The sequence below is a fragment of the Bradyrhizobium ingae genome (genome assembly GCF_055791185.1).
Genome location: NZ_JBVUBB010000021.1, coordinates 54,493 through 107,138, shown reverse-complemented (window position 1 = coordinate 107,138; position 52,646 = coordinate 54,493). Strand labels below are relative to the sequence as shown.

Below are 52,646 nucleotides of genomic sequence, written 5' to 3'. Positions count from 1 at the left end.
GGCTCGGATTGAAGCTAACGCTTCTCGGACCCAGATGGGCGTTGGAAAAACTATAAGCCGCGTACTCGCGGCGCTGGCAGTCAAGAGACCATATCATGTGGAATGCATGGGTGGAGATCGCCGGCAGACGTCCTATCGGAGTTGCGCCAGTCCCTCTTCGATCGCTCGCAGATCATCATGAACATATTTTAGAGCAGCGCGTGGATTGATGCTGGCTTTGGACTGAAGCTTTTCCAGCAATTGGCGCCGAAGTTCTCTCATATCCTCTAGCTCTCGCCGGTTCTTCCCACGCACATAAGAGGAAACGAGTGTTTCGATGGTGGATGGCATTGGAGCGCCCCAAGAAGCAATTGGCGCCCTGTCCCAGTTGCCGAAGTTTCCCGATACAGTTGGTTCCGGCGATCTCATAGGTGAATCGCGTTGTCCAAAATCCACATTTCGCCCATGGCTTTGCGAAACGTTACAACGACTGGATGCAGCCGTGCTGCGTTTCAGCCAGCCGCTGATAATTCCTCCTCATACATGCATTTGAATCTTTGCCGCATCACCGCGTAACACTCGCAGGCGGCTTTCTCCAGCCGCGTTCGGTCGATCTCCAGCAATCCGCGCCGGTCGGATTTGATGCAGCTCGCAGCTCGAAGTTTGCCCATCGTTAGCGTCACCGTCGTTCGGCGCACTCCGATGAGGTGGGCAAGAGCTTCCTGTGTTAATTGAATTTGCACGTTGGCGACGCGATCCTGCAGCTCTAGCAGCCATCGCGCCATACGGCATTCCACCGGATGCACCGCATTGCAGGCGGCGACGTTCTGGAGTTGCAAGAGCTGTGTGCGAAAGTGAAGGCGCAGAATGCGCCTGATAGCGGCGCTTTGTTCAAAAGCAAGGCGCAGTTGTGCGGCGGGAACCTGGAGCGCGGCTCCCGCGGCATAAGCAGTCGCGGTAACAGGCGAACGTGAAGGACTTAGAACGGCCATAGCGCCGACCGCTCCTTCGGAGCCCATGAGCGTGGACCCCACGATGTGGCCGTCCGACATCTCAACGAGGAATGCGATGACCCCGCGGAGGGGGAAATACACCTGCCTGAACTCTTCGCCAGTTCGTACCAGTACGGTATCGAGTTCGAATGACGTTTTCTGAATGTGCGGGGCAAGCAATTCGAAATCGGCGGCTGGCAAAGCCGCCAAAAGCCCATTCCCAATGCCAGTCTGGGGGGCCATCCCGGATTATTCCCTCAAGGCACAGAAATAACCCAGATTGAACACGCGTTCGGGAGACGTGTTCCTGTTACCTCGCGGCTTAGTCCAAACGGATCTCGTAGCGGCGTTTCAGCCGGTCGCTCGTGGTTTTTGCGGCGTGCTGCACACGGGCGAGATCGCAGCCCTCCTGTGCCACAACATGCAGCGTCCAGTTCATGCCGGGAGGCTGACCTGGCTCAAATTCGACTTCGACGGAGACGATCGTTTCGGTCCCGGGAAAACTGCGGATCTCCTGCAGCGCCATACGCTCAAGATCGTCCTTGGAAACCGGAGCCCGTGACATCTGTGCCTCCTGAGCAGAGCGGCATCAACTCCGCTCTTCTCAATCGGTTCGGAAGCCGCAGCGCGCAAGCTGATCGAGATTGCCAGCGGCATCGAGCCAAGGAACTTTCCAACTGGCGTCTCGTTTGCTCGCATGGCCCACGTGACAACTCGCTCTTGGAAGCCAGAGCAGATCGAGATTTTACGGGAGTTGGTCGTAAAGGGCGTGTCGCTCCCACGCGCCACAGTCTTGCTCAAACGAACGAAAGAATCAGTCCGGACGAAGGCGCGCGACATAGGCGCACCATTCCCGTCCGTGCGCGATCTACGGAGTAAACGACTGGCCCAGGAGGCGAAGGCACGGGCGGCCATTGGAGGTTAATTGCCCTCGTGCTGATCTTTTGTTGATCTAGCTCAACTCGGCTAGCTATCCGGTGCGCCTGCTGCCGATGATCAATAATCCAAGGGGGCCACCCCATAGGGCGTGATCGGCAGTGGATTCTCCACTCGTTGACGTGGGCACTGACCGCGATGGCCCTGCTGACCCTCGCTTCTCTGCCTTGGTAGGGCCATGGGTCAGCCAGCGTGAACCTGCGGGCCGCAATAAAGACGGTACAGACGCTTGCCGCACAGTAGCTCGCCGCGGTTCGGAATCGCCGGGAATCGATCATTCGCGAAGGTGCCCGCGTCGGCGCTTTGATCCCGGCATGCGCGCTGTCTGCCGCGAGAACCGTACATCGTCCGGTCCGGATCAGCCCTGGCGACATAGGTCGGATGGGCGTACGCGGCGTCCGGGTCTATTGTACGCACCACCGGTGCCGCTACAGCGTGTTGATGATCGTTGTTCCGTTGATCATCCGTCAGCCATTGGCGTTTGCCGCCCGACCTGGCAGCGCGAGAAAGTATAGGGGATCTCGATGACCACCACTGCCCGATGCAGTTGCGGTGCCGTGACGCTATCGCTTCCTGGACCATCCACACTGGTCGTTGCCTGCCACTGCATCGATTGTCAGCGGCGAACCGGCGCGCCGTTCGGTGTCGGTGCGTTCTATCCCGCCGACGCCGTCACCGTGTCGGGTACGCCGAAAGAGTTCACGCGCGATGCGGCGAGCGGCGGGAACGTCCGGAGCTATTTTTGCACGGACTGCGGCTCAACGGTTTATTGGAAGGCCAGCAATCTGCCCGCTTTCATTGGCGTTGCCGTCGGCGCGATCGCGGACGCAAGTTATCCGGCTCCAGTCAGATCGGTGTTCGAGCAGTCGAAACATGCCTGGGTTGAAATCGGCGGCGCCGACGTTTCGCACTTCCAGCAAAGCAGCGCGCATAAGAGCTCGCGCTCGTCTGATTGATGATGCGGCCCGCGCCCGAGAAGACTACCTGCTGCAGCGCACCGCTCGCCCCCTGCCAGTTTTCTGCCATGGCCCAATCTGAGCGAACATGCTAGGCTGCCGGCACATCATTCTTCCTAGGTCTGATGTAGCGGGCTCCAGCCTTCGGACTGTCGCTCGCTTGATACTTTAGCCATTTGCGGCCCCGCCTCCGGACCTTTTGTTTCAGAGTCCGAAGGGCAATGTTTTTTAGTGCATTTCCCTCCGTTCTTCCCACAGACTCGGAGGCGGGTTTCTTTCGTGCCCTCACCGATTGCCGGTCAAGCCGTATCCCATCGCGCCGCCTCCGCGCGCGGCCAGAATGCCGGTCAGGCTCCGCTCTCGCCGTCCTTCGCGTCCGCCCGATCGTTCCTGATCCAGGCCATCGTCAATTCCCACGCCACCGACAGCACGATCGGGCCGATGAAAAGGCCGACAATACCATGGGCGAGTGTGCCGCCGATCACGCCGACGAAGATCACGACCGTGGGCGTATTGAGCCCCCGCCCCATCACCAGCGGCTTCAACATGGTGTCGATGAAACCGACGATGACGAGAAACACGGTCAGCAGCAGCGCCGTGGTGACGTCCTTTGCGGTCCAGATCCAGATGATCACGGGCAGGAGGACGAGGAAGGCGCCGATCTGCACAATCGACAGCAGCAGCACGATGAACGCGAGCAGACCGGCGCTCGGTACGCTCGCAAGCTTGAAGCCGACACCGGCGAGCAGCGCCTGAACGATCGCAACGCCGATCACCCCTTGCGACACGGCGCGGATGGTCGCGCCCGCGAGCTCCAGGAAATGCTCGCTCTGCTCGGGCACGATGCGAAACAAAAAGCCGCGGCCGGCGGCGACGAGCCGCGGACCGTGAGGAAACAGGAAGCCGGCGACGAAAACCGAGACGAGAAACTGCAGCGTTCCGACGCTGGCATCGCCGGCGAGCGACAGCAGCGGTCCGGCCAGCGGCTGCAGATACGGCGCCGCCTCGCGCAGCACCGCGCGGATGTTGTTGTAGGCCTGCTCCCAGAGCTCATAGAGCTGCGGGCCGATGATCGGCCAGGACTTGATCTGCTCCGGCGCCGACTGGAGTGCGAGGTCGCCGGTGCCGAGCTGGCGCGCGAGATCCCTGGCCCCATCGACAGCACTCAGCCCCAACCAGGTCGCGGGCCCGATGACGATGCCGAGCGTCATCAAGGTGAGGATCACCGCAGCCGTCTTGGGACGGCCGCCAAGCAGCTTGGCGAGCCAGCTGAAGGCCGGATAGAACGCGACCGCCAGCACGGCACTCCAGGTCAGGATCGGCACGAAGGGCCGGATGATCACGAACGTCCAGATGATCAGGAGCGCGAGCAGGCCGAGCCGGATCAGAAGCTGGACGATGTCCTCTCCCGTCAGGAGCTGGCGGAGGGTTTTCACGGGCGCAGCTTTCCTTAAGTCTATCGACGCGACTTCCCAGTGCGATCGGCCCGCCGCGATTGGCGCAGAGGCAGGCCCTCGCCTTATTGCCAGCCACGGACCGGGCGTCAAGCGAGCCGGCTGCATGGCGTTGCTTCGTATCGGCGCAATTCGGCGACCGGATTTGCCTAACCGCCGTTAACCGGATTTGCGCCGATCGATTTACCCGAGCGCAAGCGCTCGAAACCTACACTACCCCTGTCACCTCGAACATGTTGCTGTGCCATGGCCAATACCGTCTGGACGATCGAAGAATTCTCCTGCCCAAGCTGCAGCATGAACTACACCGCGACGCGGGAAGAGCACGAGGCCAAGCACACCGGCAGCTTCAAGTGCAGCGTCTGCAACGCCGTGGTCCACACCTGGTCCGGCAAGCATCATTTCTTTGGCTGGAAGGCCATCAAGGCGACGCCGCCGGTGTTCGGCCGGCGTTGGGCCGGCGTGCGCTGATAGGAGCGAGCACCGCCATCGCCAATATTCGCGCGATGCGCCCCACTACGACTCACATTGATGGCCCGACGCGCCAGCCCATCCGGCGGCGCAACTAGCAGTACGCCGATACTATCGATGTGGCCGCGCGGCTACAGCCGCTGCGGATCCTGCTGGATACGGTGCAGCCGGTCACGAGAGGAACCTCTCCCACGCATTGGCGTGGCTCCGCTCGCTCGCGCCGGACCGGCGGTCAATTTGAAGGACGAAACTTCCATGAAACTCAAAGCACTTTCCGGCGTCATCGCGCTCGCCATCTGCATGGCCAATTCGGCGATGGCCGCGGATGTGTCGCTGCCCTACAAGGCGGCGCCCGCAGCCCCGAACTTCTCCTGGACCGGATGCTATCTCGGCGGCAATGGCGGCGGCGGTCGCGGTATGAACGAGCAACAGCCCATTTCCGGCTTCAGCTTCAATGCGAACCACGACAGTGGATGGCTGGCCGGCGTGCAGGGTGGCTGCGACTATCAGGCCGGCTCCCTGGTGGTCGGCATCGAAGGGCAGTTCGACTGGGCCGACATGAAGGACACGACGGCAACGATCCCGACCGGCGCTGCTTTCGGTTTCCTGCTGACGACCAAGCTCGATCGCGTGGCCACCGCCACCGCGCGCGTCGGCTACGCATTCGATCGTGTGCTGTTCTACGCCAAAGGCGGCGCCGCCTTCGCTCATTTCAACCACACCATGACCGAGACGGATTTCGCAGCGCTCTCCGCCGACTTCACTGGCTCGAGGAATGTGACGGGATTCGTGGTCGGCGGCGGCGTTGAATATGCGCTGCTGCAGAACGTCTCCCTGAAGGCGGAATATAACTATTTCGACTTCGGCAGGAACGGCTACACGCTGAGCTGCACCAACAATCCGGCTTGCGTTGGGGCCCCGATCTTCCCGGCCGAGCTCCGCCAGAACATGCAAACCTTCATGCTCGGCGTGAATTGGCGCTTCAACACCGGTCCTATCGTCGCCAAATACTGATCAACGGTACTGGTCGGCGCACCGATCAATGCGACGCGCCGGGCCCGCAGCTTCGGGCCCGGCATATCTTCTGGTCTTCCTGTAATGCATGACGGGAACCTTGCGCGGTCGAGCGGCTTGTCAGGCTGCAATGAGCACCATGGCAAACCTACTCGCGCGCAAGCAGGAGCTGCTGGAGCGGCTCAAGGGCGACCCCGGCCCGCATGAGCGCGATCAAATCGAACGCCTCATCGAGCAGGTCGATACCGCGCTCAATCTGCTTGAGGACAGCGGCCAGGACTACAGCGACCGCGACCGCAGCGAGAGCCCCTGAGGGGGTTCGGCTGCATCTGCAGACCTGTTCCCACGGAACGAAATGCCCGCGCGGCCCGTTGAGACGGCGGGCCGATCTCAGAAGCATAGCAAGGGGCCAGTGGATGTCGAATGATCCCGACCGACGCGAGCGCCACAGCGAATTCTCGATGGACGACTTCTTCCTGTTCGTCTTGTCGAGCAGCTTCTGCCTGCTGGTCGTCGCAATCAGCCTCCTGATCCGGATGCCGCCCGGCTTGTGACGGTTAAGCCAATTCGCGGGGCGCCGTTTGCACTCCGTTCACCCCTGAGCGGTTAGATCGGCTGCCGTTTGCCCCTCCGCCGTAGGCCGCCATGCCGGATCTGAACGCTGTCCTCGCCAAGCTCAACGACCGCCTGCTCAGGCTCGAGGGCGAGTTGTTCGTGCTGCGCTCGCTGGCACGCGCGACGCTGACGGCTGGCGACGATCACGCGTTGCGCATGCGCAAGCTGGTCGAAGCGGCCAAGGTCGCGCTCGACGATGAGGCGCTGCGGCCACTGGACAAGCCGACCAGGAAATACGTAGAGGCTGCAAGCGCGATGGTCGATGAGCTCCTGGTCGAGCCGACCAAGGCACGGCCGCTGTTCACGGTGATCGACGGCGGCAAGGCGGACTAAAACGGGACGCGCCGCCCACGTGCGCGTCAGGCCTCGGCCGGATTGGGCGATTTGAGCCGGCTTAGTCCCGCCTCGATGATCGCGATCTCCTCGTCGACCTGACCGATGGGCAGGCTGAAATCGTAGCCGGAGCGGCTCTTCAGATCGATCGCCAGCCGCTGGCGGTGCATCATCAATGTATCGAGGCCACGGCGATTCTTCAGCCTGACATAGGCATCGACGATCTGCTCAATCGCACTCGGCATCCGGTGATTCCAGGAAGGAATAGGCCGCGCCGGATGTGCACACACCGGCGGGCCAACTCTTGTGTCGCGGTACGCAATACAAATCCGCGACAGATTCGTCGATACGCCAAGCCGGTTGAGAACCCGTTACTGCCCTGCTCGTCCGGCATTCTTTTGCGCGACGTCGCGCTCAGGATGATCGGCGCAGTGCGCGACATCGCGATGACGCGGACATGAAAAGGCCGCTGGCAATATCACCAGCGGCCGGCCGGGTTCGAAAACGGATGCGGGATGAAATGTTGCCAGCCCCGGGGAGGCGATCCTAAGAGCAGGCTGGCAGTTCGTTCTGCCCAAAACCGAACACAGGAACCAGGAATCCCCAGATCATTCCACCTCGACGCAGAAGTAGGTCCGCGGCAGCTTGCGATAGGCGGAATACCGATAATAGGGCCGATAGGCGTAGCCGCGCCGGAGCGCCGGCGGCTCCTCGCCGTAATAGGCGCCGTGATAGAAATTATAGACCGGCCCAAGGTTGCAGCGAAATTCGTTCCACGCCGGTCCGATGCGTGGCGCCACGCCAATCTCCGGCGGAATGGCCGGCCACAGTTCGCCCGCGCCCGCAGGCGGCGCGAGAGCGGCGGCAGCGGCGACGGCGGCGATGATGCATGCGTTTCGCATTGGGCAACTCCGAGAAGGCCGACGGCCCTGCTCATGGAAGCACGCGCGCGGCGGCCGACGCAATGGTGGCGATGCCGGCATGCGGCGATCTCGGGCGCGAGCGCGAGGGTCACTTTTCCTGAGCACGCATCAGGAACGAACCGACCAGACCGAACAGGCCGCCGGCCAGCAGCACATATTGCAGTACGGCCAGCGCTCGGCTCGGCGCCTCGGTCGCGCTGGTGATCTCATGGATGAGCACGGCCGACGCAATTGCGCTCATCAGCATCAATCCCGGCCATTTCGACACGGCGATCCCCTTTCGCGTTGCACGCCGGTGGGACGCGACGAACGGACAACCCGTTCGACAGGCCCGCGTCCTGCGCATTGTTGATAACCGGCCCAAGGGACTCATGGGGGGTGACAGGGCCTTATGGCGTGTTATCCGGAGATGACGAAAGCTCCCGAGACGGAACCGAGATCCCATGCGCATCACCTTGATCGGCTCCCGCCATTTCGGCGTGATCACCCTGAACATGCTGCGGGAGCACAGCGTGGACATAGCGCGGGTCGTGGTCGCCGATGGCGAGGACCGCCTCGCCACGACCGCCCGCTCGGCGGGCATCGCGGTGGTGGTCCAGGCCAATCCAAAGCTGGTGGCCGCCTCCGAGATCGCGCCAAACACCGACCTGATCATCACCGCGCACAGCCACGCCCGCGTTTCCAGGGAGGCGCTCGCCGCCTCGAGGCTTGGCGGCATCGGCTACCACCCGTCGCTGCTGCCGCGTCACCGCGGCAAGGCCGCCGTGGAATGGACGATCAAGGAGGGCGACCCGATCGCCGGCGGCACGATCTACCACCTCGCCGATCGCATGGACGCCGGCGCGATCGCCGCCCAGGACTGGTGCTTCGTCAAGAAGGGCGAGACGGCGCGCGATCTGTGGGAGCGGGCGCTGGCCCCGCTCGGCCTGAAGCTGCTTGCGGAAGTCATCGACTACATCAAGGTCCACAAGACGCTGCCGGCAAAGGCGCAAGACGAGCAATTCGCGACCGCCGCGCCGAGCCTGTCATAGGCGTCCGCCGACGATTCATCCTTAACATTGCGAATCCGGCCGATTCCGCGCCCAAAACGGCTTGAGAATGGGCAAATAAACCATTGTTTCCACAGGAACAATTTTCACTTTGGCAGCGCAGCAAATTTCTGTCACATTTCCCGCCAATAAGCGTCAGCATCTCAGACATAGGCAGGAACTGAAATTCATGCGTTTTGACCGCATTGCGTTGATTTGTACCGCCGCGATTGCCACCGGTTCGCTCGCGGCGCCCGCGTTCGCCCAAAACCCCTATGATGGCAACTGGCAGGTCACCATCGTGACCAAGAGCGGCTCCTGCGAGCCGACCGCAAGCTCCATGCTGACGGTTGCCGACGGCCGGATCACGGCGCCCGGCGCTAACGTTTCCGGCACCATCGGCCGCGAGGGTCTTGTGAAAGTTTCGATCAATGGTGCATATGCCAACGGTCAACTCAGCGGCAACGCCGGATCGGGAAAGTGGAATGGAGCATCAGCAGGCATACCGTGCAGCGGGCGCTGGGAAGCATCGCGCCAATAACCCAACCGAAGCTCGGGTCATGAACCGGCGGCTGCTTGTTGCGGCCGCCTTTTTGTTTGTGGCCTCCTTCGCAAATTCGGAGAGCAAGGCGCAGTCCGGCCCGTTCGCTGCCCTCGCCGGCAGCTGGAATGGCAGCGGCACCGTTACCCTCGACGACGGATCGACCGAACGCATCCGTTGCCGCGCCAGATACGCGCCCGCAGGTCCCACCATGGAAATGTCGCTGACCTGCGCCAGCGACGCCTACAAGTTCAACCTCTCCGCCAGTGTCCGCGCGGAAGGCAATGCCATCACCGGAAGCTGGAGCGAGGCCAGCCGCAACATCAGCGGCGTGATTTCGGGCCGCGGCGGCGGCGCAAACTTCGAGGTCGTCGTGCAGACCGCCGGCTTCAACGCCAGCATCGGGCTGCACACGAGCGGCACCAAGCAGACGGTCACGATGCGGGCCGACAGCCAGTTCCGCGGCGCCAATATCGCGCTGTCGCGCTAGCTTGGATCTGTTTGCGACGAACGATCCGGCGATCCCGCCGGATCGTTTTTTTGTGCCTCGGCGCGCAACCTTCGCCTCCCCCTCGCTCCGGAAATGCATCTGGACGTAGCCCCCTTCCCGCGCGGATACGCAACGCTGCATTCCCGGATTTGGCCGTTGCAAACTCTCGCCTGGTCGCCGATACGGGCCTGCCCTTCTCACATCCCTTCTCCTGCCGCACCGATGAGCATCACCCCGTCCAAACCGATGGCTGCGCTGTGGATGGCCGGCTGGCTGTCGCTGACCCTGGTCATGGCGGTCGCCGGACGCGAGGCGGCGCGGCAGATGAACGTCTTCCAGCTCATGGAAGTGCGCTCGCTGATCGGTTTCGTCCTGCTCTATCCGATCATCCATCGCGCCGGCGGCTTTGCGACGCTCAAGACCGTTCGCCTGCCCCAGCACATCGTGCGCAACCTGATCCACTACGTCTCGCAGCTGGGCTGGTTCTTCGCGCTGACGTTGATCCCGATCGGCCAGGTGGTGGCGATCGAGTTCACCATGCCGATCTGGACCGCGATCCTGGCTGCAAGTTTCCTGTCCGAGCGCATGACGCCGTGGAAGATTGCCGCAATCGTGCTTGGCCTCGTCGGCGTGATCATTATCGTCCGGCCAGCCACCGGCGAGATCAATCCGGGACAGTTGATCGCGCTCGGCGCCGCCGTGGGTTTTGGAGTGTCGATGGTCCTGGTGAAGTCGCTGTCGCACACCGAGAGCGCGCTGGCGATCCTGTTCTGGATGATCGTCGTGCAGGGGGTCGCGGGCTTCTTTCCAGCACTCTATGTCTGGGCCTGGCCGCCAACTTGCCTCTGGGGCTGGGTGCTGGTGGTCGCGATCTGCGGCACATTCGCGCATTATTGCCTCGCCAGCGCGATGCGCTACGCCGACGCCACCATCGTCGTGCCGATGGATTTCCTGCGGGTTCCACTGACGGCGACCGCTGGCTGGCTCCTGTATTCAGAACGGCTGGACGCATGGACGGTTTTCGGCGCCGTGCTGATCCTGCTGGGCAATCTTCTGAATCTAAAGCAGGCAGCGCGCGTTCCGGCCCGCGCGCCATGAACCAATTCGGCGTCGCCTGCGACCAAGCAGAGTAGCAAAGCGTGATCTAGGTCACGCTGAAGGGGCGGCCTCTTCGGGCATACTCGGCTATCGGCAAGGGTTGGGCGCTGTGGATGCTGACGCGCGGCGTTTTCGCGGCGGGGTTTTCGTGTAAGTTCGGGCCCATCTCGTTGCCGCTTCGAATTCGATTCTAGTGGGGATTTCAGATGCGCTATCTCACCATCATCGTTTCGCTGATGTGCATGGCGTTGTCGGTCAGCGCCGCGAAGGCCGACCGTCGTGTCGCCTTCGTGGTCGGCAACGGCGCCTACAAGAACGTCGCGCAATTGCCGAATCCGCCGATCGATGCCAAGGCGATGGCGGCGACGCTACGCAACGTCGGCTTCGAAGTGATCGAAGGGGCCAACCTCAGCCGCGATCAGATGACGGAAAAGTTGCTCGACTTCGGCCGCAAGGCGCAGGGCTCCGACATCGCCGTGTTCTATTACGCCGGCCACGGCATTGCCGTCGGCGGCACCAACTACCTCCTGCCGGTCGATGCCGACATCAAGTCGGAGATGGACGTCAAGCTGGGAGCCGCCATCAACATCGACCTGACCCTCGACCAGACCATGGGCGATGCCAAGGTGAAGCTGGTGTTCCTCGACGCCTGCCGCGACAATCCCTTTGCCGCCAAGATCAAGTCGAACTCCGCCACCCGCAGCGTCAATGTGCAGAGCGGCCTTGCCGAGATGAAGTCCGGTGAAGGCACCTTGATCGCGTTCGCGACCGGTCCGGGGCAAACGGCGCTCGACGGCCAGGAAGGCAACAACAGCCCGTTCACGCGCGCGCTGATCGACAACATCACCAAGCCCGGCATCGAGATCCAGCAGGCGATGACGTCGGTGCGCGCCCAGGTCAACGACGAGACTCACAAAGGTCAGCTTCCCTGGGGCCACACTAACCTGATCGGCGCCGTCTATCTCAATCCGTCGCAGCAGGGCCAGCAGGTGGCCAATGCGGCGCCGACCGCAACGGGGGCGGCCCCGGCCGTCGCCGGCGGCAACACGGACGCAGCCAATGTCGAGCTCGAGTACTGGCGTTCGGTGAAGGAATCCAACAAGCCGGAAGAGCTCAACGCCTATCTCTCCGCCTATCCGAACGGCCAGTTCAAGGCCCTGGCGCTGGCACGCATCGCCGCGATCCAGAACGGTCCGTCGACCGCGACCCGGACCCTGAACGCCGGCATTGATCCCGCAACCTTCACCGAGGAAGCGAGCCAACTCACCGAAGACCAGATCGGCCTGGACAAGAACCAGCGCCGCGACGTGCAGCGCCGCCTCACCGGCCTCGGTTTCGACACCAAGCAGACCGGCGTGTTCAGCGACGAGACCCGCAGCGTAATCAAACGATGGCAGGCCGCCCGCGGCTATCCGGCCTCCGGCTACTTCAACAAGCTCCAGCACAAGGCGCTGCTCTCCGAGATCGTCGCCACGGCCGCGCCGACTGCCAGCAGCAGCCCGCAGCCTCCCCGTCGCGCCCCCAGCAACGCTGCCAGCGCGCCAGCGCCGGCCCAGCGCAGCGGCGGCGGCGACGCTGCCGGCGCAGCCTTCATCGGCGGTGTCATGGGCGGCATGTTGCGAAGGTAAGACGCAAAGCCGCAGCATCAGACCAGCGACAACAAAAAGCCCGGCTCGCGCCGGGCTTTTCCTTGTATCCCCTCATGGTGAGGAGGCGCATCTGTGCCGTCTCGAACCAAGCGGGCCGCGCGGTTGCTCCTTGGCCTTCATCCTTCGAGACGCGCGTTCCGCGTTTACTTCCCCGCCGCCTTGCGCAGCGCATCGTTGATCCGGTCTTGCCAACCCGGGCCGCTGGACTGAAAGAACTCCAGCACGTCCTGATCGATCCGCAAGGTGACCTGCTCCTTGATGCCGGGCGCCACGTTCTTCTTCGGCGGAGCCTCGGCGACCTTGGCGGTCACCTTCTTGAACGCGGCTTCGGCCTCCGTCCTGGCATCGCCCAGGGTCCGCGGCCGCCTCGGTTGATCCGCCATGTGCTAGATTCCCTCAAACAGAGCGGTTGAAAGATAGCGCTCGGAGAACGACGGCACCACCGCCAGGATGGTTTTTCCCGCAGCTTCCGGCCGCTTGCCGATCTGGAGCGCAGCCGCGATCGCCGCGCCCGACGAGATGCCGCCGGGGATACCCTCATGCCGCGCCAGTGCGCGCGAGGTTTCGATCGCGGTCGTCGAGTTGACCTTCACGATCTCGTCGATCACCGAGCGATCGAGAATATCGGGAATGAAGCCTGCGCCGATGCCCTGGATCTTGTGCGGGGTGTGCTGACCGCCTGACAGCACCGGGCTTTCCTCCGGCTCGACCGCCACGACCCGCAAGGACGGCTTGCGGGGCTTGAGGACCTGGCCGACACCCGTGATGGTGCCGCCGGTGCCGACACCTGCGACGAAGAAATCGATGTTGCCACCGGTGTCGTTCCAGATCTCCTCGGCGGTCGTGCGGCGGTGCACCTCGGGATTGGCGAGGTTCTTGAACTGCTGCGGCATCACCGAGTTCGGCGTCGTCTTGAGCAGTTCTTCGGCGGTTGCGATCGCGCCCTTCATGCCCTGGGCCGCCGGCGTCAGCACGATTTCGGCGCCGAGGAAGGCCAGCATCTTGCGCCGCTCGATCGACATCGATTCCGGCATCACCAGTTTCAGACGATAGCCGCGCGAGGCGGCGACAAAGGCGAGCGCGATGCCGGTATTGCCGGAGGTCGGCTCGATCAGCACCGTATCGGGCTTGATGATACCTGCCTTCTCCATGGCAATGATCATGGCAGCGCCGATGCGGTCCTTCACGCTCGCGGCCGGATTGAAATATTCAAGTTTTGCGAGAATGGTCGCATTCACGCCGTGCAGGCCCGGCATCCGGCGCAGCCGCACGATCGGCGTGTCGCCGAAAGCGTCCACGATCGAGTCATAAACCCGGCCGCGGCCGGCTGAGTGCACTGCACCCGTGGTGGACGAAGCGTCCATGATAAGCTCCCTATGGCAACAATACTCGCCTTGTCAGCGATCTTGTTCAGTTAGAGGCAGCGTGTGACGACACGCAAGCAACAATGAGATGCATTTGCCATTCGCTGCATCGCAAAATCGCTCGAAGATTAAATATCAGAAAACCAACGTATTTGTGTTGCGACCTCGTCAACGAACTCTGCTTATGTTAGACTTACGTCCAACAGCAGGGAGGTCTCACGATGTCAGCAGTAGCTGAAGTCTTGTCGACCGTCGCGCGTAACCGCGATCCACGTTGCAGCGAGTTGCCCACCTGTCCCGTCTGCGCCGACTCCATGGTCGCCGCCGAAGCCTCTGCTTATGTCTCGGACCACGTCATCAGCTATCTCTGGACTTGCGACACCTGCGGCTATGGCTTCGTGACCAAGCATTCGGTCAAGCGGTACACTTGCAATTGAACTCTTTTGTTTGCGCATGATTCATCTGGAAAACCGCTCTACCCTTTGCGCTAACGCGGCCCTCCGGGTCCGGATCATGCTCTAGCGTGGGGCGATATCGCCCCTCGCCCAATCTTCCCGCGTACGCCGATAGAACTCTTCGAACGTCCCGAGTGCGATCGCGTCCCTGATGCCCTGCATCAGGGACTGATAGTAGGCGATATTGATATCCGACAGCAGCATGGCGCCGAGCGTCTCGCCGGACTTGACGAGATGGTGAAGATAGGCGCGCGCGTAGTTGCGCGCCGACGGCCATGCGCTTTCCTCATCGAGCGGCCGCGGATCGTCGGCGTGGCGCGCGTTGCGCAGGTTCACCTGGCCGAAGCGCGTGAAGGCGACGCCGTGACGGCCATTGCGCGTCGGCATCACGCAATCGAACATGTCGATGCCGCGCTTGACGGCTTCGAGAAGATCATCCGGCGTGCCGACGCCCATCAGATAGCGCGGCCGTTCGGACGGCAGCGCCGGTGCCGTCTCGTCGATCATCGCCAGCATCACATCCTGCGGCTCGCCGACCGCGAGCCCGCCGATCGCGTAGCCGTGAAAGCCGATCTCGACCAGCCCCTCCGCGCTCGCATGCCGCAGTGACGGGATGTCGCCGCCCTGCACGATGCCGAACAGCATGTAGCCTTCGGGCGCGCTCTCGAAGGCGCGCTTGCTCCGCTCCGCCCAGCGCAACGACAACCGCATCGCGCGCTCGATGTCGTCGCGCTCGGCCGGCAGCCGCACGCACTCGTCCATCTGCATGGCGATATCGGAGCCGAGATGGCGCTGCACCTCGATCGAGCGCTCGGGCGACAATTCGACCTTGGCGCCGTCGATATGGGAGCGGAAGGTGACCGCCTTCTCGCTGACCTTGCGCAGATCCGACAGCGACATCACCTGGAAGCCGCCGGAATCCGTCAACATCGGGCCGTTCCAGCCGGTGAATTTCTGCAAGCCGCCGAGCGCCGCAATGCGCTCCGCGCCCGGCCGCAGCATCAGATGGTAGGTGTTACCGAGCACGATGTCGGCGCCGGCCTCCCGCACCTCGCGCCAATGCATGCCCTTCATGGCGCCCGCGGTGCCGACCGGCATGAAGGCGGGCGTCCGCACCACGCCATGGGGCGTGGTCAGGCGGCCGGTGCGCGCAGCGCCATCGGTTGCGAGCAGTTCGAAATGATTGGGAAGACCATGATCGGGAAGATTCATGGCGCTGCTTATTGCGTGCCCGCGGGTGCGGATCAACCACCCCTGCACGCCTGAACCTGCCCATGTCGCCGGCCCGACACAATTGAGCCGCCCGGGCGCCTGAGCCTGCCACTTGTTAAATAAAACGATACCGTATAGTTTTATCTCTGGGGGCAGGATGAGAGTGCCGCGGCCGACGATGCCGGCGGCGCGTGCGTATGTGGTGACTGACGGCGAATGCCTTCCCCTTCATTCCTGACCGGATCGATCCTGCTCAACGGCGGGTTCGGCAGAACGTGCCTGTCCCTGCTCCGCTCGGCCGCCCTGCTCTGCGGCCTGGTGATGGCCGGGTGCACGACCCTGCCGCGGACTCCCTACACGGCGGCCGATGCGAGCAGCTCGCGCGTGCTCGATATCGACGGCCTGCGCCGTTACACCGACGAGCCCGTCGGCAAATTCCGCTCGGGCAAGGACGACGGCGCAGCGACCACGACCTACCTGGCGCTATCCGGCGGCGGCGCTGACGGCGCCTACGGCGTCGGCGTGCTGAACGGCTGGAGCGCAGCCGGCACGCGCCCCGCCTTTTCGGTCGTCTCGGGCGTCAGCACCGGTGGGCTCATTGCACCATTCGCGTTCCTCGGACCGCAATATGACGACACGCTCAGGGAGCTCTACACCAGCGGCATCGCGGAGAGCCTGCTGAGCAATCCCAGCATCATGCGCGTGCTGTTCGGATCAGGCCTGTTTGGCAATACGCGGCTGCGCGAGCTGGTCGCCCGCTATGTTGGGCCGGAGATTTTGGCGCAGGTCGCGCGCGAGCATGCCAGGGGACGCAAGCTGCTCGTGGTAACCACCGACCTCGATACCCAGCGCACAGCCGTCTGGGACATGGGCAAGATCGCCGCGCTCGGCACGCCCGAGGCGCTCAAACTGTTTCGCGACGTGATGGCTGCCTCCGCCAGCATTCCGCTGGTGTTTCCGCCGATCCTGATCGAGGCCGAAGGCCAGGGCCGGCGCTTTCAGGAGATGCATGTCGACGGCGGCGTGACGGCGCCGGTCCTGACGCTGCCGGAAGACCTGCTCTTCCACGGGCGTCTGCCCGGCAACAGCCGGGTCAACATCTACATCCTCGTCAACAAGAAGATCGAGCGCACCTTCGAGCTCGTGCCCAACGGCACGATCGAAGTCGCCTCGCGGAGCCTGTCGTCGATCACGCAGTCGCAGACGCGTTCGGTCATCTTCTCGACCTACGATTTCGCGCGCCGCAATCACCTCGGCTTTCACCTGTCCTATATCGAGCGCGATTATCCGCCGCCGCCTTCGCAAGGGTTCGACACGGCCTATATGCGTGCGCTCTATCAGTATGGGTACGAGAAGGCGGCTGTCGGCCGCGCCTGGAGCTCGACCCTTCCCTGAGGGCGCGGGAGCCCGGCGGGTCAAGGTGCGAGACGGTTGATGATACGGCCGATTCGGCCAGATTCGCGATGACGCCCCTCTTGCTGCGCGTTATAGAGCGATGACGGCGATCACGACCGCGCAGGAATCATTGGACATGGGATTGACTGCGACCAAGACGAGAGCGGCGAAACGGGAGATCCCGAAATCGCGTGGCGGCCGGCCGACCAAAAGCGCCGCCATCGAGCGCGACCAGCGGCTGATCGAGGTCGCAACACGCCTGTTCCTCGATCGCGGTTACGACGCGACCTCGCTCGATGCCGTGGCGGAAGCGGCCAGGGTCAGCAAGCCCACCGTCTATGCGCGCTATGGCGACAAGCGCGGGCTGTTTGCCGAGGTGCTAAGGCGCGAGATCGCGCGCTGGCTGGCCCCGCTCGCGGAGGCAGCGGAGATGCAGCTCGCGCGCCCCTCGGACGTTTCGGTCGAGCAGCGCCTGATCGAGGTCGGCCATGAGATGCTGATGTTCACCTGCGGTCCCGACGCCGTCGCCTTTAGCCGCATGATGACGTCCCAAGCCATCAACTTTCCCGACATCGCCAAGCTCGGCAAGGAGGAAGGCTGGATGAAGGCCGTCTCCACGACGGCGCGGTTCTTCGATCATCTGGTCGCACAGGGCGCGATGGACCTGGAGGATACCGGCATTGCAGCCGAAGTCTTTCTGGACGTCGTCGTCGGCCATACCCACCGGATGGCGACGTTCGGCACACCGCTGGAGATGAAGACGGCCGAAAAGCGCATGCGCTCGGCGATCCGGCTGTTCCTGGCGGGCGCGCTCGGACCGCCGGGCCGCGTTCAGTCCCCAAAAGGGCCGGTCCGGCGCCGCTCGTCCCGCTGACAGATTCGTGACCGCTCAGCTGCGCCCGGCGATGAATTGCGCCTTGCCCATAATAAAACGATACGGTATGGTTTCATTTATAAGCAAGGTACGGGCTGATGCCTTCCTAGCCCCTGGCAGGGTCCGCACCGTTCTTAAGACTTTGATCGCTGCAACGTCCTACGCTGTTGCAACGCTCCGCGGCCGGCCAGTTGCCCCCGGTCGGCCGCGCCCTTTCCTGCACCTCCGCACGGGGTGAAGACGATGACGGCATAGATGCGCGCTTCGAAACGCTGGAAACCCCTGCTCGCGACCGTCCTGTTGGCGGTCCTGCTCCCTGCCCCGGTGGTCTATGCGACCGCGGCATCGGTCGACACGCCGGCCTCACTCCGAAGCGAGACCGATGACAGCGCCGTTCTGGACCAGCGGGCGGTTGACCGCGAGCTCGCGCTGTTCCGCGGCTCCGCGATTTCGCTGCGGCAGGCGATGGCAATCGCCGAGGCGCAGCATGCCGGCTCGACGACCGCCGACGTCAGTTTCGACGGCGCCGCTGCCTCGCCGGTCTACCGCGTGAAGACCCTGCATAACGACCGTGTCTGGCAGCACGCGATTGACGCCACAACCGGCAAGATCGTCGGCGGCGCCGCGGCCTCACCGCTCGACGAGTTCGGCGCCGATGACCGCAGCAACCTCGCCACCCTCAAGACAATCCAGCACCGGCTGGCCGACGCCGTGCGCGTGGCCGAGCATGCGGCCTCGGGCAAGGCGATCAGCGGCGGCATGGTCCGCGAGGGCGGCCGGCTCAACTTTGCGATCGTCGTCATGAGCGGCAACGACCTCAAGGAGGTCATCCTCGAACCGCCTGGCGCCGCAGGACGGCGGTGATAGCAGCCGACAGCTCCGTTGCAGCCCGGATCTGCCTGAAAAGCCGTTGACGGCGGCAAAACTCTCCCGCATAAGTCGCCGCCATGATGACCGCGACGAAACGCACGATGAAAACCACCACGGCCTTCGGGGCCCGGGGAGGCGTGCGCGCGTAATCGTCGACTTTACGCATCAGCTTAACCGAAGCCCCGCCCTCGTGGTCCGGGGCTTTTTTATTGTCTGCACGCATGATCCGGAAAAGTGGACTCCGGTCTTCCGACAAGATCATGCGCAAATCGAATGGAGGAGAATGTGAGTAACGATCCCGTCGTCGCGATTGTCGGCGTCACCGGTGCGGTGGGCGCCGAATTCATCGCCACCATGGACAAGCGTGGTTTCCGCGTCGGCAAGCTGAAGGCGCTGGCCAGCGCCCGCTCCGCCGGCAAGACGGTGTCGTTCCGCGGCCAGCCCGTCGTGATCGAGGAGCTCAATGAGCGCTCCTTCGACGGCGTCGACATCGCGCTGTTCTCCGCAGGCGGCAGCATCTCGAAGAAGTACGCGCCGATTGCGGTCAAGTCCGGCGCGATCGTGGTCGACAACTCCTCCGCCTTCCGCATGGACCCGAACGTGCCGCTGGTGATCCCCGAGATCAACGCAAACCGCATCAGGGATCACAAGGGCATCATCGCCAACCCGAACTGTGCCGCGATCACCGCGCTGGTGCCGCTGTGGCCGATCCACCAGAAGAACCGCATCAAGCGCGTGATCATTTCGACCTATCAGGCGGCCAGCGGCGCCGGTGCCGCCGCGATGGAAGAGCTCGTCGAATCCACCCGCGCCAATCTCAACGGGCAGGTCTACACGCCCAATGTGATGCCGCACCCCTACGCCTTCAATCTCTTCAACCACAACACCGCCATTGATCCGGAGACCGGCTACAACGACGAGGAGACCAAGGTCATCAAGGAGACCCGCAAGATCTTCGAGGATGAGAAGATCGCCGTCGGCGTCACCTGCGTGCGCGTGCCGGTGCTGCGCGCCCATTGCGAGGCCATCACTTTCGAATGCGAGAAGCCGATCACCGAGGACCAGGTCCGCGCGATCATGACCCAGGCCCCCGGCGTGAAGGTCGTCGACGACCGTGCCAAGAACTACTTCCCGATGCCGCTCGACGCCTCGGGCCAGGATGACGTCCTCGTCGGCCGCATCCGCAAGGATCTCAGCGATCCCTCGGGACATTCGATCTCGATGTTCGTGGCGGCGGATCAGCTTCTGAAGGGCGCGGCGCTCAACGCCGTGCAAATCGCGGAGCTGTTGCCGCAGCGCGTGATGGCGTAATTTGTCGATTACTCTCGTGCCCCGGACGCAGCGCATCACAAAGTGATGCGCTGCTGAGCCGAGGCCTAGCTGGGTCCCGGCTCAGCGGTGCATCGCTGCGCGCTGCACCGCATCCGGGACACGAGGACTTCACTGCTGTGTCCGAAACAGCAAGCACCCATCGCCATACGAATAGAACCGATACCCCTGCCCGATCGCATGCGCGTAGGCGGCCTTCATCGTCTCGAGCCCCGAAAACGCCGACACCAGCATGAACAGGGTCGAGCGGGGCAAATGGAAATTGGTCAGCAAGATATCGACCGCGCGGAAGCGATAGCCGGGGGTGATGAAGATCGCCGTGTCGGCCGCGAACGGCTGGATCGTGCCATCCTCGTCCGCCGCACTCTCCAGTAACCGCAACGATGTGGTGCCGACCGCGACGATGCGGCCGCCGTTCTTCCGCGCCGTGTTCAGCACGTCTGCCGTCTCCGCCGAGATCGTCCCCCATTCGGCGTGCATCTTGTGGCCTTGGGTGTCGTCCACCTTCACCGGCAGAAACGTTCCGGCGCCGACATGCAGCGTCACTCGGTTAAGGCCGACGCCGCGTGCGCGCAACGCCTGCTCCAGCGCCGGCGTGAAGTGCAGGCCGGCCGTCGGCGCCGCGACAGCACCTTCATTGACCGCGAACATGGTCTGGTAGTCGGCCAGATCCTGGTCGTCCGGCGTGCGCTTCGAGGCGATGTAGGGTGGCAGCGGCGGGCTGCCGAGATCGGCGATGGCCTGGTCCAGCGTCGGCCCGTGGAACGAGAACGACAGCGTCACCTCGCCTTCACCACCCTTGGCCTCGACCTCGGCATCGAGATGGCCGAGCAGGCAGACCTTGCCTTCATTGCCGAAGCGGATGCGGTCACCGGCCATGAGCTTTTTCGCCGGCTTCACAAGCGCCTGCCAGCGTGAACCGTCGAGCCGCTTGATCAGGGTCGCCTCGATCTTCGGCTCGGTCTCGCGGCCGATGCGCCGTCCCCTAAGCTGCGCCGCGATCACCTTGGTGTCGTTGACGACGAGCTGATCGCCCGGCTTCAGCCATTGCGGCAGATCGGAGATGATTTGATCGCGCAGCGCAGCGCGCTCCACGACCAGCATCTTCGCGGAGTCGCGCGGCTGCGCCGGACGCAGTGCGATGCGCTCGGCGGGCAGGTCGAAGTCGAAGAGATCAGTGCGCATAATCAGGACTTGTCATCGCCCGCCTTGTGCGCAGTTGCGCACTGGGGCGGGCGATCCAGTACGATCATAGTCGTAACCAAGGCGATTACCGGATGCCCCGCCGGAGCCTGTCATCGGGCTCGCCGGAGGCGAGACCCGGTGGCGGGGCATGACACCGGCAAAGGCCACTTACTCCTTGTCCGCCGCCATGCGCGCCTTGACGATCTTGTCGGGATTCATCACGGGCTCGCCGCGCTTGATCTTGTCGACGTTCTCCATGCCCGCGGTGACCTTGCCCCACACGGTGTACTGGTTATCGAGGAAGCGGGCGTCGTCGAAGCAGATGAAGAACTGGCTGTCGCCGGAATCGGGGTTGGCGGCGCGGGCCATCGAGGCGGTGCCGCGCACATGCGGCTCCTTGTTGAACTCGGCCTTCAGCTTCTTGCCGGAGCCGCCGGTGCCGGTGCCGTGCGGGCAGCCGGTCTGCGCCATGAAGCCGTCGATCACGCGATGGAACACGATACCGTCGTAGAAGCCTTCCCGGACCAGCTCCTTGATGCGCGCGACGTGGCCAGGCGCGAGATCAGGCCGCATCTCGATGGTAACGGGGCCCTGCGTGGTTTCGAGGATCAGGGTGTTTTCGGTGACGCTCATGTTCTTCTCTCTTGGGTTGGGGGTGAAGTCTTCCGGCCGTGGAACTGGACCGCGAATGGACGCCCCGCAGCGGCGCCGGCCATCGTTTCGGTAAATGGCATCGGCGTGCAGCGTTGCAATGCCTCCATCACGGCGATCCGGTACTGCAACCGGTCATTGTCGGAGGCCTCCGCGGACTCGTACGTAATCCGCGGATGGCCCAAAATCTCTCCGGCGCGGTTAAAGCTCACGACGACGGTGATGTCGATGGGGCGAGCCTTCGAGGGCGGCGGCGGTTTCCAGCAACGGCCCAACCGCACGAAGACATCGCGGATGGTGTTGACCTGCTCGTCCTGTGCCGCCGCGCTCGTGAGGCCGAGCAGAAGCACCGCGGCAGCTATGAGGAGCTTTTCGCCGCGGCACGTCATCGCCTCTCCTATTTGATGTCGGAAGCGACCTGCACCTTCACCATCTTGTCGGGATCGGTGACGGTGCCGCTGCCGGAGCCGGGCGGAGCCTTCTTCAGCTTGTCGACGACGTCCATGCCCTGCACGACCTCGCCGATCACGGTGTACTGGCCGTCGAGGCTGCCGCCGTCCGCGAACATGATGAAGAACTGCGAATTGGCGCTGTCGACGCTGTCGCCGCGGCGGGCCATGCCGACGATGCCGCGCGCGAAATGCACCTTGGAGAATTCCTGCTTCAGGTTCGGATATTTCGAGCCGCCGGTGCCGTTGCCGTTCTGGCCGTCGCCGGTCTGCGCCATGAAGCCATCCATCACGCGGTGGAACGGCACGTTGTTATAGAAGCCCTCGCGCGCGAGCTGCTTGAGCCGCTCGGCGTGCTGAGGCGCCAGATCCGTGCGCAACTTGATGACGATACGGCCCTTTGTCGTGTCGATGACGAGCGCGTTGGCCTTGTCGAGGCCCGCCGGCAGGGTCTGAGCGACCGCGGGGCCAACGCCGATCAGCGCGACAAAGATCGTGGCAAGGATTGCGAGACGACGGATCATGAAAACTCCGGATCAGGTGAGATGAAACGCGCGCCGTTAGCCGGCGAATTTTGCCTTGAGCAGGCCTGCAACGAGCGGCGGCACGAACGCCGAGACATCCCCGCCCATGCCGGCGATCTGGCGCACCAGTGTGGCGGTGATCGGGCGGACCATGGGTGAGGCCGGCACGAAAACGGTGTGCACCTCCGGCGCCATGGCCTCGTTCATGCCGGCGAGCCGCATCTCGTAGTCGAGGTCGGTGCCGTCGCGAAGGCCCCGGATCATGATGGTCGCGCCGTGCTTGCGCGCCGCGGTCACGGTCAGGTCGTCGAAGGTCGTGGCCTCGAAAGCGCAGCCAGCCTGGGCTGCGATCGGTCCGCAGACGTCATCGAGCATCTTCAGCCGCTCCTCGGTCGAGAACAGCGGCTTCTTGCCCGGGTGCACGCCAAGCCCGACGACCAGCCGGTCGCACAGGGGAACGGCATGCCGGACCACGTCCAGATGGCCGTTGGTGATGGGATCGAAGGAACCCGGATAAAAGGCGATACGCGGCATGGCCTCCTCCTACCGCGCCCCGCTCTGCCCGGCAAGCTGGGCAGGTTCCCGGCCGTTTTCGACAGACAATCTGTCGGATTCGGCGCGACTGTTTCGTCCTGAGGGCAGCGACGAAACAAAACGGATGGCGAACGAAACCATTTTCCGCATCCGCGAAGATGTCCGGAAACTGGCCATGGTTAGTAATCCACCCAACGAAATGACGGGCCGCACCAAGGCGCAGCGGCCACATCACAGGGGACCGTCTATGATCAAGGCTCTTTCGGCGATCACTATCGCTGCGTGTGTTGCTGCAGCCCTCACCGTCCTGCCCGGCTTTGCTCCGACCGTCGAAGCCAGCGTGCCGCAGCCGCTCGCCAAGGGTGACCGCCTGGACATCCGCGTCGTCGGCAAGGATTGCTCGCAGCAGGCCTGGCCGAACTTCGAAGCCTCCTGCCTGCGTCGCGCCGGCAGCAAGGCGAACGTCCGCGAGGCCCGCCTGGTGACCGCCGACCGGACGCCGTAGGCCGCGCTGCCTAATTCGGCATCATCGGGCGTCATATAAACCCCATGGAAATTTGCGACGTCTCGTCGCAGACTGGGATGACGACCGCGCCCCCGGATAGCCCGGCGGGCGCGTCGCCATCAGGGGGTTGCCATTGTCCAGTACGCCTGCTGTCGCCACCGGTCACGATCCCAATCCCCTGCCGCTTGCGATGACCATGGGCGCCCTCGGGGTCGTCTATGGCGATATCGGGACCAGCCCTCTTTATGCCTTGAAGGAAGCCGCCAAGGCGGCCGCCCACGGCGGGGCGGTGACCCAGGATGCCGTGCTCGGCGTTGCGTCCCTCATCCTGTGGGCGCTGCTCCTCATCATTTCGCTGAAATACGCGCTGCTGATCCTGCGCGCAGATAACCGCGGCGAAGGCGGCATCGTGGCGCTGCTGGCACTGCTGCACGCTCGTCACGCCCAGTCGGGCACCTGGCGCGCGCATCTCCTGGTGGTCGGCCTCGTCGGAGCCGCCCTGCTCTATGGCGACGGCGCGATCACACCAGCGATCTCGGTCCTGAGCGCCATCGAAGGCCTGAAGGTTGATGCGCCCTCGCTCGCACCGGTCGTGGTACCGATCACGATCGCCATCCTGATCGGCCTCTTCATGATGCAGAAGCAAGGCACCGGCTTCATTGGCCGGATCTTTGGTCCCGTCATGCTGGCCTGGTTCGGTGTGCTCGCCGCGCTCGGCATCCACGGCATCGTCAAGGCACCGGCAGTGCTTGCCGCGCTGAGCCCGCTCTATGCCTTCGAATTCCTGATCCACCAGGATTTCCACATCTCCTTCGCGATCCTCGGCGCGGCCTTCCTGGCGGTGACCGGCGGCGAGGCGATGTATGCCGACATGGGGCATTTCGGGCGCTTGCCGATCCGGCTGGCCTGGTTCGCCATCTGCCTGCCGGCCCTGGTGCTCAACTATTTCGGCCAGGCCGCGCTCCTGATCACCGATCCCAGCCTGATCGAGAATCCGTTCTTCCAGCTCTGTCCGGACGCCCTGCACTATCCGCTGGTCGCGTTCTCGGCGGTCGCGACCGTGATCGCCTCGCAGGCGATCATCTCGGGCGTGTTCTCGCTGACCCAGCAGTCGATCCAGCTCGGCTTCCTGCCGCGAATGCAGATACGTCACACCCAGAGCGATGCGATCGGCCAGATCTATGTGCCGCTGGTGAACTGGCTGCTCGCCGCCGCAACGCTCGGCGCGGTGCTCTCCTTCGGCACGTCGGACGCGCTCGCCGGCGCCTACGGCATCGCGGTGTCGCTATTGATGGCGATCACAACGCTGCTCGCCGCGCTGGTCGCGATCCAGTGGGGCTATTCGCCCTGGCTCGTGGTCGCGGTCAACGGCTTCTTCTTTGCGATCGATGTGATCTTCTTCGCGGCCAATTCGATCAAACTGTTCGAGGGCGGCTGGTTTCCGCTGCTGCTCGCGGGCTTCGTTGCCTTCCTGATGTTGACCTGGCGTAGCGGCGTAAAGCTCGTCGAGCGCGCCCGCGCGAAGCTACGCCAGCCCGAGGAAGATTTGATCGAGACCGCCGTCAACAAGTGTCGCGCAAGGCTTCCAGGTACCGCCGTCTATCTCGCCTCGGCGCCGAAAGGCGTGCCGCTGGCGCTGACGCAATTCGTCAAGCACAACCGCGTCCTGCACGAACGCGTGCTGCTCGTGACCGTCCTGATCGAGGAAATTCCCCACGTGCCCGATGAGGAGCGCGCCGAGGTGGTCGAGATCATCCCGGCGATCACGCGCGTGATCCTGCATTACGGCTTCATGCAGAACCCGACCATCTATGAGGGGCTGAAGCTCGCCTGCCGGCAGGGCAAGCTGCCCGGCATCGACCTCTCCGACATCACCTATTACGTCGGCCGCGAGACGATCATCCCGAGCGAGGATATTCCGGGCATGTGGGTCTGGCGAGAGTCGCTGTTCGCCTTCCTGCAACGCAACGCCGAACGCTCGGCCGCATTCTTCGGCGTTCCGACCGGACAGGTGATCGAGTTCGGCACGGAGCTGGAGATCTAGCTGCGACGGTCCAGGGCAATTCATGAAATCAAATGTTCGCCACTCCTCAGCCCTCAAGGTGGCGCTTGGAATATGTCTCACATGGCTCTGCGCTGGGATATTCTACGTCGGCCTCACCCATGCCACGCTGGATGGAGCGCCATTCGTCTTCTCAGCATATGACGAAGGTCTCGGTCTTCTGATCACGATCAGCGCACCGGTGGCACAATCCGCCTTCTACATCCTGGCGCGCAGGACGAATTGGTTGCTGAACGTCTATCTCGCCCTTTCAGTCGCTTCTTGCGCTGTCGCGGGCCTGAATCTGGCAACCGGCGGCTATCGGTTCAGCTACTGGCACCAAGGCGACTACCAATGCCTGGAGGGCTGTAACGAAATCTGGCTTTTTGGCTATCTGGTTCTGGCTCAAGGCTGCGCCCTGATGTTCCCGCGAGCAGTTTTCGAGGGCCTTTCGAACTCTTGGCGGGTTGCGCTGAGACTCGCTCTCAGCGGCGTCCTGATATGGTTGCTTCTGTCATCCTGTGCGATCGGGTTATCCATGTGATGCTGCGCCAGAGGCCTGCTGGCCTGGCGCGAAGGCGTGTTCGCCTTCTTCCAGCGGAATGCCGAGCGCTCGGCCACGTTCTTCGGCGTCCCAACCGGACAGGTGGTGGACTTCGGCACTGAGCTGGAAATCTAGCGAGGGATAGCCGCGCAGTGCGTCGGGCGGCTATGGTTGCTTGGCTGGCAATCGACGAACCGCCCAGCCGCTGTCGAAACGCGTCAAAATCGCATCGCAGTCATTATCCGGGCACTTCTGCTCTGTGTCAGCGGGGAACACCCGTAGGGCAATGTGATCGTCGTCTATCCAGCGTTGAACGTGCCACTCCAACGGTTCACCTTCATCCGCACGCTGCCACTCGAGTTGGAGCGAACCATTTGTTGTCGAGCCGACAGCAAGATTGTAGGGACCGCCGTAGGCCAGGTCGTTGTCGATGACGAGAAATCTCGATCCGTCCGCTGAAAAATGCGGCTCTCCGCCGACCTTCAACGTAACTCCGGTCCGAGCACTCACAAGCTCGACTGAGCTTCCTTCATAGTACGTAATCAAGATCGAATAGACGCGCGCGTCCGGATGATAGCCGACCAGCCAATGCATGACGCAATTGTTCGCGTCATCGCTCGCGCAGGCCTTTGGATTGTCTTGATACACCTTGGACGTGCGGTTTTCGATCTTGAGCGCCAGCCGCTCCCCCTTGCGGCTCGCCAGCGTCCCAAGCTTGCGTAAGCACTCCGCTTGGCGATCCCCAGCCTTTTGACCCTCCGCGTCTGCACTACAGATGCCAGCGGGAACGTTGGAAGCGGTCTGCCCTGCTGCGCGCCCGGCGCACGTGCATAATGTCCATCCGACCAGCAGGAGGAAAATCAGGGGGCGATTCACTACGGGTCCGTACTTTGCGGCGAGCAGCAGCCCCAACACTACTTCGAGTTACAGCTTCGGACAACTCTTCCCGAAACCGGTGACGCCGGAATGGCTTCAGAACGACCCGGGTTTTCGCTTGCGCTCAACCCGGGCTACGCGTCCAACCTAACCGCCGTTCTCGTTCTCGCCGTTCCCATTCTCCGCCTCTTCCGTAATGTGCTCGACCGAGACGACGTGCTCGTCCTCGGCGGTGTCGAACACGATCACGCCCTGCGTCGAGCGGCCGGCGATGCGGATGCCTTCGACCGGGCAGCGGATCAGCTGGCCCTTGTCGGTCACCAGCATGATCTGGTCGGCCTCTTCCACCGGGAAGGACGCCACCAGGTTGCCGTTGCGGTTGTTGACGCTCATCGCGACGATGCCTTTGCCGCCGCGGCCCGTGGTGCGGTACTCGTAGGACGAGGTCCGCTTGCCATAGCCGTTGACGGAGACGGTGAGCACCACCTGCTCGGCCGCCGACATCTCGACGTAGCGCTCCTGCGGGAGCTGGAAGCTGCCCGAGGTCTCTTCGGTCTCGGCGTCCGCTGAAGCCTCATCAGCCGCAACTTCGCCGGCCACCGCGCGGCGCATCTTCAAGTAGGCCGAGCGCTCGTCCGATGTGGTCTCGACATGGCGCAGGATAGCCAGCGAGATCACCTTGTCGGCTTCCGGCAGCGCGATGCCGCGCACGCCCATCGAGGTGCGCCCGGTGAACACGCGCACGTCGGTGACGGGGAAGCGAATGCACTGGCCGCCGGCGGCGGTCAGCAGCACGTCATCGCGCTCGGTGCAGATCTGCACGTCGACGATCGATTCATTGTCATCGAGCTTCATCGCGATGATGCCGGAGCGACGGACATCGACGAAGTCGGACAGCTTGTTGCGGCGGACGTTGCCGCCGGTGGTGGCGAACATCACGTCGAGCTGGCCCCAGGTGGATTCATCCTCCGGCAGCGGCATGATGGTGGTGATGCGCTCGCCCTGCTCGAGCGGCAGGATGTTGATCAGCGCCTTGCCGCGCGCATTCGGCGCGGCCATCGGCAGGCGCCAGACCTTTTCCTTGTAGACCTGGCCGCGCGACGAGAAGAACAGCACCGGCGTGTGCGTGGAAGCCACGAACAGGCGCGAGACAAAATCCTCGTCGCGGGTCTGCATGCCGGCGCGGCCCTTGCCGCCGCGGCGCTGCGCCCGATAGGCCGACAGCGGCACGCGCTTGACGTAGCCGGCGTGGGAGACCGTGACGACCATGTCCTCGCGCTGGATCAGGTCTTCGTCCTCGACTTCGCCTTCCTGCTCCATGATCACGGTCCGGCGCGGCGTGGCGAACTCCGCCTTCACCTCGGCCAGCTCGGTCTTGATGATGTCGAGGATACGGGCGCGCGAACGCAGGATGTCGAGATAGTCGCCGATCTCGCCGGCGAGTTTTGAGAGCTCCTCGCCGATCTCGTCGCGGCCGAGCGCGGTAAGGCGCGCCAGGCGCAGTTCCAGGATCGCCCTGGCCTGCTCCATCGACAGGCGGATCGTACCGTCCGCATTGATGCGGTGGCGGGGATCGTCGATCAGCGTGATGATGTCCTCGACGTCGCGCGCCGGCCAGTCGCGCGTCATCAGGGTCTCGCGCGCGGCGGCCGGCGTGGGCGAGGTCCGGATCACACGAATGATCTCGTCGATATTGGCGACGGCGATCGCAAGGCCGACCTGCTCATGGGCGCGCTCGCGCGCCTTGCGCAGCTTGTATTTGGTCCGTCGCGTGACGACCTGCTCGCGGAAGCCGACGAAGATCGTCAGCATGTCCTTCAGGTTCATCGTCTGCGGTCGGCCCGAATCGAGCGCGACGGCGTTGACGCCGAAGCTCGTCTGCAACGGCGTGAATTTGTAAAGCTGGTTCAGCACCACGTCGGGCACGGCGTCGCGCTTGAGCTCGACGACGACGCGGTAGCCGTCGCGGTCGGACTCGTCGCGCAGATCCGAGATGCCCTCGATCTTCTTTTCCTTGTAGAGCTCGGCGATGCGCTCGACCATCGTCGCCTTGTTCACCTGATACGGGATCTCGGTGATGACGATCGCCTCGCGCTCTTTCCGGACCGTCTCGAACTCGACCTTGCCGCGCATCACGATCGAGCCGCGACCGAGATGATAGGCGCTGCGGATGCCCTGGCGTCCGAGGATGATGCCGCCGGTCGGGAAATCCGGGCCCGGGATGATGTTGTTGAGCTCGTCGATGGTGAGCGACGGATTGTCGATCAGCGCGACGCAGGCATCGATCACTTCGCCGAGGTTATGCGGCGGGATGTTGGTGGCCATGCCGACGGCGATGCCACCGGCGCCGTTGACCAGCAGGTTCGGGAATCGCGCCGGCAGGACCACGGGCTCCCTCTCGGAGCCGTCGTAGTTGTCCTGGAAATCAACCGTGTCGTCGTCGATGTCCTCAAGCAGCTTCAACGCGATCTTGGTCAGGCGGGACTCGGTGTAGCGCATCGCTGCCGGCGGATCGCCGTCGACCGAGCCGAAATTGCCCTGACCGTCGATCAGCGGCGCTCGCATCGAGAAGTCCTGCGCCATGCGCACCAAGGCGTCGTAGATCGCCTGGTCGCCATGCGGGTGGTATTTACCCATGACCTCGCCGACGGCGCCGGCGGACTTCTTGTGCTTCTTGTCCGGGGTGTCGCCGCGATTGTTCATCGCGAACAGGATGCGGCGATGCACCGGCTTCAAGCCGTCGCGCGCATCGGGCAGCGCACGCGCCACGATCACGCTCATGGCGTAATCGAGATAGGACTTCTTCATCTCCTCATAGATGGAAACGGGGCGAATGTCCGAGGGGTGCGCCGGCTGGTCGCCGGGCGTGTCGTTATCGTCGTCAGCCAAGGGGGAATCCGGTGAGTTTTTGTCCGGGAATCATATAGCGCATCGAGGGCCTGATAACCACCCTCGCGGAGGCCGCCTGAAGCGCTTTTTCCGCCTATTCTTCCAACGACTTACGGCTACCGCGAAGCCTTGTCGGGAGAGCCCGGAGCGGGAGCGGCGGAACCCCGCCTTACGAGCCGAATATCACGTGATGCATGATGCGTCCCGGCAGCAGCGTGAACACCCCTGCGACCACCAGCGCGCCGGCGAACATGAAGATCATGATGCGCCGGTGATCGGCGACGCGATGGGTATGCGCCCGCCACACCGCGAGCGGCAGCATTATAAGCGTGAAGATCGATAAAAGATGGATCGGACTGAACGGCCCGACCAGCCTGATCTGGTGAATCCAGAACGACGACGCAGCCACGACCGCCATCAGCGCCACCCAGATCCAGCCGACCGTGCGGTGCGGCAGCGTGCCCTTGGGAGCCGCGAACTGGACGACGCCAAGCACGAAGGCCGCCATCGCCGCAAAGGCGTGGAGCGGAATGGCTGGAGCCGCTTCAAGCAATGGCGCGAAGCTCAATGTGGCGTACCCTCTGGCCGGGAATCTGTGATGTAAATAGGCTTAACATAAAGTTAATACCATTCACATCGCGCACCGTCAAAGGCTTGAGGCAACACATGAGATCAGCTCGAAAAACCGTGCGCGATCCGCGAATTGGTAAGCAATCCTGCCACTTCACGCGAGCGCGGCACTTCCTTGGAGCGGTAAAGTGACCAATGTCCTGTTTGTCTGCAGCGCAAATCGTCTGCGCAGCCCTACCGCCGAGCAAGTCTTTTCGACCTGGCCGGGCATCGAGACCGACTCGGCCGGCATCTCGAACGACGCGGGCGTGCTGTTGTCGACCGAACAGGTCGAATGGGCCGACATCATCTTCGTCATGGAGAAGACCCACCGTAACAAGCTGAACCGGAAATTCCGATCCAGCCTGAATGGCAAGCGAGTCATCTGCCTCGACATTCCTGACGACTATGAATTCATGGATCCCGTCTTGATCCGGATGCTCGAAAGTCGAGCCGGCCGTTTCCTGTCCCGACCCGCCGCGGCTGTTCCCAAGCCTTAAGCAGGCAAGCCTCAGAACGGAATGTCGTCGTCCATATCGCTGTTGCGGCCGCCGCCTGCGGCAACTGCGCGGCGCGGTGCGCTGCTCACCGGGCCGGAGGAGCCGAAATCGCCACCCGGCTCCTCGCCGAAGCTGCCGCCTCCCCCGCCGCCACGGCCGTCGAGCATCGTGAGGTTGGAGTTGAAGCCCTGCAGCACAACCTCGGTCGAGTATTTCTCGGCGCCGCTCTGGTCGGTCCATTTGCGGGTCTGGAGCGCACCTTCGACGTAAACCTTGGCGCCCTTCTTCAGGTACTGCTCGGCAACCTTCGCGAGCCCCTCGTTGAAGATCACGACGCGGTGCCACTCGGTCTTTTCCTTGCGCTCGCCGGTCGCCTTGTCGCGCCAGGTCTCCGACGTCGCGATGCTCAGATTGGCGATCGCTCGCCCGTCCTGGGTGCGGCGGATTTCCGGATCCTTGCCGAGGTTGCCGACCAGAATGACCTTGTTGATGCTTCCCGCCATCGCCGCTCTCCACTCCAAACTGCGAAATTGTCCGAAAAAAGCCGGAGCCGTGCCGAAACCGCTCGCTGCCGCCTGCCGGATGCGACCCTATACGCTCGCACGCCTGGCCTAGCCCGCGGTCCCGCAGGTTATCCCCATATATAGCACCGGGGCGAACAATGTTCCAGCTTTGTTCCTGCGTAGGCGGTATTACGATGAGGCCGCAACATCAGGTTGTAGACCTCACAAATAAACGGAACCGCATGGAACTTTTTTGGGTTCCCGCGGACGGAAATACCGCTTAACATTCATTAACTTAGGAACCGCTTAGTTCGCTCGCGACTGTTGCTTTTGGGAGACGGACTCTACCTCCAAATCAGACTAGGTTTGGCGCGACATCAATTCATTGGGCGTCGCGCCTGATTGACCGCTTCGGGGATCAAAGAAGCGGCACAGCCGGAGGGACAGAAATGAAGAAGATTTTGGTGGGGGCCATTGGGGCAATTGCGCTGAGCCTGTCGGCTCCGGCGAGCGCGGCGGATCTCGCTGCACGTCCATACGTCAAGGCTCCGCCCCCAGCGATCGCCGCGGTGTACGACTGGAGCGGCTTCTACATCGGCATCAACGGCGGCGGCGGCTCGGCCCACAAGTGCTGGGACTTCGTGGACAGCACGGGCATTGTGACCGGCGTTCCCGGCAGTCTCGTGGGTGAAGGCTGCCATAACGCAACCGGCGGCACGATCGGCGGCCAACTCGGCTATCGCTGGCAGTCCGGCCAGTGGGTGTTCGGCTTCGAAGGCCAGGGCAACTGGGCCGACTTCCGGGGCGACAACACCAGCGCCGTCTTCCCGACGGACCGCAACCGTTCGCGCATCGACTCCTTCGGTCTGATCACCGGCCAGATCGGCTACGCCTGGAACAACGTGCTGTTCTACGTGAAGGGCGGCGGTGCGGTTGTCGGCGACAAGTATGACATCTTCGACATTCCGAGCGGCGCGCTGCTGGCTTCGGCCCGCGAAACCCGTTGGGGCGGAACGGTCGGCGCCGGGCTCGAATTCGGCTTCGCGCCGAACTGGTCGGTGGGCGTCGAATACGACCATATCTTCCTCGGCCATCGCACCCTCGGCTTCACGGACACCGCCGGCCTCCCGGCCGGAAGCGACAGGATCGGCCAGGACGTCGATATGGGCCTCATCCGCCTGAACTACCGCTGGGGCGGCCCGCTGATCGCGAAGTACTGATCTTCGCCAAATCTCTTTCTGTTGAAAAGGCCGGCCTCGCGCCGGCCTTTTTGCTGCCCGGGTACAGCCGGCGGGTATAGGTCAGCCGTGCTCACACGTTTTCCGGGTGGTGTGGCATCTCGGGCACACAACTTGCGGCTTCACTGGTGTATGCACGACATCAGTTGGACCGCAGCGTCCGCTGTCCTTCCCCGCACGGAAGGCAAAAAACTGGGACTGGGATTAAGAAGATGAAGAAGGTTTTGTTGGCTTCGGCCAGTTTGTTCGCACTCAGCGCGTTCGCCCCGGCCATGGCTGCCGATCTGGCGGCCCGCCCCTACACCAAGGCTCCGGCTGTGGTCGCGGCGGTTTATGACTGGTCAGGCTTCTACCTCGGCCTCAACGCCGGCGGCGGCTGGAGCCACACTTGCTGGGATCTAATTAACGTTGCCGGCGTGCCGGGCGGTCCGGTCGCCGAAGGCTGCCACAATGCGTCGGGCGCGGTGGTCGGTGGCCAACTCGGCTATCGCTGGCAGGCCTCGAACTGGGTGTTCGGTATCGAAGGCCAGGGCAACTGGGCCGATCTGAAGGGCTCGAATGTCAGCCTCGTGTTGGGTGGCCTCGGTGCCAACAACACCAAGATCGACGCGATCGGCTTGATCACGGGCCAGGTTGGTTATGCCTGGAGCAACGTCCTCTGGTACGTGAAGGGCGGCGCGGCCGTCGTCCACGACAAGTACCGCGGCACCTTGGTCGCCGACGGCTCCGAATTCGACAGCGCCAGCGAGTCGCGCTGGGGCGCTGCTGTGGGCACCGGCATCGAATTCGGCTTTGCGCCGAACTGGTCGGTTGCGGTCGAATACGACCACTTGTTCCTGGGCCACCGCGACATCTCGTTCCCGGCGACCACGCTCGCATCCAGCCGTATCGACACCATCAAGCAGGACGTCGACCTGGCCACGGTTCGCTTGAACTACCGCTTCGGCGGCCCGGTCGTCGCGAAGTACTGATCGTCGCAGATAAATCTCGACGGAAAGGCCGGCCTCGCGCCGGCCTTTTGTTTGTTCCGGCGATTCGGCCTGCAGACCTGCTGCCAGGTGCCGCCAGCGCGCCAACAAATCGTTGACGATTCGTAACTCGCTCTGGAAATCTCCGCTCGTTCTTCCTACGTTCGCGACTTACCCACATGGCGTCCATCCCCGGTTCCGGGCGAGGCGCGCCTGAACGCCGGCGCGAGCCGTGCGGCGTGGGAATCTCCTCGGGGACCACTGGGATGGACGAAGTGATCAAGGCGAAGCGCCAACAACAGAACGCGGGATCACACCTGCGCGCAATTACGATCCGTGGCGCGCGCGAGCACAACCTCAAGAACATCGACGTCGAGATTCCCCGCGACAAGCTCGTGGTCTTCACCGGGTTGTCCGGCTCTGGAAAATCCTCGCTCGCCTTCGACACCATCTACGCCGAAGGCCAGCGTCGCTATGTCGAATCGCTGTCGGCTTACGCCCGCCAGTTCCTGGAGATGATGCAGAAGCCGGACGTCGACCAGATCGACGGCTTGTCGCCGGCGATCTCGATCGAGCAGAAGACCACCTCGAAGAACCCGCGCTCGACCGTCGGCACGGTAACCGAAATCTACGACTACATGCGCCTGCTCTGGGCGCGCGTCGGCGTGCCCTATTCCCCCGCGACCGGCCTGCCGATCGAAAGCCAGACCGTCTCGCAGATGGTCGACCGCGTGCTGGCGCTCCCCGAGGGCACCCGCCTTTATCTGCTCGCCCCGGTCGTGCGCGGCCGCAAGGGCGAGTACAGGAAGGAACTCGCCGAATGGCTCAAGAAGGGCTTTCAGCGCGTCAAGATCGACGGCACGTTCTATGAACTCGCTGAAGCGCCGACGCTCGACAAGAAATTCCCGCACGACATCGACGTTGTGGTCGACCGCATCGTGGTGCGCGCCGATATCGGCCAGCGCCTCGCCGAAAGCTTCGAGACCGCGCTGAAGCTGGCCGAGGGCCTCGCCGTCGTCGAGTTCGCCGACGCGCCGGCGGCTGCGCCCGCGGAAGAAAAAGAGAAAAAGAAGACCGCCAAGATCCACGACAAGAGCGGGCCCGAGCGCATCCTGTTCTCGGAAAAGTTCGCCTGTCCGGTCTCCGGCTTCACCATCCCCGAGATCGAGCCGCGCTTGTTCTCCTTCAACAACCCCTACGGCGCCTGTCCTGCCTGCGGCGGCCTCGGCGTCGAGCAACATGTCGACGAGGACCTCGTCATCCCCGACAAGGAGATGATGATTGGCAAGGGCGCGATCGCGCCCTGGGCCAAGTCGTCATCGCCCTATTACATTCAGACGCTGACTGCGCTCGGCAAGCACTACAAGTTCACGCTGACCACCAAATGGAAGGATCTGCCCAAGAAGACGAAAGACGCGATCCTCCATGGCTCCGGCGAGGACGAGATCAAGTTCTCCTATGAAGACGGCGTACGCTCCTACGACACCAAGAAGCCGTTCGAGGGCGTCATCACCAATATCAATCGCCGCTATCGCGAGACCGAGAGCGAGTGGGCGCGCGAGGAGCTGGCGAAGTATTTCCACGACGTCCCCTGCGAGGCCTGCAAGGGCTTTCGGCTCAAGCCGGAGGCGCTCTGCGTCAAGGTCGGCGGCAAGCATATCGGCGAGATCTCCGAGCTCTCGGTGAAGCGTGCCGGCGAATGGTTCGAGGGAGTCCCTGATGCGCTGAACAAGCAGCAGAACGAAATTGCGGGCCGCATCCTCAAGGAAATCCGCGAGCGCCTCACCTTCCTGCTCGACGTCGGCCTCAACTATCTGACGCTTTCGCGCTCCTCCGGCACGCTGTCGGGCGGCGAGAGCCAGCGCATCCGCCTGGCCTCGCAGATCGGCTCGGGGCTGACCGGCGTGCTCTACGTGCTGGACGAGCCCTCGATCGGCCTGCACCAGCGCGACAATGCGCGCCTGCTCGATACGCTCAAGCGCCTGCGTGACCTCGGCAATACCGTGGTCGTTGTCGAGCATGACGAGGACGCCATTCGCCTCGCCGACTACGTCCTCGACATCGGCCCTGGCGCCGGCATGCATGGCGGCCACATCGTCGCCGAAGGCACGCCCGCCGAGATCATGCGCAACCCGAAATCGCTGACCGGCAAATACCTCACCGGCGAGCTCGAGGTCGAGGTGCCGGACCGGCGTCCGCCGAACCATCGCCGCACCATCAAGGTGGTGAACGCGCGCGGCAATAACCTGAAGAACGTCACGGCGGAGATCCCGCTCGGCCTGTTCACCTGCGTCACCGGCGTTTCCGGTGGCGGCAAGTCGACGCTGCTGATCGACACGCTCTACCGCGCCATCGCCCGCAAGCTGAACGGCGCCAGCGAAGGCGCAGCCCCCCACGACCGCATCGAGGGCCTCGAGCACATCGACAAGATCATCGACATCGACCAGTCGCCGATCGGCCGCACCCCGCGCTCGAATCCTGCGACCTACACCGGCGCCTTCACGCCGATCCGCGAATGGTTCGCCGGCCTACCCGAGGCGAAAGCTCGGGGCTACGAGCCCGGCCGCTTCTCCTTCAACGTCAAGGGCGGCCGCTGCGAGGCCTGCCAGGGCGACGGCGTCATCAAGATCGAGATGCACTTCCTACCCGACGTCTACGTCACCTGCGACGTTTGCAAGGGCAAGCGTTACAACCGCGAGACGCTGGAGGTCCTGTTCAAGGGCAAGAGCATCGCCGACGTTCTCGACATGACGGTCGAGGAAGCCGCCGAGTTCTTCAAGGCCGTGCCACGCGTTCGCGAGACCTTCAACACGCTGCACCGCGTCGGACTCGACTACATCCATGTCGGCCAGCAGGCCACTACGCTGTCCGGCGGCGAAGCCCAGCGCGTCAAGCTGGCGAAGGAGCTGTCAAAGCGCGCCACCGGCCGCACGCTCTACATCCTGGACGAGCCCACAACAGGCCTCCACTTCCACGACGTGAAGAAGCTGCTGGAGGTGCTGCACGAGCTGGTCGCGCAAGGAAACACGGTCGTCGTCATCGAGCACAATCTCGAAGTCATCAAGACCGCAGACTGGGTCATCGACCTCGGCCCCGAAGGCGGCGACGGCGGCGGCGAAATCGTCGCCTGGGGCCCGCCGGAAGATATCGTGAAAGCGCCGCGGAGCTACACGGGCAAGTTTTTGGCGCCGGTGCTGAAGAAGGCAGGCAAGCCGAGGAAGGCGAGCAGCGCGAGCGAGGCGGCGGAATAGGTCACCGGACCGCATGAGTTGGTGGACGGAAAGAGCAAATCCGGGACCTTCGATCGAATCCGATTTGCGCCACCGCATATTGCTTAGCCCGGCTGCTCGATCGCCGGACCGGATCGGCCTTCGCTCGGGCTGGAGGGAGAACCGATATGCCAGCCGGCATCGTGCAAACCAACCGTGCTTTTGCTCACAACAATGCCTGGGCTAACCATCGACTGCTCGCCGCCTGTGCAAAGCTGAGCCAGTCCGAATTCGAAGCCGCACGGGCCGGCTTCTTTCCGAGCGTGCAGCGCACACTGAACCACATCTACGTCATCGACCTCTTCTACATCGACGCGCTTGAGGGTGGTTGGCTCGGGCCGCGCGCCTGGGAGAACGAGGTGCCATTCCCGTCCCTTTCCGAGTTGAAGCCAGCACAGGCCGCAATGGACAAGCGTCTGATCGCCGTCTGCGATGCACTCACGCCCGAGCTTCTAAACGTTCCGGTCCGCGTCAACCGCGACACGAACGTGCAGACCGAGCGGCGTGACCGGCTGCTGATGCATCTGTTTCAGCACCAGATTCATCATCGGGGGCAGGCGCATGCCATGCTGTCCGAAACCAACATCGCGCCGCCGCAACTCGACGAGTTCTTCGCTGAAGGAGAAGCGCCGCTCCGGGCGGCCGAGTTCGCCGAACTGGGCTGGAGCGAGAACTCCGTTTGGAGACCTTAGGCGCGTCGACGAGCGGCCGACGCTCGCCGACTAAGGGAGCCTCGGCAGCCCGCTCACCTCGCCACGCTCAATACCTGGCGACGATGGGGGCGCCCCATTTGTAGTTGACCGTCAGCCGGGCGGTATCTTCGATGAAGCGCTGGCTGGCCGTCACCGTCGTGGTCGTGAAGAACCCCGTCGTCGAAGTTGCCGTTACGGACGAGCGCCCGAGGTCGATGTGAAGGTATTCAATGCCGACGTTCCAGTTGCCGAACGCCTTCGAGATACCTGCGCCTGCCGCCCAGCCGACCCTCACCTCGGATCGGTTGCCGACGTAATTGATAGCGGCGGCGGCACAACCCACGCCTCCCGGGGTACAAGCAAAGCCAAGACTGCTGCTCGTGTTGCCATAGGCAAGGCCGCCGGTCCCGTAGAACAACCAGTCGTTCGCTGCGACGCCGGCCTTGCCACGCAAAGTACCGAACCAGTCGATCTTGGCTGAAATACTCTCGGTGACGTTGCAGCACGTCGCGGCCGCGTTCGTGAAGGCGACGGCGCTGGACTTGAAATTTGCGGCCTGAATATCGGTCACCGCACCGAGCACCCAGCTTCCGAACTGCTTGTCGTAGCCGAATTGGAGCCCCCCGAATACGCCGGAGGGATCGAGGGCGGGGTAGATGTTGCCCGTGCTGAAACCGGCACCAAATCCCGCCGGGCTCAAGAACCTACCTATGCCGCTCGCACCGCCGGGATCGACCGCGGAGATGGCGGGATTGGTCCCCTCGCCCCAGCCATAGCCGACGTTGCCGCCAACATAAAAGCCGGTCCAATCATAGGTGGCAGCAACTGCAGTTTGGGAAGCCTTGAGAGCCATGTCGGCCGCCATAGCGGCGCTGACGGACATGATCGAGACGAGGGCGGCGGCGCAAAGCGACTTCATCATGGGTCGGATATTCCACTAATTGAACGAGCAGATCAAAATATGGAAACACTTATAGTCGAGCTAACCGTTTTTGGTTGTTGCCCTCTGGCCACATTCGCGCGCAAATCGAAGGGCCCGGCAAGACCTGTCACTGCTCCAACCTGGTCGTTCTTCCCGTGACCTCCCTTCAAGACCTGGCGGCAAGCCATCGATGCCCTATTCTCCCGATGACGCCGGATGACGACATCCGGCCCGCGTCGCCGGGAGGGAGTATGACGAGCCGCAACTACACGCTCTTCCGCAACGCCATCCTCGCCGAGCAGCAGGTGACCTGCGTCTATGAAGGCCGCCATCGCGAGCTGTGCCCGCACATCATCGGCACGAACAAGCATTGCGAAGAGGCGGTTCTGGCCTGGCAATTCGCCGGCTAAAGCAGCGGAAAACTGCCGCAGTGGCGCTGCCTGCGCCTGGCAAACGTCAGCGACGCCCGCGCCCGCAACGGCCGCTGGTACGCGGGCGGCTCCCACCGCAGCACGCAGACCTGCGTGACCGATATCGATCTCGATATCAACGTTCACGTGCGCAAATCGCGGTGACTCGCTGTATTCATCTCCTTCGCATATGTTCATCCACGGATGCCTTACGCTCTCGCCATCTTCGATCTCGACGGCACGCTCGTCGACAGCTTTCCCTGGTTCCTCCGCACCATCAACGGCGTCGCCGACCGCTTCGGCTTTCGCCGCGTCGCCAACGAGGAGGTCGAGGGCTTGCGGCATGCTTCGACGCGCGAGATTCTCAGGCGGCTCGAGGTGCCGTTGTGGAAGCTCCCGGCGATCGCGCGGCATGCGCGGCGGCTGAAGGCCGAGGCTGCGGCGGAGATTTCCCTGTTCGCCGGCGTCGAGGCCATGCTGCAGACTCTCGCCGCAAGCGGCGTGCAGCTCGCGCTGGTGACCTCGGACAGCGAAGTCAATGCGCGCGAGAAGTTAGGTGCGGCAGCTAGCCTGTTCGCGCATTTCGATTGCGCCGCCTCGCTGTTCGGCAAGCCCGCCAAATTCCGCCGGGTCATCCGCCGCGCCGGCATGCAGCCGACACAGGTGATCGCGATCGGCGACGAGGTCCGCGACATCGAGGCGGCGCGCGCGGTGGGCATCGCTTGCGGTGCCGTGAGTTGGGGCTATGCCGCGCCGGCGGCGTTGCGGGCGCTTGCACCCGACCACATTTTTGAACGGATCGACGAGATTGCGGACGCACTATGCCGGGCTCCTTCGCCTGACCTTGCAATCGAAACGTAGGAGGCAGTGATGGTAATTACGGAAACCGCCCGCCTGAAGCTGCTGTCGCCGCCTGTCGGCAAGGTGCGCGTCGTGCTCGATACCGATACCTACAACGAGATCGACGACCAGTTCGCGCTCGTCCAGATGCTGCTCTCGAAGGAGCGCTTCGACGTCGAGGCGATCTACGCCGCTCCGTTTTTCAACAAGCGCGCGAACAGCCCGGGCCACGGCATGGAACTGAGCTATCAGGAAATCCTGCGCCTCTTGGAGCGTCTGAACGTCTCGCCTGATGGCCTGGTTCATCGCGGCGTCACCGACTATGTCGGGCCGCGGAAAGAAGCCCGCGAGGCGCCGGCGGTCGATGACATGATCGCGCGAGCGCGGGCCGGATCGCCGGACAAACCGCTCTACATCGTTGCCATCGGCGCCATCAGCAACGTTGCCTCGGTGCTCCTCAAAGCGCCCGACATCATCGATCGCATCGTCGCGGTGTGGCTCGGCGGCCATGCGCTGGAATGGCCGCACACGATCGAGTTCAATCTCAAGCAGGATGTCGGCGGCGCCCAGGTCCTGTTCGACAGCGGCGTGCCGCTGGTGCTCGTGCCGTGCAAGGGTGTCACCTCGCACCTTCACAGCACCGTGCCGGAGATCGAGCGCTACGTCGAACCTCACGGCAGCATCGGCGCGTTCCTGGCGATGCGCTTCAAGGAGTATTCGTCCGATCACCTCGGCTGGTCGAAGGAAATCTGGGACATGGCGCCGGTCGGCTGGCTCCTCAATCCCGATTGGGCACCGAGCGTGATCATTCCAGCGCCTGTCGTGACCGAGCAGATGACATGGAGCATCGATCGCAGGCGACATGCGATCCGGTATGTGACCTACGTGGATCGCAATCCGATTTTGCGGGATTTCTTCTTGAAGCTGAAGGCGTTCGCCGAGGCGAATACTTCGTAGGGTGAGTTAGCCCTGCGGCTTCGCGAAGCGCAGTCCGCTAGGCGTAACCCACCACTTCTCTCGACGCGCGGTTAGTCAAGAGGTGGGTTGCGCTTCGCTAACTCACCCTACGCATTTCCCCTATTCCGTCCGCCTGAGAAACGCCCCGAACGCACGCGGGCCGTCACCGACCTTGACCTCGCCGATCAGCTTCAGCTCGACGGCATCGATGATGCTGAGCGTGTTGCTCTCCCAGTTCGCGACGATGATGCGCTTGCCGTCGGCAGTCGCGGCGATGCCTTCCGGATAATCGCCGACATTGATGCGCTTGGCCGGCTTGAGCGTCGCAAGGTCGAACACGCTGACCGTGCCGCCATACTGGTCCGTCACGAAACCGCGGCCCTGCGCCAGCGCCACGGCATAGGGCCGCATCCCCACCGGCACGCGGCCGGTCTCGCGCGCCTCGGAGATATCGATCACGGAGACATCGTTCGAGCCGACATTGGCGGTGTAGGCGCGCTTGCCCTCGGCGTCGATGGTGACGCCAAACGGTCGTGTGCCGACCTTGACGATCGCGCGCCGTTCGCGCGTCGCGGTGTCGACGATGGAGACGCTGTCGTCGTCGCGATCCGCCGACAAGAGCAATTTCCCGTCCGGCGTCACCGCGAGACCGGACGGCGAGGCGCCGACCGCAATGCTCGCCACGACGTTTCTTGCCTGCGGATCGATCACCCGCACCGCCGCCGCGTACCAATCGGCGACGTAGACGGCCTTGCCATCCGGCGCGACCGCAATGCCGAGCGGCCCGCCGCCGACGTCGACCCGGCCGACCACGCTGCGCGCCGCAGCGTCGACCACAGTCAACGCCTTGCCCTCGGGGCTCGTCACATAGGCGAAACGACCGTCGGCGGAGACGGCGACGCCCGCCGGCTTGCCGCTGATCGGGACCGTGGCGACGGCGCGCGAGGTCGCGAGATCCACCACCGTCAGATCGTCGCTGAGCTGGTTGGTGACGAAGGCCTCATCGGCCGAAGCCCGACCGACGCCAAGAGCGAGGCTGGCGGCAAGCGCCGCCAACACCAGAACGCGCACGATCAGCTTCCGCTCTCGATCTTCTTCTTGAGCGCCTCGAGACCACCCTTGTAGAGCCCGCTCACCGCATTCTTGGCGGCCTCGTCGCTCAGCTCCGGCGGCGGATCATTGTTGGGAAAACCGCGATAGAACGCGCCGGCCCATTCCAGCTTCGTCTTGCCCTCGGGCGCTGGCGACACGGTCAGCGTCGAGGAATAATTGGTGACCGGCAGCACCTTCACGTCGACGGTCGTGATCCGGTACGAATAGCTCATCATGTCCGGCTCGTATTTGTAGAGCTCCTCGTCGATGGTGGCGCCGCTCGACAGTGTCAGCCGCCGCGTCGCCCCGATCTCATTGCCCTTCTCGCCCTCGGTCTTGCTGACGCCGGCGAGCCAGCTCATGTCCTGGAAATTGCCGATCACCGCCCAGACTTTGGCCTGCGGCGCGTTGATCTCGATGGATTCCCGCACCTTCTGCCGGGTCGGCCCGTGCGCCCAGGCATCCGTATATGCTGCCGTACTCAAAGCCGCCCCAACCACGGCCACCGCCGTCACCAGGCCCGCGGCCGTCGCAATCCTCGTCCTCATGTCGTTTCCTCGAATTTATCGTTGGTCTCTTACGCGACTGACGCGCGCTGCAGCCATGGTAGCGTAGTTTTGGACGGGATCGAGGCCCTTCGTGGCGTCTGACGACGTCGCGTTCTCCCAATGTCCGGCGCCCGCTACTGGTCCTGGAGCGCCGTATCGATGAATCCGGCCGGATCGTCGCAGAACTCGCGCAGCACCTTGAAATGGTCGGTCTCCCATAAGGTCGCCGGCGCCAGTCGGCCTTTGGTCAGTCGCAACAGGGTCGCATTGGGATAGGCCATCAGCATCGGCGCGTGCGTAGCCATGATGACCTGGCAGATGCGGGAGTCCTCCATCCGCCGCAGCAGCTTCAGGAATTCGATCTGGCGCGCCGGCGAGAGCGCGGATTCCGGCTCGTCGAAGATGAAGATGCCCTGGCGCTGGCAACGCTCCTCGAAGAAGCGCAGGAAACCCTCGCCATGCGAGTGGGAGAGGAAGTCAGGGCCAACCGCGCCGACATCGCGCGCAGCCTGATCGAGATATCTCGCAACAGTGAAAAAGCTTTCGGCACGAAAGAACCAACCGTTGGTGATCTTGGGCAGCCAGCTCGCGCGCAGCGCCTTCGACAATTGACCGCCCATCTTCTCCAGCGCTTGGGAATGATCGACCGGCATATAACCCTTGCCGCCGCCGGCGTCGTCGTAGCCGGCAAGCGCTGCAACGCCCTCCAGGATCGTGGATTTGCCGGTGCCGTTCTCTCCGACAATGATGGTGATGGGGGCTTCAAAACGGAGCTCGAAGTCATTGGCGAAGATTGGAAGGCAAAACGGATAGGCTTCCCGATTGGATATCTTCGACGGCTCAAGCCAGACTCGTTTCAAATACGGCGCGGGCAAATTGATCGTACGATTGCCTCTTCTGCCCATATCCGATCCTCAGCCAGTCGCCGCCAAGTGCGACACCACACGAAATTGAACATAACAAGAACATTACGCATATAAAAGTAGCATCGCGAGCCGGCCACAAGCACCGGTCGCACCTACTCCAACACTTCCAGCACCACCTCCATGGTCATCAGCACGGGATTGTCGCCGCGGACCAAGCGACCCTCGGCGAGGCCGCCGGTGTAGTCGACAAGGGCGACGTCGAGCTCAGCCTCCAGCGCGCCGGAACGTCCCGGCGCGATCGTGCCGGCGGTCATGGTCAGCTCGGTCGCAAAGGGCTCGGTCGCGCCGCCATGGGTGAAGCGCGCGCCGATGGTCGAGCCGACGCCGCCGTGAATTTTCGCGCGCGCGATACCGCGCTCCCGGCAGAAGCCTTCGAGAGCCCCAGCGAAGTCCTGGTTTGGCCGCAGCCGCAATGCGAAGGCGCGGGCCGTGCTGCGCGCGCCGCTGACCTCGGCGGCCACCGGCCCGAAAAGCTTGAAGTTGGTTTCGCCATCAGGCTCCGCCGTGAACGTCGCGCCGTCGATGCCGAACGCGACGACCTCGAACGGCTCGGCGACGACAGTCTCCTCCGGCAGCATGTGGCCGCCACTGGCGCGGCCGTCTGCCTCGGTCCAGAGCCCGTGGCAATGAAAGAACGGCGCGCCGTCGCGCCTGCCCAGCGTCAGGCTTCCGAGCCGCACACGCGTCACCCCCTTGGGACGAAACGTCTCGCTGTAGAACGCGGCGTTCTCAGAAGTCTTCGACAGCGCCGGCATCACGTAAGCGAACGGGCCCAATGCACCGTGGCCAAAGTTGAGCACGCCGCCGTCAAACCCCTCCGCCGCAAAGCCGCGGCGCGCAGCTTCCAGCAATGGCATGCCGGCCTCGAGCCTGAACGAGAAGGCCCGTCCCCTCGCCTCAACCCATTGGATGCGTTCGGCCACCGGTGCGCCCGGCTGCTTGATGCTCCGCATGATCCGCGCTCAGCCCGCCTGCTTGTTGTCGAGATCGAGCAGGCCGCGCGCCTCGAGCTCGTCACGCACCATCCGCTTGGGGATCTTGCCATAGCCCGACTTCGGCAGCGCCTCCCAGAAGAAGAAGCGCTTCGGCATCTTGTAGCGCGGCACCTTGGGGCCAAGGAACGCCGCCATCTCCGCCTCGCTCACGGGCTTTGCACCTTCGCGCGCAACGCAAACGGCAACGCCAACTTCACCCCAGGTTGGATCTGGCACGCCGAGGACGGCAACCTCGCCGACCGCGGGGTGCGTCAGGATCTTCTCCTCGATCTCGCGCGGATAGATGTTGGAGCCGCCGGAGATGTACATGTCGGAGGCGCGTCCCGTGATGTAGACGAACCCCTCCTCGTCCATGTGGCCTAGATCGCCGGTGCGAAACCAGCCGTTGCGAAACGCCTTCGCATTGGCCTCGGGGTTGTCGTAATAGCCCGCGAACACCGCAGGCCCGATCACGCAGATCTCGCCGCTTTGGTTGGCCCCGAGCTCGCGGCCCTCGTCGTCCTGGATCGAGACCTGCATGCCCGTGCGCTCGAAACCGCAGGTGCCGAGCTTCACGTGCGGACCATCCTCGGAATCGTGCAGAGCCGCCGGCAGCACGGTAATGTTGCCTGTGACCTCGCCGAGACCAAAATACTGCACGATGACCTTGCCGAGCTTGTTCAACGCGGTCTTCTGGTCCTCGCGATACATCGGCGCGCCGGCGTAGATCACCTGGCGCAGCGAGGAGTGGTCGAACTTGTCGACCGCGGGATGCTCGACCATCATCTTCAGGATCGTCGGCACGGTGAAGAGATTGCTGACGCGATGCGTCTCGATCAGACGGAACGCCTCGTTGATGTCGAATTTCTCGGTCGGCAGCAGCACGGTGCGCGCGCCGCGCGCGGTCTGCATGAGCTGGTGCACGCCTGCGCCATGAGACAGCGGCGCCACCACGAGCGAGGCATCCGCTTCCGTGGTGCCCGGCGTCAGGTCGGCAAGATGATTGGTGACCACAAAACCCATCTGGCCATGCGTGAGCACGGCCGCCTTGGAACGGCCGGTCGTGCCCGAGGTGAAGAAGAACCAGCAGGGATCGTCATGCTCGACGGCGACGTTCTCGATCTCGGCGCCGGCATGCCTGTTGATCGCCTCCGCTACGGTAGTCTCGCCAAACGCGCCGTCACCAATGCGCCAGGTGAACTCCAGCGCGCCGCCGGCCACGGCCGCGGCGTGCTCGGGAAAATCGCCGTGGCACAGAAATCCTCTCGCGCCAGAGGCCTGCGCGAGATAGGTGACCTCGTCCGGCATCAGGCGGAAGTTCGTGGGCACCCAGACCGCGCCGAGCCGGAACGCGGCGAACATCGAGAAGAACATCTCGTCGCCGTTCTTGGAATGGACGAGAATGCGATCGCCCTTGTCGATGCCGCGTGCCGCAAGCGCAGTGGCAAGCGCGGATACCTGCGCGTCGATCTCGCGCCAGGTCCAGGACCTCTCGCCCCACACGAAACCCGGCCGGGACCCGTGCCGCCGCGCATTCTGCGTCAGCATGTGAGCGAGGTTCATGACGCGGCGGGACATCCGCAATGGCTGCATAGGGCTTCCTCTTCGCTGGCGGACGGCGCGCAAGGCGGACCGCTTTTCGCGATCCATTTATCGCCATCATCAGCAGCACCGCAAGACCGCTGGCCGCAGAGCGCCATTACGGCATCTTGAACGCGAAGGGCGTCGTGGAGATCGCCTTCTCCTTGAAGCAGGACTGCGAGCCGTGCCCGCCGCAATAGCCGCCATGCAGCTCGAAGCGGATGGTGCGCGCCGCTCCCCGCTTCATCGGCATCGGCTTGATCTCGTAGTTCCGGACATAGCCGTCGAACACGCGGCGTACATCGCCGTTCGGCAACGTCACCAGAACGTTCATGACGCAGCCGCCGCTGCCGCAATAGGCAGCCTCGCGTCCAGTGCATGTCGTGTCGCGGAAATCGACGATGTAATCGTCGCGGCCGTCGCCGGTGAGATCGATCTTGCGCACCGTATCGGGCGCAAAGCTCACCGCGCCGCTGCCCTGGCTTTGGCATTCCTGATCAGCGTAGCGCAGCGCCTTCTGCACCTCGGTGGGGTAGTCGGCCGGATTGAACGATTTTGCTTCGTCGGCGCGAGCGAGGCCGCCGGCGACGAGGAGGCATGTCAGGATCAAGAGTCTCATTCGCCTTGGTCGTCGCGATCGCTTCGATCGTTCAGGAAATCTTAAACATGATCGGCAACCCTCATTCGTCTCCTCGTACAGAGTTCCGCCTCATGTCCAAAGCGCCCGCTTTTCTCCTGTTGTCGCTGGCGCTCGCCGGATGCGCCGCCGCCCCGCAAGCGCGGCTTGCAGCCGATCCCGCTTTCGCCCCGGCACGCTATGCCTGGGACGGTGCCGGCGAGGATCCCAATCAACCCAAGCCGGTGCACGCGTCGCGGACTGCCGCCCGAACCAACGAGGACAAGTCGGTCGCGGCGCTCCAGCCTTACTCGAAGGAGTCGTGGCAGGCCCAGGACGGCATCGAGGCCGACCCGGAGTCACGGGTCAAGCGATCGCTCGTCATCTGCAAGGGCTGCCTGCGGCCGCAACCCGCGGAGGATTCGCGGCTGGCCAAGGCGGCCGATTGAACCAATCCACCGCGGCGAAGCTCTACTGAGATACACCGCCGGCCGGGCATCCGGTCTATAAGCGCGGGTAAAACCGATCTCAGGACATCCCATGCTCAACCGCCGCACGTTCGTCGCAGCCTCGCTTCTCGCCATTGTCGACGCGGCCGCCGCGCAGGCCCCCTCCGCCAACGATCCCGTCGCGATCCTGACCGCGATCTATACCCACGCCGCCAAGGGCAAAGGCGATGGCGGCGGCGCCTTCATCATCGAGAGCAAGGCCGCCAAGGCAAAATATCTCTCGAAATCGCTGGTCGCACTGCGGGCCAAGGCCGATGCGCACACGCCGAAGGGCGATGTCGGGCCGGTCGATTTCGATCCCGTGACCAACTCGCAGGACCCCGACGTCAAATCCTTCACGGTCGACACGGAGAAGCTGGACACCGACAAGGCCACGCTTGCGGTAACCATCACCGGTCACCGCAACGACCGCAAACCCGCCGACCAGGTCGTGCGTTATGAGTTGATGCGCGAGGCCAATGGCTGGAAGATCGACGACATCACGGGCTCATCCGACGGGCAAGTCTGGTCGATCCGCAAGATGCTGACGGACTCGCTGAAGAGCTGACGGGAGACGACATGAGCGACGTCATCGACCACAAGCCCCATCACCGCTTCGAGCTCGAAGTGGAAGGCCATCTCGCCACAGAGCATTACAGGCTCGACGGCAACGTCATCACCTTCGAGCATACGGAGGTGCCGAAAGAGCTTGGCGGCAAGGGTGTCGGCTCAAAGCTCGTGCAAGGCGCGCTCGATCAGGTCCGCGCCGCAGGATTGAGGCTGATCCCGCAATGCCCCTTCGTGAAGGCCTGGATCGACAAGCATCCGGACTACGCGGATCTCGTGAAGAGATAAGCTGGCGCAGGGCCCGCCGATCGCGCGATGGGCCCTGCGGACCCCCTATTGCCCGTGCTTGAGCATGTCCTGGTCGCTCAGCTCCCAATCCTGCCAGAGCTGGAGAATGCCAAGCAGAACCACCAGCGCGCCGAGGCTGGTGTGGTAGACGCGCAGAAAGCCCTCGCTGGAATAGCCGAGGACATAGGGCGAGACGATTAGCCAAAACCCGACCAGGATCGTCGCCACCTCCTGCCAGCGCTGCAACGCAACATATTCGAGCTGGCTGAGGCCAAACACGACCAGGCCAACTGCGACCGTGTTCAGGATCACCGCCTGGTGTCCGACGATCGCCGCTTGATCCTGGACGGGAAACCACGGCGACGCAACGATCAGCGCGCCGAGCAGCATCCCGCACCAGTCTTCCCATGTTCGGTGAGTATTCAAAAAACCAAAGTCCGACATCGTAACCTCCTGCACAAGAGGCATACGTCGGCGGCTGGCGATCACGACACTCCGAATGTTCAGCGACCCTGCCGGCCGCATTCGGGCGTATGTCCTGCAACAAGACGTGGGAACCGGAAGCACGGTTGCAAGGGCGAACCCGTGTTTCTTTGCCATCGAAGCGGCCTCAAGCAAACGACAGCCTGCGGGGTTGATCCAACCAAAGCGTTTACTCAGAAGCCCGCGCCGCAGTCAGGGCACGCAAGAGGTCCGCTGCGCCCCTGACAGCCGCGCAAGTATCTCGTGGTCCGAGCTGGGCCAGAGCGGTCATTCAAGCAAGTCGAGAGCGAATTAGCTTGCCTTGCTTTGAGTCCTTTAGCACTCTCTGCCAAGGAGGCCGAGGCATGAAGATCATGTACGTCGCGTGCGCTCTCGGAACGGCCCTGGTGCTGTGTGGCCTGGGGACGTCTGGTGCTGCAGCCCAAGCGCGGAAGGCCCACGTCGTTCGTGAACCACGACAGAGGCTTGTTGTCACGGTGCCCGCGATAAGGCCGACCCCTTGGGATTATTATATTGTTCCACGATATCGTTATCGCCCTGAGGACGACCGGATCGATCCATACGGACCGCCACCAAGTATCGGCTCGTCCGTCCCGCCCCTGGCGTCGGATGTGCGCTTCTATGAGGGATGGCCATACCGGTGAACAAGGATCGCGCCGAGGAAGATTGGATTCTGGTGAGACGTGGCGATCGGCGCCTGCGGACGCGGAATTGAATTGGGAGCGCCGGGATACAGACGCGTATCGTGGTGCGGCGTTGGCTGGAGATGCTCTGGGTCGCGAGCAGCAACGCCCTGACTGATCGCCAAACCTTCGTTTGACCACCGGAAGGCTGACGTCTGCACCTCTATGAATATGCGTCCTACATGGCGCCCAGCTTCTGCAGCGCCTCGCGTGCGGTCGACAGGTCTGGTTTCAGCTCCAGCGCCTTGCGGAAATCGGCGATCGCGCCCTGCTTGTCGCCGAGCCGCATCCTGGCTTGGCCGCGGTTGTTCCAGGAAAAGACGTCGGAAGGGTCGTATTGCAGCGCCTTGTCGTAGTTGGCAACGCCGCCTCTGTTGTCCCCCTGAAAGAGCCGGATCAAGCCGCGATTGCGCCACCCCCGCGCATCGGTCGGCGCCAGTCGGATCGCCTCACCATAGTCGTCGGCGGCGCGATCGAGCTGCTCGCTGTCGCGATAGACGTTGCCGCGGTCGATATAGGCGAGCAGATCGGGCGCAAGCTTGATGCGGGTGGTGTAGTCGGCGAGCGCATGCGCCATGTCGCGCTTGCGATAGAAGGCAAGGCCGCGGTTGCCGTAAGCCAAGGCATAGTTGGGGTTGAGCTTGATCGCCATGCCATAGTCGCCGATCGCGCCGTCGAGATCGCCCTTGTTGTAGCGGGACTCGCCGCGGTTGTCGTAGGCAATCGCCATCGACGGATCGAGCTTGATCGCCTGGTCATAGTCGGCGATGGCACGGTCGAAATCGTGCTTGAAGGCGTAAACGCGGCCACGATTGTTGACGGCGCAGGCGGAGGTCGGGTCGAGCTTGACGGCCTCGTCGAGATCGCTCAGCGCGGCATCGAGCTCGCGCTTCTCGGTCAGGCCATGGCCGCGGTTGCAATAGGCGGCGGCGAGCTTGTGGCCGGTCCCGCTCCTGGCGTCGATCACCGCCGAGCAGGCCTTGACGCGATCGTCCAGCGCGCTCGTGGTTCCGATACAGACGTCCCAGGCCTGCTCCGCCGCCTCGCTATCCGAGGCCGATGCCGGCGCAGTCCCGGTCAGCGTCAGCACAGCCAGCGAAGCCACGAGACCAATCGAGACACGCATGTGGCGGATATCTCCCCTGCAACCTTGTCCCTTGGTCGCGCCTTGGCAGAGGCGGGTTCACACGCCTAGATCAGGGCTTGAACGACTGACGAGAAGGATTGGCATGTCGGCATCGGTACGCGACAACAAGGACAAGAGCCGCTTCGAGCTCGATGTCGGCCATGAGGTCGCCTTCGCCAATTACCGGCTGACGCCGTCGGCGATGATCATCACCCACACCGAGACGCCGCGCGCGCTACGCGGTCGCGGCATCGCATCCGACCTGGTCAAGGGTGCGCTCGAATTGATCCGGCGCGACGGCAGGAAGGTGGTCGCCGGCTGCGGCTTCGTCGTCGACTATCTCGACAAGCACCCGGAATATGCAGATCTCGTTGGGTAAGACCCGACACTGGGCCGCATATCCATCGACCTGGTTGCGCAACGCTGCGCAGGCAATGTCAGCCTTACCCCGTGAGCAACTAAGCTCGCGCGGCGGCGCACCGTGTCGCGATGGACCAGAGGCTGCTGTGCCCTTCTGACAAAGTGTCGGTGCTGCATCGATGCTGGGATTGCTGCTGACAGTATGCTGTCAGCAGCACGGCGTTACGGGTCAGGCGTCGCGCGATGCGCAGGAGACCTACAGGAGACTACGCTGTGAGATTTGCTTCAACTCGTCTGATCGCTGCAGACATCAAGGGGCTTGTCGACTTTTATGAGAAAGTGACCGGCAAAACGGCCGAGTGGCTGGCGCCGGTATTCGCCGAAATAGTCACTCCTTCGGCAACGCTCGCTTTTGGTGGCGTCGAGACGGTGGCGCTATTCAAGGAAGGGAGCGCGGAGCCCGCCGTCAACCGTACCGCTATTATCGAGTTTCAGGTCGACGATGTGGAAGCTGAATTTGCGCGGCTGAAAGATCACGTCGAAGTGGTGCATGAGCCGAAGATGATGCCCTGGGGAAATCGCACGGCCCAGTTTCGAGATCCCGAAGGAACGCTCGTGAGCCTTTACACGCCAATCAGCGACGCTGCCAAAAAACGATTTGGATCGCGATGAAGCGCGACCGGGGACGGATGCTTGCGTCAATCGCGACATGGTTGCGCGTTGATGAGTCCACGCACAAAAAAAGGCCCGCGATTTGCGGGCCTTTTTCCACGCCGACGGCACTTACCGTCAGTGCTTGATCTCCGGCGGCAGCTTGCCGCCATTGGCGGCGAGCTTGGACATGACCTGCTTCTGCAGCCAGACGTTCATGGTCGCGGAATCGTTGGTGTCGCCGGTGTAGCCGAGTTCCTTGGCGAGATCCTTGCGTGCAGCGAGGCTGGAATCGATGTCGAGCGCCTTCATGAGGTCGACGATCGAGGTACGCCATTCCAGCTTCTCGCCCTTGTGCGCGGCGACCGCCTTGTCGACGATCGCGGCCACGTCCACGGTCTGTGCGGGAGCGGCGGATGGCGCAGCGGAAGGTGCGGCCGACGGCGCAGAAGCTGAAGGAGTGGAGCCTGAAGGAGCGGAGCCCGCCGGCGCTCCACCGGAGGTCGCGCCCCCGGTCGGCGCAGCCGCGGCAGGATGGCTGCCGAAGATCGCGCTGACGATTTTACCGAAAATGCTCATGTATGCTCCCCGAAAAAGATCCGTTGAAAGGGTCTCAGGTACCAACCTGTAGACCAAGTTTCTGTGCCGCGTCCGCTGCTTGCGCGAGGCATGTCACAGCATCAGCTTATCTGCGGCGAAATGACGACCGAATGACATATTCGCGGTTGCACTGCGACATCGAATTTCACCCAAGCGTGAGGGACAGCCCCTGCGAATGGGAGTACGCTTTCCATCTCAGTTCGCGATCCCCTCCGTTCTTCGCGTCTGGTCTGGAATCGCGATTGTCTGGAAAATAGCGGCCGCTTGCGCCGTTGCCGGCGCGGCATTCGGCCGCGCCGCAAGGGAGCAAGCGACCATGGCCACACTCTACCAGGGCAATGTCCCTATGGCCCAGCCTGCTGACGAGGCTGGCCCGATCATCCGAACCATCCAACTGTCCGATCTGCATGACGCGCTCAAGCGCGGCTGGGAGGATTTCAAGGCGGTGCCGAGCCACGCCATCATCCTCTGCGTCATTTATCCGGTGCTGGGCCTCGTGCTCGCACGCATCGCCATGGGCTATTCGGTGATACCGCTGCTGTTCCCGCTGGCCGCGGGTTTCGCGTTGATCGGCCCGTT

At 63.5% G+C, this 52,646-nt stretch carries 64 protein-coding genes and 1 pseudogene (2 of these 65 only partly in view); 35 read left to right on the top strand and 30 right to left on the bottom strand.

Features of this window, described 5'->3' with window-relative positions; all coding sequences use genetic code 11:
- Positions 1–12, top strand: the 3' portion of a protein-coding gene (locus tag ACV1FX_RS26555; protein ID WP_473120522.1) for a threonine/serine exporter family protein. 1,323 nt of this gene lie to the left of the window's left edge; only the last 12 of its 1,335 coding nucleotides appear in the window; its start codon lies beyond the left edge, outside the window; the stop codon is at positions 10–12.
- Between the two features lie 120 nt (positions 13–132).
- Here the strand turns inward: ACV1FX_RS26555 and ACV1FX_RS26550 are convergent, their stop codons facing one another.
- The 3 genes from ACV1FX_RS26550 to ACV1FX_RS26540 all read right to left on the bottom strand — a co-directional run bounded on the left by ACV1FX_RS26550 (position 133) and on the right by ACV1FX_RS26540 (position 1,536).
- A complete protein-coding gene (locus ACV1FX_RS26550) occupies positions 133–330 on the bottom strand; it encodes a hypothetical protein (RefSeq protein ID WP_473120521.1) in 198 nt (65 codons plus the stop codon).
- Positions 331–491: 161 nt separating this feature from the next.
- On the bottom strand, positions 492–1,214 hold the full coding sequence (locus tag ACV1FX_RS26545) for a Crp/Fnr family transcriptional regulator (protein ID WP_473120520.1): 723 nt from the start codon (positions 1,212–1,214) through the stop codon (positions 492–494).
- A gap of 79 nt (positions 1,215–1,293) precedes the next feature.
- Positions 1,294–1,536 (bottom strand): hypothetical protein, encoded by a 243-nt coding sequence (locus ACV1FX_RS26540; protein ID WP_473120519.1) that lies wholly within the window; start codon positions 1,534–1,536, stop codon positions 1,294–1,296.
- An 895-nt stretch (positions 1,537–2,431) separates the two neighbouring features.
- Here ACV1FX_RS26540 and ACV1FX_RS26535 point away from each other — a divergent pair.
- The gene (locus tag ACV1FX_RS26535; RefSeq protein WP_473120518.1) at positions 2,432–2,863 is read left to right on the top strand and encodes a GFA family protein; all 432 of its coding nucleotides are present in this window, start codon (positions 2,432–2,434) and stop codon (positions 2,861–2,863) included.
- Positions 2,864–3,210: 347 nt separating this feature from the next.
- On the opposite strand, the gene ACV1FX_RS26530 is transcribed toward ACV1FX_RS26535, so the two are convergent.
- Complete coding sequence (locus ACV1FX_RS26530) at positions 3,211–4,299, bottom strand: AI-2E family transporter (protein ID WP_473120517.1); 1,089 nt, start codon at positions 4,297–4,299, stop codon at positions 3,211–3,213.
- Between the two features lie 264 nt (positions 4,300–4,563).
- Here ACV1FX_RS26530 and ACV1FX_RS26525 point away from each other — a divergent pair, with 264 nt between their 5' ends.
- From ACV1FX_RS26525 to ACV1FX_RS26505, 5 genes are all read left to right on the top strand, one after another.
- Positions 4,564–4,788 carry a hypothetical protein gene (locus tag ACV1FX_RS26525; protein ID WP_473120516.1) on the top strand — a complete coding sequence of 75 codons (225 nt, stop codon included), beginning with the start codon at positions 4,564–4,566 and terminating at the stop codon, positions 4,786–4,788.
- Between the two features lie 255 nt (positions 4,789–5,043).
- Positions 5,044–5,802: an outer membrane protein gene (locus ACV1FX_RS26520; protein ID WP_473120515.1), complete on the top strand. Its 759-nt coding sequence runs from the start codon at positions 5,044–5,046 to the stop codon at positions 5,800–5,802.
- Between the two features lie 139 nt (positions 5,803–5,941).
- Positions 5,942–6,115, top strand: a complete 174-nt coding sequence (locus tag ACV1FX_RS26515; RefSeq protein ID WP_473120514.1) for a hypothetical protein — start codon at positions 5,942–5,944, stop codon at positions 6,113–6,115.
- Positions 6,116–6,218: 103 nt separating this feature from the next.
- Complete coding sequence (locus ACV1FX_RS26510) at positions 6,219–6,356, top strand: hypothetical protein (RefSeq protein ID WP_473120513.1); 138 nt, start codon at positions 6,219–6,221, stop codon at positions 6,354–6,356.
- 91 nt (positions 6,357–6,447) lie between these two features.
- A complete protein-coding gene (locus ACV1FX_RS26505) occupies positions 6,448–6,750 on the top strand; it encodes a hypothetical protein (protein WP_473120512.1) in 303 nt (100 codons plus the stop codon).
- A 26-nt stretch (positions 6,751–6,776) separates the two neighbouring features.
- On the opposite strand, the gene ACV1FX_RS26500 is transcribed toward ACV1FX_RS26505, so the two are convergent.
- From ACV1FX_RS26500 to ACV1FX_RS26490, 3 genes are all read right to left on the bottom strand, one after another.
- Positions 6,777–6,995 carry a hypothetical protein gene (locus ACV1FX_RS26500; protein WP_473120511.1) on the bottom strand — a complete coding sequence of 73 codons (219 nt, stop codon included), beginning with the start codon at positions 6,993–6,995 and terminating at the stop codon, positions 6,777–6,779.
- A 363-nt stretch (positions 6,996–7,358) separates the two neighbouring features.
- On the bottom strand, positions 7,359–7,652 hold the full coding sequence (locus ACV1FX_RS26495) for a hypothetical protein (RefSeq protein WP_473120510.1): 294 nt from the start codon (positions 7,650–7,652) through the stop codon (positions 7,359–7,361).
- Between the two features lie 109 nt (positions 7,653–7,761).
- Positions 7,762–7,914, bottom strand: coding sequence for a hypothetical protein (locus ACV1FX_RS26490; protein ID WP_473120509.1), 153 nt, complete (start codon positions 7,912–7,914; stop codon positions 7,762–7,764).
- A gap of 202 nt (positions 7,915–8,116) precedes the next feature.
- Here ACV1FX_RS26490 and ACV1FX_RS26485 point away from each other — a divergent pair, with 202 nt between their 5' ends.
- The 5 genes from ACV1FX_RS26485 to ACV1FX_RS26465 all read left to right on the top strand — a co-directional run bounded on the left by ACV1FX_RS26485 (position 8,117) and on the right by ACV1FX_RS26465 (position 12,458).
- Complete coding sequence (locus ACV1FX_RS26485) at positions 8,117–8,704, top strand: formyltransferase family protein (RefSeq protein ID WP_473120508.1); 588 nt, start codon at positions 8,117–8,119, stop codon at positions 8,702–8,704.
- A gap of 187 nt (positions 8,705–8,891) precedes the next feature.
- Complete coding sequence (locus ACV1FX_RS26480; RefSeq protein WP_473120507.1) at positions 8,892–9,242, top strand: hypothetical protein; 351 nt, start codon at positions 8,892–8,894, stop codon at positions 9,240–9,242.
- Positions 9,187–9,732: a hypothetical protein gene (locus ACV1FX_RS26475; RefSeq protein ID WP_473120506.1), complete on the top strand. Its 546-nt coding sequence runs from the start codon at positions 9,187–9,189 to the stop codon at positions 9,730–9,732. The genes ACV1FX_RS26480 and ACV1FX_RS26475 overlap by 56 nt, the downstream gene beginning before the upstream one ends.
- A gap of 222 nt (positions 9,733–9,954) precedes the next feature.
- A complete protein-coding gene (locus ACV1FX_RS26470) occupies positions 9,955–10,830 on the top strand; it encodes a DMT family transporter (RefSeq protein WP_473120505.1) in 876 nt (291 codons plus the stop codon).
- Positions 10,831–11,036: 206 nt separating this feature from the next.
- Positions 11,037–12,458: a caspase family protein gene (locus ACV1FX_RS26465; protein WP_473120504.1), complete on the top strand. Its 1,422-nt coding sequence runs from the start codon at positions 11,037–11,039 to the stop codon at positions 12,456–12,458.
- A gap of 164 nt (positions 12,459–12,622) precedes the next feature.
- Here ACV1FX_RS26465 and ACV1FX_RS26460 read toward each other — a convergent pair whose 3' ends face one another.
- Together ACV1FX_RS26460 and cysK are read right to left on the bottom strand one after the other, a co-directional pair.
- A complete protein-coding gene (locus ACV1FX_RS26460) occupies positions 12,623–12,862 on the bottom strand; it encodes a BrnA antitoxin family protein (RefSeq protein WP_449382529.1) in 240 nt (79 codons plus the stop codon).
- 3 nt (positions 12,863–12,865) lie between these two features.
- Positions 12,866–13,843: a cysteine synthase A gene (gene cysK, locus ACV1FX_RS26455; RefSeq protein ID WP_473120503.1), complete on the bottom strand. Its 978-nt coding sequence runs from the start codon at positions 13,841–13,843 to the stop codon at positions 12,866–12,868.
- A gap of 221 nt (positions 13,844–14,064) precedes the next feature.
- Between cysK and ACV1FX_RS26450 the strand changes: the two genes are divergently transcribed.
- A complete protein-coding gene (locus tag ACV1FX_RS26450) occupies positions 14,065–14,280 on the top strand; it encodes a hypothetical protein (RefSeq protein WP_473120502.1) in 216 nt (71 codons plus the stop codon).
- An 81-nt stretch (positions 14,281–14,361) separates the two neighbouring features.
- On the opposite strand, the gene tgt is transcribed toward ACV1FX_RS26450, so the two are convergent.
- On the bottom strand, positions 14,362–15,510 hold the full coding sequence (tgt, locus tag ACV1FX_RS26445) for a tRNA guanosine(34) transglycosylase Tgt (RefSeq protein ID WP_473120501.1): 1,149 nt from the start codon (positions 15,508–15,510) through the stop codon (positions 14,362–14,364).
- A gap of 321 nt (positions 15,511–15,831) precedes the next feature.
- On the opposite strand from tgt, the gene ACV1FX_RS26440 reads away from it, so the two are divergent.
- The 3 genes from ACV1FX_RS26440 to ACV1FX_RS26430 all read left to right on the top strand — a co-directional run bounded on the left by ACV1FX_RS26440 (position 15,832) and on the right by ACV1FX_RS26430 (position 18,643).
- Complete coding sequence (locus ACV1FX_RS26440; protein WP_473120548.1) at positions 15,832–16,905, top strand: patatin-like phospholipase family protein; 1,074 nt, start codon at positions 15,832–15,834, stop codon at positions 16,903–16,905.
- A 136-nt stretch (positions 16,906–17,041) separates the two neighbouring features.
- Positions 17,042–17,779, top strand: a complete 738-nt coding sequence (locus tag ACV1FX_RS26435; RefSeq protein ID WP_473120500.1) for a TetR/AcrR family transcriptional regulator — start codon at positions 17,042–17,044, stop codon at positions 17,777–17,779.
- Between the two features lie 300 nt (positions 17,780–18,079).
- A complete protein-coding gene (locus tag ACV1FX_RS26430) occupies positions 18,080–18,643 on the top strand; it encodes a PepSY domain-containing protein (protein WP_473120499.1) in 564 nt (187 codons plus the stop codon).
- On the opposite strand, the gene ACV1FX_RS26425 is transcribed toward ACV1FX_RS26430, so the two are convergent.
- Positions 18,606–18,911, bottom strand: a complete 306-nt coding sequence (locus tag ACV1FX_RS26425) for a hypothetical protein (protein ID WP_473120498.1) — start codon at positions 18,909–18,911, stop codon at positions 18,606–18,608. The two genes, ACV1FX_RS26430 and ACV1FX_RS26425, sit on opposite strands and share 38 nt — an antisense overlap.
- An 11-nt stretch (positions 18,912–18,922) precedes the next feature.
- Between ACV1FX_RS26425 and ACV1FX_RS26420 the strand changes: the two genes are divergently transcribed.
- Positions 18,923–19,960 (top strand): aspartate-semialdehyde dehydrogenase, encoded by a 1,038-nt coding sequence (locus ACV1FX_RS26420; RefSeq protein ID WP_473120497.1) that lies wholly within the window; start codon positions 18,923–18,925, stop codon positions 19,958–19,960.
- A gap of 129 nt (positions 19,961–20,089) precedes the next feature.
- Here the strand turns inward: ACV1FX_RS26420 and queA are convergent, their stop codons facing one another.
- The 5 genes from queA to coaD form a co-directional block, all read right to left on the bottom strand.
- The gene (queA, locus tag ACV1FX_RS26415; RefSeq protein ID WP_473120496.1) at positions 20,090–21,163 is read right to left on the bottom strand and encodes a tRNA preQ1(34) S-adenosylmethionine ribosyltransferase-isomerase QueA; all 1,074 of its coding nucleotides are present in this window, start codon (positions 21,161–21,163) and stop codon (positions 20,090–20,092) included.
- A 168-nt stretch (positions 21,164–21,331) separates the two neighbouring features.
- On the bottom strand, positions 21,332–21,796 hold the full coding sequence (locus tag ACV1FX_RS26410; protein ID WP_449382537.1) for a peptidylprolyl isomerase: 465 nt from the start codon (positions 21,794–21,796) through the stop codon (positions 21,332–21,334).
- A complete protein-coding gene (locus ACV1FX_RS26405) occupies positions 21,793–22,203 on the bottom strand; it encodes a hypothetical protein (protein ID WP_473120495.1) in 411 nt (136 codons plus the stop codon). The genes ACV1FX_RS26410 and ACV1FX_RS26405 overlap by 4 nt, the downstream gene beginning before the upstream one ends.
- Positions 22,204–22,211: 8 nt before the next feature.
- Positions 22,212–22,787 (bottom strand): peptidylprolyl isomerase, encoded by a 576-nt coding sequence (locus tag ACV1FX_RS26400; protein WP_473120494.1) that lies wholly within the window; start codon positions 22,785–22,787, stop codon positions 22,212–22,214.
- A 36-nt stretch (positions 22,788–22,823) separates the two neighbouring features.
- On the bottom strand, positions 22,824–23,321 hold the full coding sequence (coaD, locus tag ACV1FX_RS26395; RefSeq protein ID WP_473120493.1) for a pantetheine-phosphate adenylyltransferase: 498 nt from the start codon (positions 23,319–23,321) through the stop codon (positions 22,824–22,826).
- Between the two features lie 247 nt (positions 23,322–23,568).
- Here coaD and ACV1FX_RS26390 point away from each other — a divergent pair, with 247 nt between their 5' ends.
- The 4 genes and pseudogenes from ACV1FX_RS26390 to ACV1FX_RS26375 form a co-directional block, all read left to right on the top strand.
- The gene (locus tag ACV1FX_RS26390; RefSeq protein ID WP_473120492.1) at positions 23,569–23,826 is read left to right on the top strand and encodes a hypothetical protein; all 258 of its coding nucleotides are present in this window, start codon (positions 23,569–23,571) and stop codon (positions 23,824–23,826) included.
- Positions 23,827–24,016: 190 nt separating this feature from the next.
- Positions 24,017–25,870, top strand: coding sequence for a potassium transporter Kup (locus ACV1FX_RS26385; RefSeq protein ID WP_473120547.1), 1,854 nt, complete (start codon positions 24,017–24,019; stop codon positions 25,868–25,870).
- A gap of 22 nt (positions 25,871–25,892) precedes the next feature.
- The gene (locus ACV1FX_RS26380) at positions 25,893–26,411 is read left to right on the top strand and encodes a hypothetical protein (protein ID WP_473120491.1); all 519 of its coding nucleotides are present in this window, start codon (positions 25,893–25,895) and stop codon (positions 26,409–26,411) included.
- 12 nt (positions 26,412–26,423) lie between these two features.
- A pseudogene (locus ACV1FX_RS26375) lies at positions 26,424–26,546 on the top strand (KUP/HAK/KT family potassium transporter); the annotation flags it as partial.
- 30 nt (positions 26,547–26,576) lie between these two features.
- Here the strand turns inward: ACV1FX_RS26375 and ACV1FX_RS26370 are convergent.
- From ACV1FX_RS26370 to ACV1FX_RS26360, 3 genes are all read right to left on the bottom strand, one after another.
- Positions 26,577–27,323 (bottom strand): hypothetical protein, encoded by a 747-nt coding sequence (locus ACV1FX_RS26370; RefSeq protein ID WP_473120490.1) that lies wholly within the window; start codon positions 27,321–27,323, stop codon positions 26,577–26,579.
- 111 nt (positions 27,324–27,434) lie between these two features.
- Complete coding sequence (gyrA, locus tag ACV1FX_RS26365; protein ID WP_473120489.1) at positions 27,435–30,176, bottom strand: DNA gyrase subunit A; 2,742 nt, start codon at positions 30,174–30,176, stop codon at positions 27,435–27,437.
- A gap of 169 nt (positions 30,177–30,345) precedes the next feature.
- Entirely contained in the window at positions 30,346–30,744 is a 399-nt protein-coding gene (locus ACV1FX_RS26360) for a DUF2306 domain-containing protein (RefSeq protein WP_473120488.1), read from the bottom strand.
- A gap of 190 nt (positions 30,745–30,934) precedes the next feature.
- Here ACV1FX_RS26360 and ACV1FX_RS26355 point away from each other — a divergent pair, with 190 nt between their 5' ends.
- Positions 30,935–31,285, top strand: coding sequence for a low molecular weight protein tyrosine phosphatase family protein (locus ACV1FX_RS26355; RefSeq protein ID WP_473120487.1), 351 nt, complete (start codon positions 30,935–30,937; stop codon positions 31,283–31,285).
- Positions 31,286–31,296: 11 nt separating this feature from the next.
- On the opposite strand, the gene ACV1FX_RS26350 is transcribed toward ACV1FX_RS26355, so the two are convergent.
- Positions 31,297–31,788 (bottom strand): single-stranded DNA-binding protein, encoded by a 492-nt coding sequence (locus tag ACV1FX_RS26350; protein WP_473120486.1) that lies wholly within the window; start codon positions 31,786–31,788, stop codon positions 31,297–31,299.
- 449 nt (positions 31,789–32,237) lie between these two features.
- Between ACV1FX_RS26350 and ACV1FX_RS26345 the strand changes: the two genes are divergently transcribed.
- The 4 genes from ACV1FX_RS26345 to ACV1FX_RS26330 all read left to right on the top strand — a co-directional run bounded on the left by ACV1FX_RS26345 (position 32,238) and on the right by ACV1FX_RS26330 (position 37,955).
- A complete protein-coding gene (locus ACV1FX_RS26345; protein ID WP_473120485.1) occupies positions 32,238–33,008 on the top strand; it encodes an outer membrane protein in 771 nt (256 codons plus the stop codon).
- Positions 33,009–33,238: 230 nt separating this feature from the next.
- Positions 33,239–33,997: an outer membrane protein gene (locus ACV1FX_RS26340; RefSeq protein WP_473120484.1), complete on the top strand. Its 759-nt coding sequence runs from the start codon at positions 33,239–33,241 to the stop codon at positions 33,995–33,997.
- A gap of 263 nt (positions 33,998–34,260) precedes the next feature.
- Positions 34,261–37,245: an excinuclease ABC subunit UvrA gene (uvrA, locus tag ACV1FX_RS26335; RefSeq protein WP_473120483.1), complete on the top strand. Its 2,985-nt coding sequence runs from the start codon at positions 34,261–34,263 to the stop codon at positions 37,243–37,245.
- Positions 37,246–37,391: 146 nt separating this feature from the next.
- Complete coding sequence (locus ACV1FX_RS26330) at positions 37,392–37,955, top strand: DinB family protein (RefSeq protein WP_473120482.1); 564 nt, start codon at positions 37,392–37,394, stop codon at positions 37,953–37,955.
- 67 nt (positions 37,956–38,022) lie between these two features.
- Here ACV1FX_RS26330 and ACV1FX_RS26325 read toward each other — a convergent pair whose 3' ends face one another.
- A complete protein-coding gene (locus tag ACV1FX_RS26325; RefSeq protein WP_473120481.1) occupies positions 38,023–38,877 on the bottom strand; it encodes an outer membrane protein in 855 nt (284 codons plus the stop codon).
- 251 nt (positions 38,878–39,128) lie between these two features.
- Between ACV1FX_RS26325 and ACV1FX_RS26320 the strand changes: the two genes are divergently transcribed.
- From ACV1FX_RS26320 to ACV1FX_RS26310, 3 genes are all read left to right on the top strand, one after another.
- Positions 39,129–39,287 carry a hypothetical protein gene (locus ACV1FX_RS26320; RefSeq protein WP_473120480.1) on the top strand — a complete coding sequence of 53 codons (159 nt, stop codon included), beginning with the start codon at positions 39,129–39,131 and terminating at the stop codon, positions 39,285–39,287.
- A gap of 204 nt (positions 39,288–39,491) precedes the next feature.
- On the top strand, positions 39,492–40,148 hold the full coding sequence (locus tag ACV1FX_RS26315; RefSeq protein WP_473120479.1) for an HAD-IA family hydrolase: 657 nt from the start codon (positions 39,492–39,494) through the stop codon (positions 40,146–40,148).
- 9 nt (positions 40,149–40,157) lie between these two features.
- Complete coding sequence (locus ACV1FX_RS26310; RefSeq protein WP_473120478.1) at positions 40,158–41,084, top strand: nucleoside hydrolase; 927 nt, start codon at positions 40,158–40,160, stop codon at positions 41,082–41,084.
- Positions 41,085–41,204: 120 nt separating this feature from the next.
- Here the strand turns inward: ACV1FX_RS26310 and ACV1FX_RS26305 are convergent, their stop codons facing one another.
- The 6 genes from ACV1FX_RS26305 to ACV1FX_RS26280 form a co-directional block, all read right to left on the bottom strand.
- On the bottom strand, positions 41,205–42,155 hold the full coding sequence (locus ACV1FX_RS26305; RefSeq protein ID WP_473120477.1) for a YVTN family beta-propeller repeat protein: 951 nt from the start codon (positions 42,153–42,155) through the stop codon (positions 41,205–41,207).
- Between the two features lie 2 nt (positions 42,156–42,157).
- On the bottom strand, positions 42,158–42,724 hold the full coding sequence (locus ACV1FX_RS26300; protein WP_473120476.1) for an SRPBCC family protein: 567 nt from the start codon (positions 42,722–42,724) through the stop codon (positions 42,158–42,160).
- Positions 42,725–42,858: 134 nt separating this feature from the next.
- Positions 42,859–43,629 carry an AAA family ATPase gene (locus ACV1FX_RS26295; RefSeq protein WP_473120475.1) on the bottom strand — a complete coding sequence of 257 codons (771 nt, stop codon included), beginning with the start codon at positions 43,627–43,629 and terminating at the stop codon, positions 42,859–42,861.
- 113 nt (positions 43,630–43,742) lie between these two features.
- Positions 43,743–44,603, bottom strand: a complete 861-nt coding sequence (locus tag ACV1FX_RS26290) for a PCC domain-containing protein (RefSeq protein ID WP_473120474.1) — start codon at positions 44,601–44,603, stop codon at positions 43,743–43,745.
- Positions 44,604–44,612: 9 nt separating this feature from the next.
- A complete protein-coding gene (locus tag ACV1FX_RS26285; protein ID WP_473120473.1) occupies positions 44,613–46,217 on the bottom strand; it encodes an acyl-CoA synthetase in 1,605 nt (534 codons plus the stop codon).
- 106 nt (positions 46,218–46,323) lie between these two features.
- Complete coding sequence (locus ACV1FX_RS26280; RefSeq protein WP_473120472.1) at positions 46,324–46,824, bottom strand: hypothetical protein; 501 nt, start codon at positions 46,822–46,824, stop codon at positions 46,324–46,326.
- 92 nt (positions 46,825–46,916) lie between these two features.
- On the opposite strand from ACV1FX_RS26280, the gene ACV1FX_RS26275 reads away from it, so the two are divergent.
- The 3 genes from ACV1FX_RS26275 to ACV1FX_RS26265 all read left to right on the top strand — a co-directional run bounded on the left by ACV1FX_RS26275 (position 46,917) and on the right by ACV1FX_RS26265 (position 48,164).
- Positions 46,917–47,270 (top strand): hypothetical protein, encoded by a 354-nt coding sequence (locus tag ACV1FX_RS26275; RefSeq protein WP_473120546.1) that lies wholly within the window; start codon positions 46,917–46,919, stop codon positions 47,268–47,270.
- Between the two features lie 91 nt (positions 47,271–47,361).
- The gene (locus ACV1FX_RS26270; protein WP_473120471.1) at positions 47,362–47,877 is read left to right on the top strand and encodes a DUF3828 domain-containing protein; all 516 of its coding nucleotides are present in this window, start codon (positions 47,362–47,364) and stop codon (positions 47,875–47,877) included.
- Positions 47,878–47,888: 11 nt separating this feature from the next.
- Positions 47,889–48,164, top strand: coding sequence for a GNAT family N-acetyltransferase (locus ACV1FX_RS26265; protein WP_473120470.1), 276 nt, complete (start codon positions 47,889–47,891; stop codon positions 48,162–48,164).
- 45 nt (positions 48,165–48,209) lie between these two features.
- Here the strand turns inward: ACV1FX_RS26265 and ACV1FX_RS26260 are convergent, their stop codons facing one another.
- Positions 48,210–48,608: an SPW repeat protein gene (locus ACV1FX_RS26260; RefSeq protein ID WP_473120469.1), complete on the bottom strand. Its 399-nt coding sequence runs from the start codon at positions 48,606–48,608 to the stop codon at positions 48,210–48,212.
- Positions 48,609–49,508: 900 nt separating this feature from the next.
- The gene (locus tag ACV1FX_RS26255) at positions 49,509–50,456 is read right to left on the bottom strand and encodes a tetratricopeptide repeat protein (protein WP_473120468.1); all 948 of its coding nucleotides are present in this window, start codon (positions 50,454–50,456) and stop codon (positions 49,509–49,511) included.
- A 103-nt stretch (positions 50,457–50,559) separates the two neighbouring features.
- On the opposite strand from ACV1FX_RS26255, the gene ACV1FX_RS26250 reads away from it, so the two are divergent.
- Together ACV1FX_RS26250 and ACV1FX_RS26245 are read left to right on the top strand one after the other, a co-directional pair.
- Positions 50,560–50,835, top strand: a complete 276-nt coding sequence (locus ACV1FX_RS26250; protein ID WP_473120467.1) for a GNAT family N-acetyltransferase — start codon at positions 50,560–50,562, stop codon at positions 50,833–50,835.
- Between the two features lie 254 nt (positions 50,836–51,089).
- Positions 51,090–51,488, top strand: coding sequence for a VOC family protein (locus ACV1FX_RS26245; protein ID WP_473120466.1), 399 nt, complete (start codon positions 51,090–51,092; stop codon positions 51,486–51,488).
- 117 nt (positions 51,489–51,605) lie between these two features.
- On the opposite strand, the gene ACV1FX_RS26240 is transcribed toward ACV1FX_RS26245, so the two are convergent.
- Entirely contained in the window at positions 51,606–52,046 is a 441-nt protein-coding gene (locus tag ACV1FX_RS26240) for a DUF3597 domain-containing protein (protein ID WP_473120465.1), read from the bottom strand.
- Between the two features lie 337 nt (positions 52,047–52,383).
- On the opposite strand from ACV1FX_RS26240, the gene ACV1FX_RS26235 reads away from it, so the two are divergent.
- Positions 52,384–52,646: the start of a DUF2189 domain-containing protein gene (locus tag ACV1FX_RS26235; RefSeq protein WP_473120464.1), read on the top strand. Its footprint extends 637 nt past the window's final position; only the first 263 of its 900 coding nucleotides appear in the window; it begins with the start codon at positions 52,384–52,386; its stop codon lies beyond the right edge, outside the window.

What these genes read in the sequence shown, in the direction of transcription:
- ACV1FX_RS26325 (WP_473120481.1), bottom strand. Translation starts at nt 38,877, where the DNA reads ATGATGAAGTCGCTTTGCGCCGCCGCCCTCGTCTCGATCATGTCCGTC.
- ACV1FX_RS26435 (WP_473120500.1), top strand. Translation starts at nt 17,042, where the DNA reads ATGGGATTGACTGCGACCAAGACGAGAGCGGCGAAACGGGAGATCCCG.
- ACV1FX_RS26385 (WP_473120547.1), top strand. Translation starts at nt 24,017, where the DNA reads ATGACCATGGGCGCCCTCGGGGTCGTCTATGGCGATATCGGGACCAGC.
- ACV1FX_RS26290 (WP_473120474.1), bottom strand. Translation starts at nt 44,603, where the DNA reads ATGCGGAGCATCAAGCAGCCGGGCGCACCGGTGGCCGAACGCATCCAA.
- ACV1FX_RS26310 (WP_473120478.1), top strand. Translation starts at nt 40,158, where the DNA reads ATGGTAATTACGGAAACCGCCCGCCTGAAGCTGCTGTCGCCGCCTGTC.
- ACV1FX_RS26550 (WP_473120521.1), bottom strand. Translation starts at nt 330, where the DNA reads ATGCCATCCACCATCGAAACACTCGTTTCCTCTTATGTGCGTGGGAAG.
- ACV1FX_RS26470 (WP_473120505.1), top strand. Translation starts at nt 9,955, where the DNA reads ATGAGCATCACCCCGTCCAAACCGATGGCTGCGCTGTGGATGGCCGGC.
- ACV1FX_RS26320 (WP_473120480.1), top strand. Translation starts at nt 39,129, where the DNA reads ATGACGAGCCGCAACTACACGCTCTTCCGCAACGCCATCCTCGCCGAG.
- ACV1FX_RS26525 (WP_473120516.1), top strand. Translation starts at nt 4,564, where the DNA reads ATGGCCAATACCGTCTGGACGATCGAAGAATTCTCCTGCCCAAGCTGC.
- ACV1FX_RS26440 (WP_473120548.1), top strand. Translation starts at nt 15,832, where the DNA reads ATGGCCGGGTGCACGACCCTGCCGCGGACTCCCTACACGGCGGCCGAT.
- ACV1FX_RS26255 (WP_473120468.1), bottom strand. Translation starts at nt 50,456, where the DNA reads ATGCGTGTCTCGATTGGTCTCGTGGCTTCGCTGGCTGTGCTGACGCTG.
- ACV1FX_RS26520 (WP_473120515.1), top strand. Translation starts at nt 5,044, where the DNA reads ATGAAACTCAAAGCACTTTCCGGCGTCATCGCGCTCGCCATCTGCATG.
- ACV1FX_RS26410 (WP_449382537.1), bottom strand. Translation starts at nt 21,796, where the DNA reads ATGAGCGTCACCGAAAACACCCTGATCCTCGAAACCACGCAGGGCCCC.
- queA (WP_473120496.1), bottom strand. Translation starts at nt 21,163, where the DNA reads ATGCGCACTGATCTCTTCGACTTCGACCTGCCCGCCGAGCGCATCGCA.
- ACV1FX_RS26240 (WP_473120465.1), bottom strand. Translation starts at nt 52,046, where the DNA reads ATGAGCATTTTCGGTAAAATCGTCAGCGCGATCTTCGGCAGCCATCCT.
- ACV1FX_RS26265 (WP_473120470.1), top strand. Translation starts at nt 47,889, where the DNA reads ATGAGCGACGTCATCGACCACAAGCCCCATCACCGCTTCGAGCTCGAA.
- ACV1FX_RS26420 (WP_473120497.1), top strand. Translation starts at nt 18,923, where the DNA reads ATGGAGGAGAATGTGAGTAACGATCCCGTCGTCGCGATTGTCGGCGTC.
- ACV1FX_RS26475 (WP_473120506.1), top strand. Translation starts at nt 9,187, where the DNA reads ATGGAGCATCAGCAGGCATACCGTGCAGCGGGCGCTGGGAAGCATCGC.
- ACV1FX_RS26465 (WP_473120504.1), top strand. Translation starts at nt 11,037, where the DNA reads ATGCGCTATCTCACCATCATCGTTTCGCTGATGTGCATGGCGTTGTCG.
- ACV1FX_RS26425 (WP_473120498.1), bottom strand. Translation starts at nt 18,911, where the DNA reads ATGATCTTGTCGGAAGACCGGAGTCCACTTTTCCGGATCATGCGTGCA.
- ACV1FX_RS26280 (WP_473120472.1), bottom strand. Translation starts at nt 46,824, where the DNA reads ATGAGACTCTTGATCCTGACATGCCTCCTCGTCGCCGGCGGCCTCGCT.
- ACV1FX_RS26450 (WP_473120502.1), top strand. Translation starts at nt 14,065, where the DNA reads ATGTCAGCAGTAGCTGAAGTCTTGTCGACCGTCGCGCGTAACCGCGAT.
- ACV1FX_RS26275 (WP_473120546.1), top strand. Translation starts at nt 46,917, where the DNA reads ATGTCCAAAGCGCCCGCTTTTCTCCTGTTGTCGCTGGCGCTCGCCGGA.
- ACV1FX_RS26485 (WP_473120508.1), top strand. Translation starts at nt 8,117, where the DNA reads ATGCGCATCACCTTGATCGGCTCCCGCCATTTCGGCGTGATCACCCTG.
- ACV1FX_RS26540 (WP_473120519.1), bottom strand. Translation starts at nt 1,536, where the DNA reads ATGTCACGGGCTCCGGTTTCCAAGGACGATCTTGAGCGTATGGCGCTG.
- ACV1FX_RS26480 (WP_473120507.1), top strand. Translation starts at nt 8,892, where the DNA reads ATGCGTTTTGACCGCATTGCGTTGATTTGTACCGCCGCGATTGCCACC.
- ACV1FX_RS26535 (WP_473120518.1), top strand. Translation starts at nt 2,432, where the DNA reads ATGACCACCACTGCCCGATGCAGTTGCGGTGCCGTGACGCTATCGCTT.
- ACV1FX_RS26545 (WP_473120520.1), bottom strand. Translation starts at nt 1,214, where the DNA reads ATGGCCCCCCAGACTGGCATTGGGAATGGGCTTTTGGCGGCTTTGCCA.
- ACV1FX_RS26295 (WP_473120475.1), bottom strand. Translation starts at nt 43,629, where the DNA reads ATGGGCAGAAGAGGCAATCGTACGATCAATTTGCCCGCGCCGTATTTG.
- ACV1FX_RS26460 (WP_449382529.1), bottom strand. Translation starts at nt 12,862, where the DNA reads ATGGCGGATCAACCGAGGCGGCCGCGGACCCTGGGCGATGCCAGGACG.
- ACV1FX_RS26490 (WP_473120509.1), bottom strand. Translation starts at nt 7,914, where the DNA reads ATGAGCGCAATTGCGTCGGCCGTGCTCATCCATGAGATCACCAGCGCG.
- ACV1FX_RS26495 (WP_473120510.1), bottom strand. Translation starts at nt 7,652, where the DNA reads ATGCGAAACGCATGCATCATCGCCGCCGTCGCCGCTGCCGCCGCTCTC.
- ACV1FX_RS26340 (WP_473120484.1), top strand. Translation starts at nt 33,239, where the DNA reads ATGAAGAAGGTTTTGTTGGCTTCGGCCAGTTTGTTCGCACTCAGCGCG.
- ACV1FX_RS26345 (WP_473120485.1), top strand. Translation starts at nt 32,238, where the DNA reads ATGAAGAAGATTTTGGTGGGGGCCATTGGGGCAATTGCGCTGAGCCTG.
- ACV1FX_RS26390 (WP_473120492.1), top strand. Translation starts at nt 23,569, where the DNA reads ATGATCAAGGCTCTTTCGGCGATCACTATCGCTGCGTGTGTTGCTGCA.
- ACV1FX_RS26285 (WP_473120473.1), bottom strand. Translation starts at nt 46,217, where the DNA reads ATGCAGCCATTGCGGATGTCCCGCCGCGTCATGAACCTCGCTCACATG.
- ACV1FX_RS26515 (WP_473120514.1), top strand. Translation starts at nt 5,942, where the DNA reads ATGGCAAACCTACTCGCGCGCAAGCAGGAGCTGCTGGAGCGGCTCAAG.
- ACV1FX_RS26260 (WP_473120469.1), bottom strand. Translation starts at nt 48,608, where the DNA reads ATGTCGGACTTTGGTTTTTTGAATACTCACCGAACATGGGAAGACTGG.
- ACV1FX_RS26405 (WP_473120495.1), bottom strand. Translation starts at nt 22,203, where the DNA reads ATGACGTGCCGCGGCGAAAAGCTCCTCATAGCTGCCGCGGTGCTTCTG.
- uvrA (WP_473120483.1), top strand. Translation starts at nt 34,261, where the DNA reads ATGGACGAAGTGATCAAGGCGAAGCGCCAACAACAGAACGCGGGATCA.
- ACV1FX_RS26400 (WP_473120494.1), bottom strand. Translation starts at nt 22,787, where the DNA reads ATGATCCGTCGTCTCGCAATCCTTGCCACGATCTTTGTCGCGCTGATC.
- ACV1FX_RS26270 (WP_473120471.1), top strand. Translation starts at nt 47,362, where the DNA reads ATGCTCAACCGCCGCACGTTCGTCGCAGCCTCGCTTCTCGCCATTGTC.
- cysK (WP_473120503.1), bottom strand. Translation starts at nt 13,843, where the DNA reads ATGGACGCTTCGTCCACCACGGGTGCAGTGCACTCAGCCGGCCGCGGC.
- ACV1FX_RS26350 (WP_473120486.1), bottom strand. Translation starts at nt 31,788, where the DNA reads ATGGCGGGAAGCATCAACAAGGTCATTCTGGTCGGCAACCTCGGCAAG.
- ACV1FX_RS26315 (WP_473120479.1), top strand. Translation starts at nt 39,492, where the DNA reads ATGCCTTACGCTCTCGCCATCTTCGATCTCGACGGCACGCTCGTCGAC.
- ACV1FX_RS26380 (WP_473120491.1), top strand. Translation starts at nt 25,893, where the DNA reads ATGAAATCAAATGTTCGCCACTCCTCAGCCCTCAAGGTGGCGCTTGGA.
- ACV1FX_RS26300 (WP_473120476.1), bottom strand. Translation starts at nt 42,724, where the DNA reads ATGAGGACGAGGATTGCGACGGCCGCGGGCCTGGTGACGGCGGTGGCC.
- ACV1FX_RS26250 (WP_473120467.1), top strand. Translation starts at nt 50,560, where the DNA reads ATGTCGGCATCGGTACGCGACAACAAGGACAAGAGCCGCTTCGAGCTC.
- tgt (WP_473120501.1), bottom strand. Translation starts at nt 15,510, where the DNA reads ATGAATCTTCCCGATCATGGTCTTCCCAATCATTTCGAACTGCTCGCA.
- ACV1FX_RS26510 (WP_473120513.1), top strand. Translation starts at nt 6,219, where the DNA reads ATGTCGAATGATCCCGACCGACGCGAGCGCCACAGCGAATTCTCGATG.
- ACV1FX_RS26330 (WP_473120482.1), top strand. Translation starts at nt 37,392, where the DNA reads ATGCCAGCCGGCATCGTGCAAACCAACCGTGCTTTTGCTCACAACAAT.
- ACV1FX_RS26500 (WP_473120511.1), bottom strand. Translation starts at nt 6,995, where the DNA reads ATGCCGAGTGCGATTGAGCAGATCGTCGATGCCTATGTCAGGCTGAAG.
- coaD (WP_473120493.1), bottom strand. Translation starts at nt 23,321, where the DNA reads ATGCCGCGTATCGCCTTTTATCCGGGTTCCTTCGATCCCATCACCAAC.
- ACV1FX_RS26505 (WP_473120512.1), top strand. Translation starts at nt 6,448, where the DNA reads ATGCCGGATCTGAACGCTGTCCTCGCCAAGCTCAACGACCGCCTGCTC.